Origin of the sequence: Bacillus thuringiensis (assembly GCF_022095615.2) — a bacterium.
Classification (GTDB): Bacteria; Bacillota; Bacilli; order Bacillales; family Bacillaceae_G; genus Bacillus_A; species Bacillus_A cereus_AG.
The window spans coordinates 57,672-115,342 of sequence record NZ_CP155560.1 but is presented as its reverse complement, the minus strand read 5'-3'; the positions used below and the strand labels follow the sequence as shown (position 1 = coordinate 115,342).

Here is a 57,671-nt window from a genome sequence, read left to right as displayed (position 1 = left end):
AGCTGGAAGTCCTTGTTTCAAAATAATTGATTTATTAGATGTGAAACCTCCAAAAACAGCTGCTATCACCACACAAATTACGAAAAATAATTGAAGCATATAACCAATTGGGTTAGGTCCAAGTATAAGTCCCCAGATGAGACCAGCAGCTAAAAATCCATTATATAACCCTTGGTTTGCAAACATAATAGCTACGTTTCGATCTCCTTCTAAATGCTTCGGTAATTTAAAAGCGCGTTTCGCTACTTTTGAATCAATAAAGAACATTTCAAGAATCATGATAAATAAATGTTCTAACGCTACAGTCCCGACTAAAATAGCTGCGATTATTTTCACAACATTCTGCCCCCTCTACTCCCTAATATTAGCTTTATACTATTTCCATTATGAAATTCTATCAACTGGGAGACGATTTCCCCTTCCGTCGGCTGCTTTACCGATAGATAGACGCATAGCTAGCAACTCCAATCGTGATTGACTAATACTAATGCATACTACAAACTTTATAGCTTACATAAGTTTTCTGCAGCTTCTAAATAACATTTTTTCAAAACTCGCCTTTCTTTCTAACAAAAAACATTTGACATATCAACTATTGATATGTCAAATAATATACATCTCTCGTTTTAGTTTTGCAAGTTTTTTTACTCACTTATTTTATTTTGTCCCAGCAACTTTAAATTAATTTACACCATCAGTTCACATTTCTAGAAATCATAGTTTTTAAGTTAAGTTACATTTACGATTAACAAAGTATATTGATTTTTTTCTGAATTAGTTTAAACTTAAATAGTTCATAATCGAACGATTATTTAGCCTATTTTAAATAAGAAAGGAATTTAATATTATGAATCAAAGTTTTAAACAAGCTGGAGAAGTTGTCCAATCATTTGTAACAATAAACAAAGAGGTTATAAATTTCACACATCAAAACGCTTCCAGTTTAGGGTTAACAGTTCAACAAATGGGGATTTTAAATACAATTTATACAAATCCTAATATTACACTTAAAGAGATTTCATCACGTCTTTCAGTTCCTAAAAGTACAGTGAGTGTAAATATAGATGAGTTAGTTAATATAGGGTTCATTGTGAGGGAACAATCACATGAAGATCGTAGAGAAATAAAATTAAAAGTGACAACCCAAGGACAAGAAGTATCAAAAACATCCATTAAAAACTCTACTTCCTACAAAGCAATGACAGAAGCACTACAGAGGCTTTCAGAAGACGATATTCAAACGTTATTACGTATTCATAAAGATATATTAACCTCTCTACAACAGTTTCGTTAATTGATGCTGAATATTTTAGACACCAATTAAACTCTCATTCTCCCAAAATATGAACTATTTTGATTTGTTTTTGATAATGTCAGTAGGACACGTTTACTCATATGCCCTCATATTGAAAGAGGGCATTATTTATTACCTATTGAAGTAGAATTTTAGCTTTCTTCAACACCATCTCAATATATATTATGTTTCTTTGTTAAAAATTAATTTCATTCTTCTTATATCCGTACGCCTTAAAATCATCAGTAAATATTTCAGAAACCAGATTTAAAGTTTCTTCATCATAAAAGCTTCGATATGTGGGTAATGAAGGAAATCCAGGGGCCATAATATCACTTTCTGCATGATTTCCTTTATGCATCATTTCATGCGATCTGTGATGAGAGGATTTTGTGAGAGATAGTATATCGGATGATAATAAATCATATTTTTTCTCAATATTTAAAATCTCTTTATTAAAATTCTCAAGTTTAATATATTGTTTAATGAAATTTTCCTCTCCTTCAATATATTGCTGAGAAAAATGTTGATCTAATTGGATAGATTTTGGACCTATATCTTTTACATAATATAAGAATTGTTTAAATGAAATCCCTTTTTTAATATTTTTATCATTATAAAAATATTCTTTAATATCCCCCCACTGTTTCACGGCATAAGGATTATTATAAAGTACTAAAAATGAACTGACTGCCCTTTTATAAGGATTGCGTACAAGCTTTATAGTCTCTTTTTTTAAGCTTAATAGTTCCATTTCTAATTCTTTATAATAACTGTTTGTATTTTTGTATATTTGAAATTCATAGTAATGGATAAATGGGTCATATCTCATTGCCTCATCATATAAATTAATTTGAAAGAAAAACCAATTTGCTAGAGAGGTACAGCCACTTCTGTGACTCCAAAATAAAATTAAAGGGAAATCCTTATGATAATGCGGAATACGTTCGCCATATTCAATGAGTTCTTTAATGGTTTGATTCATAATCATAGGCCTCCTCCGGTATTTATTTTTACTTTCGTAAGAAAAAACAATGTGTTATTAAATAATTATCCTGTTACTGATATTTACATTGATATCCAAGATCAAAATACACAGTTTCATCCACTTATGAAAAGTGCAGCAATTTAGCTTCCCCCTAAAATCAAATTATTATATGTTGACATGTTTTTATTTGGCCTGATTTTTTATAACCAAGATTCCAAATAAAAGTAAGTTAAATGAACATAAAAATATGATTAATTTACAGTTGTAACGAAAGTGATTAATCCAATAAAGTGAAACTTTAATTAGCGGGGATTTTACGGTAGTTATCTCCCATCTAACTAACTCTTATTCGCCGGATTTTCAGACGGGAGTCTTAATGCCCTTTAATGCTGGATAAACGAAACCTTCACTCTTCATACGAAACTACATATCTTAATATGCGCCATGTATTCATGCTTACAATCGGTGGGCTGTAAGCTGTCACCTTTTTATTTAATTTTATCTACACACTTAAGTAAAACAAACATAATTTATATAGTACTTCAATGCTCATAAATCTTTTTTTTAGGGGATCACTTACCTGTGCGCCCCTTTTTGTTTTCGAATAACGCGTTATCATGCAATTATTTAGATATCTTTATTGCTATTTCATATATAAGCACTTCCTCCATATACTATAAAAAAGGAGGTTAAAAAATGCCTATCACAAATATTTATGATTTTATATCCAAGTATGGGCGTCCCCCTCATTTTCACAAAGACTTTCCCCTAATCTTATTTTGGAGCCAAAAAAGCGGCTGCACTTCACTTGTATATTGGTTTTTTTATCACATTAATTTATTTAAAGAAGCGGTTAAATATAACCCATTTGTTCATCACTATGAATTTGACATTTATAAAAACTCCATACCTTATTTCACTGATTTAGCCAATGCATTACAAAAAAAAGAAAAAGACACCTATAAATTAGTAAGAAATCCCTTCAAAAGGGCCGTAAGCTCCTTTATTTCTCTGATTCCAGCTCCATATTACGAATCCACTGAATGGAAGCCTATTCGTCATTATTTTTATGGTGATGAATCCTGTAATAAAAAAATTTCTTTTAAACTTTATTTATATTATTTAAAAGCACATGCACCAGATTTTGAAAGCGTAAATCCACACTTCACACCACAGTATATACAAGGAGAAGAAGAGTTTGTAACAAATTATATTTACCTGGAGAATTTCTCTACGGAACTTTCTAATTTAGAAGACAACTACGGATTAAAAAAATCTCCTCTGAATGGATTAGTTAGCTCGTGGCATCACCAAAACAAATTAGCAGTTTACAAGGGGACATATGCAGATGGTGATATTACAGATCCTTTATTCCCAAGGCATCCCACCTACGATAGTTTTTATGATGAAGAAACAATTCAATTGGTTAAAGATATTTTCAAAGATGATTTCAAAACATATGAATACCCATTAAATCTAACTTAAAAAGGAAACTTAAATCCACCGAATTAAGTTTCCTCATACAGCTTTTGTAATAATTTAGGACACTGTGTAGCAGTGCTCTTTTTTTATGAAATCCCAATTTCTTTATCCATTTATTTAAAACCAGATTATAAACCCTTTGTATATTTTCATACGTCATCTTCACATCAAAAAAATGTGTGTATCATCTATAAATAATTTTTTTATATTATTTACCCCTGTAACTTATTCTCACCTTAATTATTAAACATACATATATTATTTATAATAATTTTTTTAAGAACATGATCCTTTTTTCATTAATTTTTCTTTAATAATTAACTACATTTACCCTTTAACCGAATTTACTCGTTGAAGTTACCGAGTTTTAAATGAAATACATTAGTTAATTTATTTAAAAGAGGATGATTATATTGGAATTCAAAGAGCTACATGGATTATACGATGATGTTATTAGCTTAGGTGAAAATTGTTATACTGCCATCCATCTACAAAAATACAAGCTAAGGAAACATTCTGGTCCTCTAGATTGGTTTACGTCGCCAGATCTCTCCTCAATAAATGATTTATTAAAAAATAATTTCAGGGATTTTATGGATTTAAATAATATGCATGCAATGGCAGATAAAAATATCATTTTTAATGATGGGGTGATACAACCTGTATCCTCCCATATTGTAAAAGATATAAAGTATAACATAACATCCTATCACGATTTCCCTGTTATCCCCAATGAAGAGTGGTCTAGCACATATCCTGAATTCAAACAAAAATTAGATCGAAGAATTAGTAACTTTTATAAAATAACGGAAAAATCCCAATCTATTTTATTTGTTAGATGGGGGGGGAATCTCATTGAGACGCTAAAATTACAATCTATTTTATCAAGGATTGTTAAAAATAACTTTAAGATACTTCTACTCTCTCCAACAGGATCAGAAAATGAATTCAGTATATTAGAATGGGATATCGAACACGTTTTTACACTTCAAGTTTCAAATAATTATTTAAATAAAAGAACTTGGTATATGTTATTTAAAGATATACATCTAAATTCAAAAATATAAACATATGATATCATTGCATTTAAAAGAATGGCGTTTAAATTGTTACTTGAGTTTTTTTATTGCCTCTATTTATTTTTAATCACTTTGATTAATATACTGTAATAATTGCAATATTCGTTTCTCATATGTGTGACTGGTTAATGTCCGATTTAGGCCGTTTTTCGCTATCTTATTTCTTTCTTCTACATTTTCTAAATAATACTCTGCTTTCTCTATAAACTCCAATGGATTACAAAACGTTTCTATTTCAACACCTGGTATATAATGTTTTGATATATCTGCGCGTATATCAGTTAGTTGAAAAGAACCTGATGAATTAATTTCAAACATCCTATTATTTACTGAATATGCTGTTATTTTTGCTGAATTACAATTCAATTCCTTATCATATGGTGAACGATGTAAATTGACATTAATTTTCGTGGATAGATAATACTTTAAGGCTTCTTCATATTCACCAAGTGGTAACAGTTTTATTTTCTCTCGCAACACATCATAATTCTTTAATTTTTCCCAACCAAATCCAACTATTTTAGCATTTTTAACTGTCAAATATTCTGAAATTGAATCAATAAATTCTATTCTATTTTTAAATGCCGTACCAACGAAACTAATTTCATAATATTCCGTATTCTCTTCGTGAGTGGGTTTATATACATTCTGGTTGGCCGCTAAAGGAAGATGGAAAACATATTTACAGCCTATGCTTTTATAAAATCTAGTGCAGCCTAGATCCTGAGTAAATATATAGTCATAATGTAAAGCTATGTTTTGTGTTATATCTGAATAATAAGGGTCGTCTGTCAACCAAAGTCCAATAGTGAAACCTAGTTCCTTTAAATATGGTATTACATGATTATATTCCGCATTTAAACCATGTAATACCAAAATAAAATCTGGCTTTGTTTTAATTGCTGTTTTTATTGCCTCTCCTATATCTACCATAGTAGCATTGCCATTCTCTTTTTGAAGACTATTGAAAATTGCAGTTTCAAGTAAAGGATAATAAAAAGAAATTCCAGAACGAATAAATAAGATCTTTTTCGGATTATTACCTTTCATGTCATTCCTCCCATGTAAACTTAATCTTTTTTGAAAATACTGCTTGATATTCTGGATGCAAGCGAAGGTCTTGCGTATGCTCTGCAGTTCCTATAAATTTCTCCTCTAGTTCTTCTAAATTTGTTCCATAAAAAGATGTTAAAGCACTCCAACGTTTAGATAAGGTTGGAGCAATTTGTAACCTTCGTCTTTTCATTTGATCGTTCCATGGACTAAAATAGAATTTCAAAACAAACGCTGGTGAAGAATACAACTGGAATGAATAGGCTGATGAATGCCTCCCTGGCGTATATTCTCCCCTTTTATAATCGTGTATCAACCTCCAACTTTTCCCTGGATGTGGATTGTGTGGAAAATAACCATGAAATCTTTGTTCTACCAATGGAATAGAGTATCTTGGATTACGACATCCATAGTTTAAAGGGTCGACCATTAAAATCATTCGGATTGCATACATCCTCTTTTTTAATTCATTTAGCGAATTAAAAAATTCAGTTTTATTTGGATAACAAAGAAATTCGGTAGTATTTAAAGTCATTTTCCACCCCGTCACTTCACTTTCAATATCCATAACTTCATTATCCACTTGTTCTGCATCGAACTCTGGTACTCTTGAATTCCTCACTTCCCAGTTCGGTGCGAATATTCTACACATCTCCACTGATCGATCTGTAGAACCCCTATTAATTAAAATACCGTGATCAAAAATTTTTTTATGATGCATTAACCACCAAGGCAGTAAATATTCTTCATTATAAAAGTGCGAGATTAATGTAGTGATAATCAACACCCCTCAGTTATTTTAATATTCCACGCTTTTCCCTACCCTCATATCATTTATAAGCATTTTTCATGTCCACTATGAAACAATATTGGACATGAAAAATAATTATTTTTTGGTTATAAAAATGTTAATAAAACCATACGGTATTATTGCAGATTATTTTCCAAGGATGTCATACAACTTCCTTTTTCGGGTAACCATACTTGGTCCCTTTTTTGGGTAACCATATTTGGTTCCTTTTTTCTTTGTAAAGTATTATTTAATTTATTAAATTACGATTGCCTAATATATTAATCACTACTATAAAAGTGTAATTTCAAAACAAAAAATGCCTTTAAAATTGGAGGATAATAAATATGAAAGCTGTAATTCTTGCTGGTGGATATGGTACTCGAATTGGCGAAGAAACACATCTAAAACCAAAGCCTATGATTGAAATTGGCACAAAGCCCATTCTCTGGCATATTATGAGTTTATTTAATGAACGCTATTTCAGAATTTGTGTCTTTCCTTATCGTGTGCAATTTTTATCCCCTCCTTTTCAACGACTAATACGTCACCATACATAAAAAAATATGAGATTATACTCTACAAATTCCCTGCTACTCTATCTTTCATTCATCCTCTTATCCGAAAGCTGATTTATAACCATTTTTTGTATAAATCAGCAACCTATTTACCTTCCATTAAATGGAAATAAACCTTTTTTCGCTTTGCATGTTCTACTAGCTTTGTATACAATGGTGTGCCTTTATCGTTCATAATGAATCCCAATTCCTTTCCGATAGTATTTTGTATTCCAACTTAGTTTAAAATGCAGCGATTCATAGTTCAATATAATAATAAATATAGTTTCAATAGGAATTACCTATTATAATAAAATTAAAATGAAGATTTACTTTCCTAAACTTGTGATTCATATCCAAACAGGAATTATCGTTATCAATTTGAAGGGCGACTATATCTGCTTTGCTGTAATAGAGCATCATACATTGCTTAATAGATTATTGAAAAGAAAAAAGCTCTGCACTTTGCAGGCTTTCTTTATGATTTAATTATTAAGTTGTTCATAAAATCCCCTATAGAATTCGCCTGGAATATACGGAAATAAGAAGATTGAACGTCGTAATGTTTGTCAGTAATGATTAGGATTGAAGGGAAAAATTTAGAAGCTTTCGGTTGCCAAGATTCATTGTGCCATTCTTGGCTATGGAAGTATAACTCGTATCTATTTATCTTATCTTGCATTATTTTTTTACTGTATACTGACTTTTGAACTTCAATAAAAAATGGGGATCTACGCCATATCGTAAAGGCATCTGGCTCCATATACTCTTTCCCATACTTAGGTTCCACTTTGAATAGTTTAGGATTTTCGTAGTAGACAAGTTGTTTGTATACGTCCACAATGCCAAGGAAATGAGGAATTTTTTGACTCGTTTTTTTGATAGAACTTGGTTGTGGAAAATAAATGTATGGGTGCTGTAATACGTTTGCATCAACATAACCATCTCTCCTTAATCGTTTCATAACCGTATTACAACAAGTTACTGCATTCTTTAAACCCTGAAAATGCAAGTCAATAATATCATCACGGGACATGCATCTAAATCGCTTCAAATCATTTAAAATTCCTTTATCTCTACTCCTCATCATCTAACACCCCAAATAAAGGAATTTCTTTTTTTAGAGGAATTTGGAGCATTTTCTCTTCTTTAGACATGCGATAGGGTTCAACAATTTGTTTCGCATTACTTAATTCCAAATAAGGTGCTTGCACTTTCTTTAATCCATTTCGTTTTAATATCATTTGGCCCGATTGCTCTAAATGCTCTGAACCAGGAGTACCCATGATATTACTATTAATCGCACTATCGCATTTAAAACCAATTCTTACGGTCATATTGAGTTTTAACTTGCCATCCAACACCTTTGCATCCGGCCTCTGCATACTAAGCATAAGAAAGACCCCAAGGGATCGGCCGACTGCTGAAATTTTTTCGATTGTAGTCATACATTCTTTTTCATCTTTAAGCATCGCCACTTCATCAATAGCAAGTAAAATATATGGTTTTTGATTATCAGGATTCAATTTGTTGTACGCATCAATATGATCAACCTCAAACTGTTCCATGAGTTTTCTTCGTTCTCTGATTTCCTTCCACACCTTTTGAAGCATAATTTTCATTTCGATTTCTTCCATACAAACGTCTTTTACATGCTTCACTCTTCGCAAAAAATGAAATTCAGAGTTTTTTAGATCCCCAAGATACAAATGCAGCTTATCAGGTGACATATATTGAATGAAAGTGGATAGTACAACACGCACCATACTACTTTTCCCGCTTCCCGTTTCCCCCGCAATTAATAAGTGTGGTGTATTGGAATCAAGCATATCGTATGTAATCATTTTCCCAAATTGATCCCGGCCAACCACAACAGGAAGACGATACTCCTTTAATAATGAATGCCACTCTTTATAACAGTACTTATAAGGTTTTAGTCCAGAATTTGAATGGAATACATGTAGTACAAATTTTTTCACATCCCCTTCAATCGTAATATTCCGTCCTAATATTTGTTGAAAACAAAACCACTTCTTTTCAATCTTTTGTGGATCTAATCCGTTTGGTATCGTAAATACATACCTTACACTTTCTGTTGAAGAAGAAATATTATGTACCTTTGGATAAATAGGCACTTTCCCTCCACGTGTTTGATGTTCCGTATATAGTCCTGCTTTTGCAAAAACCTCTTTAAGTCGATTCCTTAACTTTTGTGTATGAAGCCACTCCTTTATAATCCTCATTTACTCCATTCCTCCCTAAAACATACTTACGATGCGAACAAATGCGTATCCAATCAAGCAAACCCCACCAATTCGCATACCATAATAAATACTTCCACTCACAAACTTTGCTGCAATTATATGTTCATTTTGTACCAAATACTTTTCTAACAAGACTGCCCCAATTAAAACCGTCCCCATTATTCCTAATGCAATATAAGTATTTAACACTTGATCGGACATATGAAAAAATGCAAAAGGACTTAATGACTTATATTTACGAATTGTATTTTCTTTATCTTTGTATGGCCGATCTATAAACTTACGAAAAAAAATCCTTTCTTTCCTTACTCGCATTTAAATGCCTCCGTTCTCTTTATAAACAGAATAAGAAAACTTATAAAACATAGGGTTGATTCATTTATTACCTTGTTAACATTACTTTGATAGTTAATTTGATATGTACTTTGCCAATACAGAAGCTAATTGATTTGATATCTATCTTGATAATACGTTTGCTAGCAACTTTGATAGCGACCTTGATACATCATATTGCGAACAGCTTGTACATTATTAACACTTTTGTTTAAAAAAATCAGGCTTTGGTAAAAATGTGATTAATAGAGTATCTACGAATAGGAGTGTTCGCAGTGTTTGGCTTAGGAAAACCGTTATCTAAGTTTGGTAAATTTTTAAGAAAGAATGATATTACTCAAACGGAATTAAAGGAATGGAGTGGGGTAAACCAAAATACAATTAGCCGTATCTCCCGTTCGAATCAATTCAAGCCTTCATTAGGGAATGGTCAAAAAATAATCAGGGCCTTAAAAAGAAAAGGATTCGGCGTAGACTTTGAAGATTTTTGGATGTGATAAATTGTTCAATATATACTTCTGTATCAACACTACACTTGAATGAAGGAGATATTCAAAAATGAATATCTCATAAAAAAGATCAACTACCATTTAAAGTAGTTGATCTGCATGTGTAAACTCTTTGAACTCTAATTGATTAGGCTACCCCCGTAGTTCTTGCGGTTAAAAGCCTTATTTCTTCATTCTTTATAATAAAAAATACATATTATATTTATTTACTACATTATAAGATTTTTAACTTCTACCCTTACATATACTATCTAGAATTCTATCCTAGAATCTTAACTTATATCTTAAATCCACCAATTAATTCTTGAAGCTCTTCGGCCATCTGTGCTAATTGTATTGCTGAAGAATTTATCTCTTCCATAGAAGCATGTTGCTCCTCAGATGAACCGGCTATCGTTTGCATACTTGAAGAATTCTCTTTCACAGCCATAGATATTTGATTAATTGATGTATCGACTTCCATTACATCACTTGTCATTTTATTTGATAATTCCACCATACCCTGTACTTTTGACACAATATCATTTGCAGATTTTGAAATCTCATAAAAACTTTGTTTTGTATCATTCGCAACCTGAATCCCCGACTGCACTTCAACTCCTACTTCATTCATAGCTTTTACAGTCTCATGTACATCTGCTTGTATTTCATTAATTAAACTTCCAATTTCCATCGAAGATTCGGATGATTGCTCTGCTAACTTCCTGACTTCATCAGCAACAATTGCAAAGCCACGCCCCTGTTCTCCTGCCCTTGCCGCTTCAATCGCTGCATTCAATGCTAATAAATTTGTTTGTGCAGCAATATTTTGAATTACTTCTAATATACTTCCGATTTGCTGCGATTTCTTATCTAATAATTTAATTACATTATCGGATTGAGAAACAGAACGATGTATAGACTGCATTTGCATTACAGTTTGTTCTACTAATTGTTCGCCCTCGTTAGCTCTTTGCTTTGTATATAAGGATGAAGTCGATACTTCGGAAGCATTATCAGCTACGCATTGAATGTTTCGTGTTACCTCACCAATTAATTTAGCTCCAGACGCAACTTCATTATTTTGTACTTCTGCACTATTCGATATTTCTTCCATTTCTTTTGTGATTTGTTCTGTCGCAACACTTGCTTGCTCTACGCTAGCAGTTAGTTCTTCAGACGAAGCAGCCACATGTCCTGCAGATGTGTTAATTTGAGAAATTATATTACATAACGACTCTGCCATTGTATTGAAACTACCACCTAATTGACCAAGTTCATCCTTTGAACGAATATCTATTTTCTCAGTTAAATCTCCCTGACTAATTCTTTGAGCTGAAATAACTAATTGTCTTAGTGGATTAATAATAGATTTAAGAATGAAGAAAATTACAATTCCACCTAACAACAGTGAAGCCCCTATTATAGTGAGCGTTTTATAAAAAATAGGATTGGTAGCTTCTTCAATCTCTTTAATAGGCATTACACCAGCTATTTTCCAACCTGTTTTTTTGTTTGTTTTAAAGCTTATGTTTCGATCCTCACCATTAAGGCTATAAGTAATTACTCCATCTTCTTTCTTGTATAGTTCATCTGCTAATGATTTCTCTAATTTCTCACCTGGCTTAAGTGTAGGATGAACAACGATAGTCTTATCTTGACTTACTATAGATACAAAGCCTTGTTTTCCTATTTTTATCATTTTAGAAGTTTTTACGATATCATCAATATTCAAATCCATACCAATGACACCACTTTTATCAGCATTTTGCTTTGCAATTGCTATTACCATATTTCCTGTAGCCTTTGATTTATAGGGAGACGAAACAATAATCTCTCCATTAGCTTTTACTGCATCCTTATACCAACTACTTTCTAACGGATTAAATCCGTCTGGTATTTTTCCAACAGGTGCATGAATAAATTGATTATTACTGGATGTAGTATAAATTGTTTCTATCTCTGGATGTAACTGTATATATTGATCAAATTTACTTTGCACATTTTGCAATTGGTCAGCATTATAATCACCTTGTGTAAGTATCTTTGCAAAATGAGTTACATCTACATGTTTATTTTCTAACTCATCGTCAACTATCTTATTTAAAATACTTACATTATCTTTCGCAGTTTGTAGAATTGTTTCATTAAGATCCGTTTTTGCTTTATCATAAGATGATACTCCTACGATAAGACTAGGTATAATTAATATTGCAATAAATGCCATAGACAACTTCGTTTTAAGCTTCATTTGTTCCAATCTTTCTTTTATTTTAAACACTATCAAATTCTTCCTTTCATTCTTACAACTTATATTGTTTATTTAATCGTTTGCTCCTTTATTTTTTCTACATTCATTTATGGTATCATTCGAAATGAAATTACCGTTATATCCTTTTACATATATCTCCTTATATAACAATTTAGTTTTTACAAGCAGAATTTTATCTATCCACCTTTCGAATATGTAATTTTTTTATAGTAATCAATGTTAAACCTACAAATTATTCTACATTAACTGTAGAAACATAGACTTCATTTAAAAGATGATTTTTAGTTTTGATTGAATCAAAAGTTTAATTTAGATCGATTCACATTAGATGAAATCCTTACCATACTAAATTCCATTTAACTTAACTAAGTGAATTTATCGTTTTCCGACAAAAGACTCCTTCCTCAAAAATGTGAAGGTGTAAAACACCAATTTTAGGTGGGAAATGAATGTCGGTTGGCATAAGCCAACATGTTTGCTACTATATACATGTACAGATTGCTCTTTGAAAACTGAAGATATGAGGTTGGTTGCAGAAAAACGTTGCAACTGTAAAATCTTCAACGTTCTTTCGCCCCACGTTTGCTGAAGTTGCGAAAACCAAGCTAAAGTAGGAAACGTGGTGAGTCAACGTACAAGATGCTTATGTTTTCACCGTAGGGACTACGGGCGGCGCCTGCTAAGATAACTGTTGGATACATCGGTGTTCGCAGGAATCTCCCACTTCAAACAGTCCGTAAGGACATTAAGTGGTGAGTAGTTCAATCTTTGAATAACTATACTTAACAGCCTTATCCTTTTAACCACTCTGGCCACTTCGCTTTATTCATTTATCTATTTACTACAGCAACTTTTGTATTATTGGAAACTAAACCATAAATTCTAAATAGAAGAATAAAATAAATTGGAGAACTTCATTGTAACACGTATACATAAGTTTTAAATATTAAAATGAAAAAATATTTTTTATTATCTTATCTTCATGAATTACTTATAATAGATTGCGAACTTTTTTGGACTAGCGGCAATATCCGGTTATTACAAAGATTAGAATGAATAACAGCACTAATCAGTATATATTTTGTGGAAGGAGTTGTTTTGAACTACCCCACTGCTGTAAAGCAACAATAAAGTTATTTCGTCTTGCCGCCAAAAATACAATAGACATCTGTCTATGTAAATGACAGATGTCTATTAAAGTCGTTTAAAAATCTAGTTGTTTCATAGAAAATGGATTTTTTAGCGAATAATAAAGTTGCTTCATTTGAGATCCAAATAATGAAAATGAACCCTCATAATAAACATAACAAATAGAGTATTTGCATTTATACTCCATAAAACTCAAATGTATTTTTTTCTAGACATATTGCTTTATCGGAACTTTTAATAATAATATCAAAATGTTGACTGTATGGATGCATAAAAACCTTATATTGAATTCGACGTTCTGCATGAGATTGCCTTAAATAATTGATATCGGCTCCCCTTTCAGCAATATCTCGGCTAGACCTTCTCATTAATTCCGTTTCATCATCTGTATAGAAGTAAATTTTTAAATCAAATAGATCGGGATTAATAAATGCGACACACATTCCTTCTACAATCGTCACTTTGTTTTTTGAAGAAATTAACTCGCTTTTCATATAATGCGTATCTATCGTATAAAAATCTAAACCAGCCCTTACCATCTGAACATCTCTTTCTAAAGCAGACAGATGATGCGCTGATGGATGACAAGCCGTCATTTTATAATGATGATTTTCGTTTTGATATGTATAGTGAATAATTGCATGCTTTCGTATATCTGAACTAACAATGTATGGATCTGTATTAATATAATTCACTTCATTTTGATCTAGTAGGTCTACAAGCATATTAGCAAACGTTGTTTTTCCAGCAGCTCCATGCCCTGAAACACCAATAACAACCTGTTCATTAGTCCTACTAACCCAATTTATTATTTCTTGCAATAACTTATCCATCCTTCTCCCCCTTTTACTGATATACTTGTTTTGATTAGTTTAATATTAAGATATCCCCTCATCTTATTATACATGAAATAAAAAATAGCATAATTATCCATCATAGCATCTCTATTTTTAAACAACTGAATCAATTTCATAATGCGCACTTTTAAAAAATCATAAAGAAACAGAATTTCGATGATTCCTTAAAAAAACGAATGAAATAGCTAATTATGCTACAGAAAGTTGTAGTTGGGAAAGCCGATCAACTGCCAGTTTGCAGGCGTTTTACGCAAGATGAACCAAATCAAAATGGACTTTAGCTTTCTTCCCTGTACAATGGTAAATCTGATTCATTAGAAAATAACCTTTTAGATAGGTGTTTACGCGCTCAACGGCACTTCGTTCCTTATAGATTTCAGTCCATTTCATCGGGCCTCTTGCCTGTACCGTATAACGTCTCAGGTCATCTGTAACTTTCTTTTTATAAACCTTTTGACAAAGGCTGTCGCGGGCTAATGGACCTTCTTTACATTCGATTGGCCGTGTATATTTTAATGTTTCATATTTTGCATCATAGCTGTCGTAACAATAACTATGCTCTCGCACACATGTTGGTGCGAAGTACTTATCAAAGCCTATTGGTTCAGGCTCATTTTTCTTGTTGTATGCTATGACAGACTGGGCTCCTATACAATGAACTTGTTCATAAATAGGGTAGTAGTCATAACCGGCTTCCATTGTCGTCCTCTTGATTTCTAAAGAAGGTAAACGGGTGTGGACCGCCCACATTTTAATGATTTTATAGACCAAGCGATTTAAATAATGCGCTCTGAAACACTACTCTTCTTCTAAAATAGCGTAATAATATTCATCCCACCATTCATTTCCATGGGGGATACACTTCCTGAAATAGCCTTCTCTTCTCATTCCAATTCTCTCCATCAATCGATATGATGGGGTATTTTGTGGCTGACATGTCGCTATAATTCTATGTAATTTCATTTCCTTAAACCCATATTTCAATGTAGCTTGTGCTGCTTCAGAAGCATATCCTTTATCGAAATATTTAGGATTGAATACCCACCCAATCTCATAAGTATGCTCACCAAAATATTTATGAAAAACAATATGACCAATCAGAATATTTTCATCTATCAGTATCACAGGAAAGTTCTCAGCATTTTCACCCATATTTTTATTTACAAAGTTTCTTGTATCTTCTTCAGTAAAAACCCCTTCGGGTATGTATTTCATTACATTGCTATCTGATGTATACTCATGGACAGCTTGCCAATCTTTGAACTCAAAATTTCGTATTAATAATCTTTCCGCTTTTATAAACATTTACTTTTCTCCTCTCAAAAAATTGTTTCTTTACTTCAAATCTACATTCAACCCTTAAACTAAAAAGAGCCTGTAGGAATCTCTACAAGTTCTTTTTAATTTAATGTATTCCCCGAAAGGATTCTCCTTCCTCAAGCGTGTGAAGGGCGTAGACCAACGGTAGGTGGCAGATGAATTTCGGTTTGGCGTAGCCAAAAGGTTTTGCATTTTATGTTGCCTTTGATATAATCAGTCTTATAAATGATAAAGGTTGGTATATTAATGAAATTAGATAGTAATAACCATTCAGTATTCTCGTTGTACTATCACCTTGTATTGGTCGTGAAATACAGAAGAAATGTATTTGATGATGATATGTCAGACTATGCAAAAGATATGTTTGTTCGACTATCTGAAAGCTATAACATCACATTAGTTGAATGGAATCACGATGTAGATCATGTTCATATTTTGTTCAAAGCACACCCTAATACAGAAATGACAAAATTCATCAATGCTTATAAAAGTGCAAGCTCTCGACTAATCAAGAGAGACTTTCCACAAGTGAGAAAGAAACTTTGGAAAGAGATGTTTTGGTCAAGAAGTTTTTGCTTACTAACTACTGGTGCTTCATCAATAGACGTAGTAAAAAAATATATTGAAAATCAAGGTGAAAAGTGAGGTGAAATGATATGACAAAGCAGAATAAAGCATATAAATTCCGTTTGTATCCAACAGAAGATCAAGCACATCTTATGCGTAAAACCTTCGGTTCTGTACGTTTCGTGTATAACAGAATGTTAGCCGAAAGGAAAGAAGTGTATGAAAAATACAAAGATGATAAGAAACAACTAAAGAAACAACAGCTTCCCACTCCTGCGAAATACAAAGCAGAATTTGAGTGGTTAAAAGAAGTTGATTCATTAGCGTTGGCAAATGCTCAACTAAACTTACAAACTGCCTATAAGAATTTCTTTAGGGGTCAAAATGACTTCCCAACATTCAAAAGTAAAAAAGACAGAAAGTCTTATACAACGAATGTAGTGAACGGAAATATTATATTGCTTAACGGTCATATCAAATTGCCAAAACTGAAAATGGTACGTATCAAACAGCATAGAGAAATACCACAAGACCATATAATCAAGTCATGTACGATTTCTATGACACCTACTGGTAAATACTATGTGTCTATCTTGACTGCATACGAAAAAGAGATTGTACAAAAAGAAGTAGAAACAGTTGTTGGATTAGACTTTGCGATGGATCAATTATACGTCAGTTCTGAGGATGAGAGAGCCAATTATCCTAAGTTCTATCGTGAAATGTTAGACCGATTAGCAAAGGCACAACGAGTATTATCAAGAAGAATAAAAGGTTCTATTCGTTGGAATAAACAACGTATCCGTGTAGCTAAGTTACATGAAAAAGTAGCGAACCAACGTAAGAACTTCCTTCATCATAAGTCTAAAGAGTTAGCTACACATTTTGATGTTGTAGCTATTGAAGATCTAAATATGAAAGGAATGTCGCAAGCACTTCATTTTGGAAAAAGTGTCACTGACAATGGTTGGGGTATGTTCACTTCTTTTTTAGCTTATAAACTACACGAACAAGGCAAACAACTTGTGAAAATAGACAAATGGTTTCCTTCCACAAAAACATGTAGCAGTTGTGGAAATGTGAAAAATATGTCATTGTCTGAGCGAGTCTATTCTTGTATATGTGGTGTAAATCTCGATAGAGATTATAACGCAGCTATCAATATCAAAAATGAAGCAATATGCCTATTAGCGTTAGCATAGATAGCAATAAAATATCCCTTGGAACGAGGGAGTTAGCTCGGTTGTCTTAGGACGAATTCGTTAGCTATCAAAAGTAACGACTAACCGAGAAGCCCCCACTTCAAACAGTCCATTAGGACGTTAAGTGGCGGGTAGTTCACGATGAATATATGTGACAAACAAACTATCTTACAGATTCATCATTAAAACTACAGGAATAGTACTTTAACAAATATATCATATAACAAATATTAACATCCGTACTTTTTTGAAAATTATGTTAATCAGGAAAGAAAATAGCTTTTTTCTTAACTGTTCTTAATTTCGCTTACTACTACCTTCTTTTTACTTAAATAAAAACAAAAAAACATATTGAGAAACAAATAATTAGATTGAATATTCTAACCATTGAACATAAAATGAGTATGAGTCTAATAGCAACTAATTTCTAACCCTTGTATGAAAAAGAGGTCGAGTATCATGACCTCTTTTCCATACGTAATTTCAGCCTGTTCATACAGGCTCTTTTTATTTGATAGAAAAGAAAAATGTTTGCTATACTATATGCACACAAATATATGCAAAATCACCAATAAAACAAGGGCAGCCTGGCATAGCTGCCCTTGTTTTATATTTATTCTCGTAACCTACTATTTAGTTTAAGTTAATTATAAACCTAGCACACTAACAATCTGGCATGCTTTGGAATTTACAATATAATAGTACATCTCTAACCCTCTTCTTTCCGAGCGTAGAATCTTGCCACGCATCTTAGATAAATGCTGAGATACGGTTGATTGAGGCACTTCTAATAGCTCTGTTAACTGTGTTACATTACATACTTTGCGATTTTCTAGTTCTTTCACGATTTGTAATCTAACTGGATGAGCCATAATCTTTAATAATTCTACATCCGCTTCTGGAATTTTGCACATTTCATTACTTACTTGTATTGTTGTCATTTTTTATTTCTCCTTTTTCATTTCTTTTCTGTTTTTATTATCATTTTATTAGTATTTTTAGTTTGTCTAAGTATATATTTCACAATCACTTTGTTGCTCAATCTTTTGTCTCTCTATCAGGTTTAATATATAGAAGGATTATTATGGCTAAAAATCCAACAAAAGATAGCATAGGAATCGAGATGAAGCCAAACAAATTTAAGTAATCTTCTGTACAAGAAACTCCTACTGAACACATCTTCAATTCACTTGTAGGAAAAGCCTGAATCGTGATTTGATAAACGGCTATTAATAGGCCAATACATACAAATGGAAATGCATATGTACTTACGTATGGAAATGCATATGTACTTACGTATGGATCTTTTCTAAACATACCTATACCTAATATTAATACTAGTGGATACATGGCCATCCTTTGATACCAACATAAATCACATGGAGGCAGCTTCATCCATTCACTAAAAACCAAACTTATGACCGTTGCACTAGTAGCTATCATCCAAGCAATTACGATGTGATACTTTCGAATGATTGACATCCTATATTCCCCTCACCTGTCTTATTTAGAATGTAAAACGTTTGCAAATATATGACCAATTTATTTCTGTATTTGGAGTACCCTGTTTCAATAGACAGTATCCAAACATTGATATCATCCCAATCATAACCCTACTCTTTCAATTCTAAAGGAAAAGGATTCTCAAAATCATCACGCATTACATACATGACTTCTAATGCTTTTTCTAGCGGACCAAATCTATATACAATATGTGTATGTACTCTTTTGTTTTTCTTTTTTGCTACCGCTAAATATACATACCGTCTTTCTTTCGCTAAAACAAACTTCAAAAACCCAGGTACTTGACTCATCTTTCGCACCCCTTTTTAATTTTCCTTACCCTTATTAAAAAGAAAAGGGTAAGGAAAACTATTAAGTCTTACTTTACTAATTTAATAAATGTCCCGTTTTTTTAATTTGAAAATACAAGAAGACACTCATCATTACAATATTTATTACACCAGCTGCAGCACCAATTTTGGAGATAACATACACACATTCATTACTACTAAAAGGTAATAAACTCGCGAAAATAAATAAAGTTGAAATGATAAAGGATAAGAGCATATTTCTTTTGTTTTCATTCATTCAAAAAACCTCCATTTTGTACGAATATTTATATTGCAATGGATTATTGTGCTAAGCCGCATTATTACGGTTATAATGATTTTCCTCTTCATCCACAACCCCCTTTATGCTCCACAAACCAATTTTTGATGCCTTTGCTTTTGTTTCGCTTTCTAGCATTTGTGGAAGCAGTAAAGTGCTAGGTTTTAAAATGTAAGCTACAATACCATATCCTGATTTAACCATCAATTCATTGATATGTATCCCTTCACAAAATACATATGCAATTTACCGCCATACTTGTCCTCTTTTGGTCCACGATCATAGACTTATGTTACGTTTTTTCCTTTTAATTGTTTCTTTAGAAATAACGACGCTTCCTTTCCCTTTAACTGTTTCTAAGCCATTTAATTTATCCTTATAAACTTCTGTAATATCAACAATACTTTTCCCTTTTACGTGCTGTTGTACTCCCTTTTGTACTGTTTGGGCAGGTTTCGAACCATTTACTTGAATCGAATTGTTGTATGCTGTCATTAAAAAAACGAATGACGTAATACAAATAACCTAAATCCAAGATTTCATAATGTCTTCTCCTCCAAATAAGCATTTCTCTCTACTTAATAAACAAATAGACTATATATTGAATTGCGCCCTCGATAATTAAAACAAATACAACTCTGAATCCAATTTGGATAATTATTAAAAACAGGTTTAAATGAGTGCTTTTCACATTCTGGGCATTTCAATACCATTCCTCTCTCATTCTTTTTTTGCCTATATACTTTTTATAAATAGGACATTTGTCAATGTAATTTCATTAACACACGACATTTATCTCCCCTTTTGGTTCCAAAGTTTTAAAATAAATAAAAAAGGACACACCTATAGCATATGTATGCTTAGGTGTGTCCTTTTGCAAGATAGATTTAGAAGAATTTTGTTACTTTCATCATATCATATTTCTTATTAATTTTATATGCAGAATTTAAGATTTTAATATGCTATTTCTTCTTATCTAAATAGTATATTAAGAAACTTATTTGATCACCTTTTTACTTTACGTGATATTCGTTCAACTACACGGGTATACCGAGTATATTCTTGTAAATAATAAGGTTGTTAAACGTTAAATCGAGGAGGTGTGGTATGCAAGGTCATAAAAAAGCTATAAAAAGCACCGATTCTGTTATGAAACCAGATTTTGCTGAAACTGATGCACAAAAAGTAAAACAAGAAATTCAGAATGATGTAAGAGCGGGACAAGGAGCAATGACTTCCCGAGAAGCAGGGGCAATGCGAGATTAAGAAAAACACTCCTTATTGGTTTTTTCTTATCTTGAAATTTAACCAGTAAGGAGTTATTCCAGAACTATTTTAGCTTTTTACATTTATCATTTAAAAACATACTGCATTTATTTTGTAGAACATAGGTTAATTTCACATCAAATTTTTCACGATTAAATCTCTTTTTTCAAACTAAAATTATTTTCTTTCAGATAATTTATTGCATCTTTGTTCACCGCTCGTAAATCTATACCTTGTTTTTCCGCTGCAAATGAACAACCACAATAACATTGACGGAAAACATCATATTCATTACACATTTCAATTGAGCGTTGATATCCATTACTTTTTTTAAAATCACTTGGTAAATAACGTGAATCATAATTTTGTTGCACACCAATTCCAAGTTCATTTATTAATTGACTATTTTTATTTTTAGAAAGAGTAATTGCACTGCCGAAGTAATCAAATTCTCTTTCCTGTGCTACCTCAGCTGAACGATCCAATCTCATATCAAAACAAGCTGAACAACGAAGCCCACCTTCTGGCTCTTCTGACAAACCTTCTTCTTTTACCATTTTAAAACTAAACCTCCTATTTATTTTATCATTTGAATCCATAAATAAAAATATAGTTATATGCATCTATTTACAAGCCTTAAAACAGTTCTATTGAACTGTTAATGATGGCCTAATAATGTACGTAGTCTATTACCTTTATTTCTACAATGTATCTTTAATCATTCTTTTTCATCACAAAATCTTTTGGGTTACCTTTTAACTGGTAATACTTCACGTTAAGACGAATAACTACTACGATGATTACCAAAAATCCTATCATATATAACATTTTTCCTTTCTCCGTTTCTTATTGTTTAGCAAACCTATTCTGTAAATACTTCACATGTTTCTTCTCAATATCCTTATCCATAATGTTTGCTTGTAATATACTTTGATAGATATGTTGGACTTCATCGATTGTTTGTTGCGGTTCAATATATGATTCAATACATTTTTTTAGTTCGTTATAATATAGGACATGTTTATCTTTAGAATGAACATTTACCCTTTTTAGACTGCATTTTGGATGAAATGCGACAATAGAGATGCATGGCAGCTGTTGTTCCATCACCCATTCCATTGCCTTTATATGTTTATAATTTTGTCGAAATGGGTTTTGAAAAGAGGATTTCTTTCTAAAAATACCCTGTGTCCACCTGGCTGATTTCTCACTTCCAAAAATCCAGCCCTCGTAGTTCTTTGTCTCTATAACAAATACACCTGTTTCCGCAATAACAATATGGTCAATTTGCGTTGTATCACCATACTCCGTATGAACCATCACATCATGTAACACATAATAACTTGTGGGATCCAATTTGCCGAATATACGTTTCACTAGTTTTTCCCCGGCTTTCCCTTTCCATTTCGGTACATGTTTTTTTAAAACGATGTTCAAAGGAATCAGAAATACAATGAGAATCAATTCGAATATCAATACTTTCATAATAGAAGCCTCCTTTTCAAACTCTTGCATTTCTGCGCATCAAACGATATACATACGTTTCTAATCCTAAAATAAAATATGAGATACATAAGCCTTTTATCACCATTTCCACGAATCCCAACGCTAAAGATACAAGGAGTCCACCCCGAAACTGAAAGGGTCTAGTTACCCTTCTATTTACTGGCTTTTCAATGACACCAAAGTTAGCCCATGTAGGTAGACGTTTTTCTACATTCTTTATTGTGCCCATTAATCCGTATTTTAGGGACAGAATGAAACAGCCGATTAATAAATACGCGATGGAAGAAAAATAGACAGATAGGCCCATAACAATAATTGTGAGCAGCCAACCGATTAAAATGGAATTTCGTAAAACAAAATACTCTCGATTTCTTTTCAAAACAAACAGTCCTTTCAACATAAATCAGGTTATTTTCAATTGAGAAATATTTAAATTATAAGCATGACATGATACACCTCTATTAATTTACGGACCAGCCTAAAGAGAATTGTAATAGATATGTTAAAGCTTATAGTAGATAATACGGTAACAGAACGAGAAACAGATTCAGCCTTTTCAAAACTTTTCACCTGCAAAAATACAACTGTATTTCTAAGTGGCATATTATCTCCTATATCACTGGAAATACTTGAAAAATATGAAAGAAGAAACCAAATAGCTAGAAAAAGGTACTGAATGTAGATTCAGCACCTTTTTAATCTTTATATATAGTTTTTTACATATTAGCAAATAGCCATGGAGCGAGTACGGCTAACATACACAGCAAACAAGATCCTGTTATGACACGGTTAGACCAACGATAATACTCAGGCTGTTTCGTACTTTCATGAATCTTTCTTAAACGAATACCTGCAATTAACATAAACGGTGTGAAAATAAGTGCAGTTGCTTTAAACAGGTCTAAAAAATCCGTAAAGATGTTCATAAACGAAAATACATCCGAACTGAACAAGAAGTACACACTTAGTCTCAGGGACATCATACTAATAAATGAGAAAATCATACTTCCAGTTGCCCACTTCATCCATTGACCATTCTTTGTAATTAGCGCCATAACCATGACAATAATGCCTAATACGAATGAAATAGAAAAGATATTTACTCCTACCTTAAAAGCCGGAGCATACAGACCTTCAATCTTTTGTATGATTGATGAGCCAAAAGAATCATCTTTTTCTTTTGTTTTCGTTCGATTGTTTAATCCCTCTTTAAAGGATGACGAAACATCGTTCCCATTCAATTCATTAAAATCTACTTTTACAGAGGCCTGAACTTCTTGTAAGGGAACAAATAGTAACACCATCAAAACAAGCGTACATAAGACTCCTATCATCCTTTTTTCTTGTTTCATCACACATCACCCGCTAATTTTGGTTTAACGCTCTTTAATTTGATTTGATTTCCTTCTGCAACATAATAGAGATCTGCTGCATAATAGATATTTGCTTTTGTATATGCCCCCATAATTGCATTCGCGATTTCTTCCTTCTCTACTGCCATATGTGTTTCATTTTCATTGTAAAATCCAATTTCAATTCGATTAATATTATTATTTAATACTGTAAGATGTAACTCTTTTAAGCTATCTAAACGATTGCCTAATCCACACACTAACTTAAATACTTTATTTGCAATTGTTGGTGGTTTGACATAAGTCGTATGAAAATGAATAGTTTCATCATCTATTAATCCATCCTCCTCAACTGCACATGTCATAATGAACGAATGATTTTGTTTTTCTATTTCTTGCTGACTCAACTTGCGATCAATGACGTATTTCAAGCTTATTGTTAGATTTTCTATATATTCATCCAGTTCGGTATTTGAAATTTTAACCTCTGAGAATTCCGGAAAAATCATATACGCGTGTATATTAGAACTACTTTTACTTACACGTAATAACTGAACTTCTTTCTTTTCATAGCGCACCGCTTGTTCTAATTTTTCTACTACGTTGTTGCTTATATGATCGATTGCCATATATTATCACTCCTATTTACTTTAATAAAATTTTTTTCATACAATACTCATGATTTGGTACTATCTATTTAAAGCATTGTAAAATTACGAAGAGTTCTCAATTCTCCTGTTCTAAGACTGTTAATCACCTGAATCTCAAAACATTTTAATATTACAATGACGTACAATTTTTCATTATAGTTGAATATTCTTGTATGGTGAATCATTCTATCCCACTCATTTGTACAAAAATAAAAAAATTTCATCCTTGTACAAATGAGTGAGCAAATGCTGTTTTCATGCTATCTAAGAAAAAATAACTAGGAGATACATTCATATATTTCCTAGTTATCTACTACTCCATCTAACTAATGTATAGGGATACGATGAATCAATTTATAATTCTATATACAACAGTTGATTTTCTGGTAATATTTCTCCCTCTGTATAAATCCAATAGCGCTTGTTATCAGACATTTTCATGACACGTGTCAGTCTTGTTCTCGTCCTATTACGTTTGCAGTCTACTTCACAAAAACTATACCTTCTACATTGAATACTCCTTGTTGAACTGGAAAAATGCGTTCTATGTGTTCTATATCTAATGGAATTGAAACATGTTCTAGTTCTGGATAAAATACTCATATTATAGTAATCCCTCTGGTATATCCTCATCACCTGGAAATGGAATATCATAAACCACTTCTTCTATATCTTCATGTTTTAACTTGTTACCCTCTTCTTTATCCAGATTCTTATGAACCGATGTAGCAACTAGATTATATACACTTTCTACATCCTTTTCTAAGTAGATTTCTTTTGTTGGAGCAGTAATACGTTCTTGTTCCCTTCCGACAGGTCTATTTTCTCTTGGGCACCAATAAATGGGTCGTTCCACCGGTTTATTTTCCCTTTCTTTTTTCTTGGCTGCTTCTATTAGAAATTTTTCCTTTGAATTACAAACTACCAAAAACATATAACAAAATAGACCGATAAAAATTTTTGTAAACATGATATTCCCCCTCTCGACTATGCAAATATATCGAATTCAAATTACCCATTACTTTGCTTTTTCGTTTCCCTTTCTTTTGAGAAATATCTACTTCAAGAATCAAATTATCCCAGAATGTAAACTCTTGTTTTTGTACTAGCATAAGCTTATCCGTATTCAATGTTTCCCTTTTGTTAGTGAGGTGAATAAAATATCGCCACTAAATCACTTCTTATACGCATAATAATTGCCTCCAAGTCCTTTTTTGCAATAAAAAAAAGAAGATCCAAATATATACATCACTTAGTTCTTCCTTTTCTCCTCTATAAACTACCTCGACGTTATTAAAATGGCAGTTTTTCATCTGTAATTTCCGATAGCTCATTCATACCAACATATCTATCATCCGGCCCTTTGGATTACTGTCTTGTTTCCTGCTCTTTTGAATCATTTAATACTGTCCAAATATTATCTTTTTTCATTCTCATATCTCCTCTTTCTTATAATTTGTTAAAATTTATAACCCAGCCTGCAAACTTGAAAACAATACAAAAAAGGCTTCTTCAAGTCGATTAATAATGTGCATAGCAAAATAAGCTATATATACACTAATCGGCTCAAAGAAGCCCTTTCACAATTGAAACAAGACGTAACTTGCTTCTACAACTCAACCACAACACAAGAAGATGTGGGAATAAACGGAATTAAATAAACTAACAATATAACCATATATTACACAATTATGATAATAGAATCAATATATTTTCTAAGTTTCAACGTATTCCCCGAAAGAATTCTCCTTCCTCAAACGTGCGAAGGACATCTAAGGAGTGGCACACCCCGAAGTAACGCTCAGGGAATCGAAAGCTTACTTTCCGTCGCGGAACTGAGAAGCTTCCACTTCAGACTTTGCTAAGTGGCGGGTAGTCCACTCCTGGGAATATGAATACTAAATTTACTCTCAAAAACAGAAATCTAACTGCATATCTTTTGAAAATAAACATAAGAAAAACGTTCTATACCAAATGGATAGAACGTCTTCTCACTTTACTTCATAATATATCTTTGGGGACTTATTTATTTTGTGGCGTATTTAAAAAATTGATAAATTCATCTTCATTTATAGGTTTACTGTAGTAATAACCTTGAATTAGATAACATGAATTACTTTGTAACACTATTAATTGTTCCTTCGTTTCTACCCCTTCTGCTATTACTTTCATATTTAAAGTATGGGCTAGCGAAATAATCGTTTGTATAATTTCATCTCCATCATTTGAAGTTCCAATCCTATTCACAAATTCTCTTGGAATTTTCAAAGTATCGATTGGATACAAAGGTAGATACGCTAATGAAGAATATCCTGTACCAAAATCATCAATTGATAAATGTACACCATATGATTTTAATGCTTTTAACTTCGATAAAGTTTCTTTTTCATCTACCATGGCAATTCGCTCTGTTAATTCCAAATCAATTAAGTTAGCTGGTACTCCTATTTCTTCTATGGTAGAAATAATCGTTTGAACAAAATCTTTCTGTTCAAACTCTATAGCTGATAAGTTTATCCCCATCTTTAAATTTGAATAGCCCGCAGAATGCCATTCTTTTAGTTGCCGACACGCTTCCTGTAACGTCCATTTCCCAATTGAAATAATCTGCGACGTTTCTTCCGCGATAGGTATAAACTCAAAAGGTGAAATTAACCCGAACTCTGGATGTTGCCAGCGTATTAAAGCCTCTGCACCAATAACCTTTCCTGCCTTACTATCAACTTGTGGTTGATACAATAAAAACAATTCATTATTTTCTATTGCATTTGGTAAATCCTGTTCTAATTGTAAGCGTCTTGTTATTTTTTGAGATAATGTTTCATCGTACATACAAACAGCATTGTTACCTTTTTCCTTCGCGCTATACATGGCGATATCAGCATGTTGTAAAAGTGTTGTGGCATTGGTTCCTCCAAATGGATACAACGCTATTCCTATACTAAGAGATAAATAAAAGCTGTGTTGATTTATTACAAATGGTTCTTCAGTTATACGAAATAGTATTTCGCACAAATCTAAAAGCTGTTGCTCTGTTTTATTATGGACAATGATTGCAAACTCATCTCCCCCTATTCTTGCTAAAGGAATAGTTGGTGACAGACATGTCCTAAAACGTTTGGCAACTTCTTTTAAAACCCTGTCACCAATTGCATGACCTAGTGTATCATTAATGGTCTTAAAGCGGTTTAAATCAATATATAGGAGTCCAAACTTATCCTGTGTTATTTGTACACGCTCAATGGATCTGTCTAATTCTTGTTGGAAGAATATTCGATTTCCAATCTCCGTCACCGTATCATGAAATGCTAGATAGTTTATCTCATCCTGTTGTTGCTTCATCCTCGTTATGTCTTTTACCATTACATAACTCCCAAAAGTTTGTCCTTCTATCATAATAGGAACAATAGTGACATACCAAAAATGTATATCCTTCTCATTATTATTTTTCACACGTAACTGTAACGAAGACGAACTACATCGTTTTCCCATCTTTAGAGCTGCTTCCAATTCAGGTTTATCTTCATCTAAAAAAATAGAGAAACACTCTTTTCCTATTAATGCAGTACTGTCCTTCCCTAATAATATACTTCCAGACTGGTTTATATTTAAAACGGTACCATTGGAATCAATAGTTAATATAGGGTCTGGATGATACTCATATAAGGACTTAAACCTCTCTTGATTTTTCACCAAATCATTAGATTTTTTTATTAAATCTTCCGTTCTTTGAGATACTTTTTTCTCTAATTGATTATTAAACACTTTTAACGTTTCGGTTAAATCTTTGTTTTGCATGCGTACAATTATATGACGAATCAATACAAATACAAATGCAATACAATTTCCCGTAATCAGTGTAGATGAAGAAGTTTGCTCTTTCAAAGTAAAACCAATTAATATTGCAACTGCAAGATATGGGAATATGACAAGAAGTTTCTTTCCAAATGTCGGATTAATAATAAAATAATTTCTTTTAGAAGATACACTCCTTGGGAAAGTCGCAGCGATGGCAATACATAATAGAAAAACTCTATACAAGCACCTTAATAATATAAGTGAACGTTGTGATAAATCATCTTGTAAATAGAAATATAAGTAATCCGTAATGGACAATCCAGTTAATACTAAGATAAAAATAAATAATTTGCTTTTCGCATTAAAAATTGCTGGTCGAAAGATCAGGCTAACTCCTAGTAAAAGAAGCAATAAATCTATAATTGGGAAAATAAATGAAAGAAAAACATCTCCAATTGATAAGAATAAGATATTTGCAGAAGGTTTATTAAATAGGTACCACTCTAAGGTGAAAATAGCAGTAACAACAATACATAAATCACAAATTAAATACGCTTTTTCCCACTTGTTACATTCCATCATGATTTTATAAAAGAACGCAAAGAGAAAGAAGAATAAGAAAAACAACAAAAACACATCAGAGATATTAAAATTTTGAATTGGTAATTCTACATTAAGTACTTGAAAAGCTGATATAAAATTCCCTATCAAGAAACACCCTATTGCAATAGTAATACAAACCCAAAAGACTCCTAGTTTAATTTTTCTTGATGCTATCGAGTAAAGTAATGAGATAAATACAGTAATTTCAACAACTAAGGATGATAGTCGTATATTAAAATCTGATACAAAATACTCATTCGGAAAAACAAATAAAAATATAAAGCAAAAGCTTAAATAAGCTACTAAAGCCAATATCAATACATAAAATTGCACATGTAAATGTTTACGCAATGGAATCACCTTCTTGATTTTTTCTAGACTTTTTTAAAAATGACTTGATACGGCACAACTCGTATTCATTAAGCTAAGTGTTACCTATCATTCCTTATTATTACCTTTTTAAAAGTTTTCTTTCTACATACTACAGTCTTATTTGCTTCCCGCAGATATTCTCCATTTTTCAACTAAGGATTCCCAAAAGAATAAGATGTAAAATGTGTTTTTTAAGTATTCGCTCATCGTTAATTTGAATGATACAAATTAACTATTCTTTGAATATGAGATAGAATCTAAGCTTCAATTGCAACATAGTTAGTCTCTTATTGTCACACTTAGAAAGAAGGAAAATATACTATCATTAACTTAGAAATTCGAATGAAATTACCAAACCTGTTGTAACCATTATAGTTACAATCTGGGGTGATGTCAATTTCAAATAGCTCACCTTTTAATGGACAAAAGACGCGATATTTTGAACAAAATACGATGTTTATAAAAAAGATGTATTGTTAAATCTAATTAGCCAAATAATTATAAATGATCTAACATTAAGTGAAGATGATATTGCATCTCCACAAAAAGAATGTTACCCTAAAAATAGAAATATGAAAGGAATGATGGATGAATAATGATTAACTAATTTATATTTTAATTTGAATTTTATAACTTCAAACTACAAAATATAGGGTTAGTCTATCCATTTTTATAATTCATTTCATACTTTATTTGTCATGATTCAAATGATTAATAAGTACTTATTAAGTATAAGAGACAGACTAATCCTTCCGATTAATAATTGGGGGATTTTTTTATTCCCTTTTATGTAAGTTGAAATTTATTAATCGCTAAATTTACCTAACAAATAAAGGAGCGGGAAAAATGGCTAATTCAGACACTATTGTTACACATGTAATGCTCTATATAAGTCGTTAATATCCATCAAACTTATATAGAGCAATTAAAAAATGGATGGATGTTCCGACTTTATATGAAACGTTTCGATATATAAAGGAGGAATTATTATGTCAATGATAAAAGTTCAAGACTTAACTTTTTCATACCCAGGTAGCTTTGATAATATTTTTGAAGATGTAAACTTTCAAATAGATACGGATTGGAAACTAGGATTTATCGGTAGAAACGGACGAGGTAAAACGACATTCCTTAATTTATTATTAGGGAATTATGAGTATAGTGGAAAAATCCTTGCTTCGGTAGAATTCAATTACTTCCCCTACCCTGTTGCAGATAAGAACAAATTTACTCATGAAATCCTTGAAGAAATTTGCCCCCAAGCAGAAGATTGGGAATTTCTACGTGAAATATCCTATTTAAATGTTGATGCCGAGGTCATGTACAGACCGTTTAAAACTTTATCAAATGGAGAACAAACAAAGGTGTTGCTTGCTGCACTGTTTTTAAATGAAGGTCAATTTCTATTAATTGATGAACCAACAAACCACCTAGACACTGATGCACGAAAAATAGTCTCTGATTATCTAAAGAAGAAAAAAGGGTTTATTTTAATTTCACATGACAGAATCTTTTTAGATGGATGCGTTGACCATATCTTATCTATAAATAGGGCAAATATTGAAGTTCAAAGCGGAAACTATTCTTCTTGGAAATTAAACTTTGATAGACAGCAAGAGCACGAACAGGCTACAAATGATCGTCTACAAAAAGACATAGGAAGATTAAAACAGTCTTCCAAACGTTCAGCAAGTTGGTCTCATGATGTAGAAGCTTCAAAAAATGGAACAAGGAATTCAGGTTCTAAGTTGGATAAGGGATTTGTAGGACATAAAGCAGCCAAAATGATGAAAAAAGCAAAAAACCTCGAATCAAGGCAACAAAAAGCTATTGAAGAAAAGTCAAAATTGCTAAAAAATGTAGAGAAAACTGAGTCATTAAAATTAGAAGCATTGAAGTTTAAGTCAAATGAATTGGTTATTTTGGCTGACGTGTCTGTTAAGTACGATGACCAAGTTGTGAATGAGCCGATTAGCTTCATAGTTGAACAAGGTGACCGAATTGTACTTGATGGCAAGAATGGGAGCGGGAAAAGTAGTATCCTAAAACTAATTCTAGGGCAATCGATACAGTATACAGGCTTAGTTACTTTAGGTACAGGACTCACCATTTCCTATGTCCAACAAGATACCTCTCATTTGAAGGGATCACTATCAGACTATATTGAAGAGCAAAAAATTGATGAGACGTTATTTAAATCCATCTTACGAAAGATGGACTTTGACCGAATTCAATTTGAAAAAGATATATCTCATTATTCTGGTGGACAAAAGAAAAAACTGCTTATCGCTAAAAGTTTATGTGAAAAAGCTCATTTATATATTTGGGACGAACCGTTAAACTTTATAGATATTTACTCACGTATGCAAATTGAAGAGCTGATTCAACAATTTAATCCTACAATGGTTATTGTTGAGCATGATAAGGCATTTCAACAAACAGTTGCAACTAAAACAATATCTATGTGACTTCACTCGAATCATTAATAAATCAAGCCATTAGTTTATAAAGTATTTGAATGCAATGTCGAAAAAGCCTAATTTCTCTACAATACATTGAGAAATTAGGCTTTTTAATAGGAAAAGTAGGATCCATAAACAATGAATATTTTACAGAATTTACATACTAGGCTTATCTGTTAAAGCAGAAATAATCCTGTTCACTAAGTCTTCTGGCATCCATTCATGATTTGTATCATTCGTTTCATTTGGTCCTAAAGAATCAATGAACTTTTTAAACTTTGGAAACAAAACAATAGAAGTGATCCAATGTATCGTATGATTTATGGAGAAGAAATGAAAAACTCCTTGTTTTTCACCCTCCTGTAATATTTCTTTTAACTGTTCAAAATTACCTATGAAATATGGTTTAATCTTTTCTAATCTTGCACTTTCCTTAATAATCTCCTCATATGCCAATGCTCCAATTTCAGGATTTTCTTTTATATGTGTAGTAAAGACTGTTAAATATTCTTTAAGAGCATTGATAGGATTAAATTGATTCTTCTCAAGGAAATTAGGTAACTCATTAGCAAGGCCATATTTCTTAAATACTTCATAATACAGGTTTTCTTTCCCATTAAAATAGTATGAAGCCATAGCGACATTCACTTTCGCTTCTTTTGCAATTTCTTGTATGCTCGTACCTTCGTAGCCACGTTCTCCAAATTTTTTCTTAGCAGCCTTCAAAATATTTTCCATCGTCTGCTCTCGAGACTTCCCCATTTCACACACCTCAGATAATATATATTTCACTTCAAAAATCCAATAAGGACTTTGAATAGAGTATCTTTTTAATGAAATTTAATTATATATTTAAAGTAGTAACTTAACAACTGATGAAGTCTTGATTACTTTAAACAATATCCCCCTGTTTAGCATGAATTGCTCTCAAATACTTCACGCTCTTTTCTACTTGTGTAAAAGAATAAACAAAAAAATAATAAGGACCAAAGTTTATCAATTTTTACAGATAAACTTTGGTCCTTTTATTACATTATACAGATTTAAAATAAACCTTTATACTCATATCTTGATGAAATAATTATCCATCAATTGTACCTTATTTACTGATTAGATTTGTTTAATCTCAATATAAGGTCCTTTGATGTTTAATTTGTTAATGTCATTTGAGATATTACCTACAGTTGTTTTTTCATTAAACGTGTAGACCTTTTCACCATTTACAAAGATACCCCAATTTTTATCTTCGTAACTGATACCATAACCAGCATTGCTAGATGTAGCCTTAAGCTGATTTCCATTCATTGAAAAAGATAATTTTCCTTTTCCTTTGTTAAGCTGGTTATTCACGTTGTTGATACCAATCATTTGTTCTTCAAGGGCTTTTTGGTTATCAAGAGTAACTTGGTGGTTTTTCCAGTCTAATTTATAGTTGTTTGTAAAGAACTCATTATATGTATCCTTATTATTTGTTCCCCACCATTTTGAACTTACCCATTCAATATTGTACTGATCTGAAATTCTACGATTTGTTATTTTTAAATCTGATGTAGATTCTGTTTTATCAGCAGTGATAACCGCTACTACATTAGGAGAAAAACCATATCCTGTTAAAGCCGGTACTGTGTCTTTTGAAACAAAATTATTCGTTCCTTCATTATAACTACGCGATTTCATAAATAGTTGATTACCATAGAAAGTATTGAATGAATCACGATTATAAATTCCCCACTCTGGGAAATTAAACGATTGGAATCCTACTTTCCAATTTAATTTTTTATCTGTGTGAGTCTCTAATACCGTTTTATAGTCTACCTGATCATAAGATACACTTTCTTTCCAAGCAAAGCTACCTGTAATACTTGCATCGGCATTTGGCCCTTTATCATTTACCCCAACTTTAACACTTCCACCAAGTGTATATCCTACCTCAGAAGTAACCTTTGCTGAAGTCATTGTATTAACTGGGGCAGCTTTATGGAATTGAGCGCTATCACCACTTGTTATTTCTGCTTCCGTATGATACGCCGATGGCCATTTTAAACCTGCGTTATAGTATCCCCCATTAATTGTATATTTCGCATCTATATTACTACCATCAGTGGTAACAATTGCAATTTTTTTATCTGCGTAAGGATCCTCAATAAAAGAAACCTTTATTGAATTTTTGATATTCTGCTTCATGTCATAAGTAGTTTTAAAACTATTATAGACTTTCCCACCATTTTGAAGATTTTCTACAGTTCCTTTAGAATCTGCAAATGCAGATGTTGCTTGTAAACCAAGTGATCCAGACATAATTACGGACGCTACGGCAACACTTTTAGCTATTCCCTTTGCTTTTTTCATACAGACAGCCACTCCTTCTTAAACATTTAAAAGATATAAACGTATTATTTTTAGCTCTCAATACTAGAGATAGATTTATAACGTTACAATGTAGAAATTTATTAATCTTTATGCCAATAACTATCAACACTTGATTTGCTAATTTCCATCTCTTCTTTACTGATAACTATTATCAATATCATTAAAACACAAAATAACGATTTAAACAAGAATTTTAAATACATATTTAAAATTCTTGTTTAAAAAAATACAAAAAAATTATAGAATTCTTTATTTCGAGAATTACTATATTTTCATTTGCTTATTACAACCTATATTCAGATACATTATTTCCTTTCCATTCATAATAATCTAAAATCCCCTCATAAATGGCTTCTGCTGCAATTTGTCTGCCATTTTCCGTAGATAATTTACTGTAATCAATACCATTATCTATAAACGCCAGTTCCGTCAACACAGCTGGCATGTCATTTTCTCTTATAACATGAAGGTCTCCATGTTTAACTCCTCTGTCTCGTGTTTGAAGTGCCTCTACTAAACGTGTTTGAATTTTTTCCGCTAAAACGCGACTTTCTTCCACATGAGGATTTGTTTTTTCGGATTTAGAAGACTTATAGTAATATGTTTCTGTCCCTTTTGCATTACCATTAAAAGCATTTGCATGTACGCTTATAAAGATATCACCCTGATTTTGTTTAGCAAATTTCACACGTTCCTGTAAAGAGCTTTTTTGATCATGTCCTGGTCTAGTATCAGATTGACGAGTTAGTAAAACTGTAAATGGTGTATGCTTTTCAAGCAATTTTTGTAGACGTAAAGAAGTGTCTAGTACAATCTTACTTTCAGGTAATCCCTTTGTGTCTTTTCCAGGATCTTCGCCACCATGTCCGGGATCAATAATTATGGTTTTATTTTCCAAAGGATTACTATGACTATATTGAAGCATATCTGTTTTTGCAGTTAATTGTGCAGCTTCAGCGCGTGTTATGAATCTATTTGGTTGCCAACCATTATCTGTACCAACTGAAATTTTTAAATCAATTAAAGTATTTGCGAACTTTTCACCCCAATGGCCCTTTAAATCTTCAAATTTACTTTGTCCATTGCTAGTGTTTTTATTTTGTAGTTTATATGCATTCACTAGCATAGTAGCCATAGCAGCACGAGTAACTTTTCCAGAAGGATTAAATATTCCATTTCCTTCACCTTTAATTATTCCTGCCTTTTCAGCTGCGGCAATATAAGGGGTTCCCCAGTGGTTTTGTGAATCTTTAAAAGATGGTTTTGCATTTAAATCAATGTGTATACCAAGAGCCTTTGTCATAATGGTTGCTGCAGAAGCTCTATCTAGTGTATCACTTGAACCAAAAGTTCCATCTGGATAACCACTCAATACTTGTTTATCAACTAAATAAGTAACGGATTTGTCAGCCCAAGCAGGAACATCTGGGAATTTGTGAGTATCTGCAACAATACTAGTAGAATATGATAATAAACTTCCAGCAAGAATTCCTATAGCAATTAATTTGTTCTTCAAAATTTAGCACCTCTAAGAAATTATTCCAAGTTGGCAAATTATATAAATTGTAGTTCATCTTTAAATCATATGACTTCGAATAAAATATAGATTAAGTTGGCATCATCACTATATTACAGATAAGGAATCTTATATCGAACTATTATTTCGAGAAGAACCTTTCGACATACACTTATAGATTGAGACTAAGAAATATATTCACCAACATTGTGTAACTAGTATAGTTACTTATATATACGAGTGTCAATTAAAAAAATCTTACATTTTTGTAAGGTAACAAGATGAATAACACACAAAGTAATTATTTAACAATGTGAATAATCACTTGATTAAGTAAAATAGTAGTCTTATATTTTAAACAAAATTGATTATTTGTTAGGGAAATAACTTATAATAACTACCTTTTCGATGATGATTTTAAATCCTACTTACACTTCAATCCTCCGTTAAATACCATTGTGAACGCTCCTGTAATCTAGTCAATTGGCTCCTATGATTACTTAAACTTTAAATATTATGCCCCAACATCTCTAGTAACCACCAAAAGCGGCCACAAATGTTTTTACTAATATATAAACACAATCCATCTTTTTACTTCCTTAAGGCATCTTCGAACTATAGAAGGAACAAAAAAAGAAGAGGGTTTTCTTCCCTCTTCACCAATAAAATCGAACATATTTACAATTAAGGAAGGGTATACATTCATCAAAGGATGAATGTATTAATAATAATAGTTCACCTAGTTAATTATAACATAGAACCAATTCCATTAATAGATATATTTAACACTTATGGAATATTTGTGACAAATCGGTTAAACATCTTAATATTAAAAGGCTTTATATGTATAGAACTAGAAAATGGCAAGTGTAGGGATAAAATATAAGGGGGATATATAATTATGTTTACAAAAAAACAAAAATTAGTAACAACCGTAACAGCTTTAACATTAGGATGTGGATTTACTGTTGGATTAACACCGGCATTTGCAGATTCTAATAAGGTTTCTGTAAGCACTACACCTATTCATTCTATTCAAAAACAAGAGCCGTTTACTGGATATGTCATTTCAGTAGAAAACAATTATTTAGTGGTTGCTGCTACATCTACAAAAGATGAAGCTCTCGCTTATCAAAATGATTGGTGGGAGTTAGTTTCTCAAAATAAGATTTTAAGGGTCCCAGTTTCAAATGGTGAAAATTACACTATAGGTGAACAGTTAAATGTTTATGCTGCTGCATGGACCAAATCTTTACCCCCAATTGCTGTAATGCCTAAAATTGAAAAAGTAATTCAATAGATTATGCTAAAAATAACAGGCATCATTCTAATTAGAATGATGCCTGTTATTTAGTAAAAAACTGAATACGTAATATTTATATTCTTCTTCATTTCTCTATGATTCCCATCATATATTAACCTAATCCTTATCATTCTACACCTGACGTAAGATCCTACATCTCACATTACTGTAAATATATGAATCGCTCCTCTTTCATCTTTCAAATAGCAGTATCGTTTACAATTCTATTTTTACAGATTCATATATTCTTCTAAAGTCAGTTTTTTCTTATATATACTTTCAGCAATATCCCCTACATAGCGAATATGCCACGGTTCATATGCATATCCAGTAATGCTCTCTTTGCCTTTTGGATAACGAATGATAAAACCTGCACGATGCGCATTTTCTTTCAGCCATTTTCCTTCTTTCGTATTCGCAAAGGTTAACTCTAGCTCATTATTTGCACTTTTTGAAGAAACATCCATCGTTAATCCTGTTTGATGTTCACTATGTCCTGGCTTTGCCGAGAAGCGATCCGTATGCTCTTGTCCTTTTCTTTTCACGTTGTTTGCATACAGGTTTTTTTGATAATCATAGGAGCGAAAGCCAGAAACAGCATTCAACTGGATTCCTTCTTTATTTGCTAAATCAAATAACCTTTCTAGTGCTTCTGCTGCCTCTTTACGAAGGTAACTCTTTTCTAGCGTTCCACTGAATGAGAATGGTACATTTGGTACAACTAAATCTTCCGGTTTATAGTCTTCAGGCAATCCATATTCTTTATTAACTACAGCTTGTACACTAGCAAAAGAACTTGCTATGTTATTTGAAGTACTATTTTTCTCTCTATTTATGGAGTTTTCATGAGTTTCATAGTTTGTTTTTTTTGGTTCTTTACCAATAGATTGATTGGTATAAACGATAAAGATACCAAGTATCACAATCATACAAGTAAAAATCCCTACTAATTTAATTCTCATTATTCATTTCCTTCCTGCCACTCTTAATATTTCTCGTTTATAATACTACAACCATATCAAATTCATATTAATTTGAAGTGAACTTTTGTTCTTAACATATTTCTTAACAGAAAGACAGTATATCCTCCTTTTCGTTCGATACGCTAAAGATACTAACACGCAGAAACCAATTCTATTCCTACATATGGAAAAAAAATCTAAAAATTTGTATAATAAGATTAGAAGTGTAGCATTTTATTATAGAAAGGTCTTGGTATAATGCTAGGTATTAATGTAAAAAAAACAAAAGAAGAGTTAATAATTTCATGGCAATTGGCGAAGATTACGATTCCATTACGTGATGTAATTGAGGTTACTGAAGATGCTACCTATGCGGGTGTTGAAGATACTAGTGCAATTCGTATTGGCACTGCATATGGAACAACGGATCGTATTTTAATAAAAACGGTAAAACAAAATTATGTATTATTCACGACAAATAAAGTTTCAATTTTAAATGCTATTCTTGCTTAGTAATCTATATATACTTAATCTCTCGCAAAACTTGCGTTAAGTAAAAAGATGCGAAGTCTATTCCGAGACTTCGCATCTTTTTGTCATGAAAACCATTTATATACTCAATTAATACTTCAGTAATGACTCACGCAAGACCGTCATATCTTACTGCTCTGCATCCCACTTATTTAAACGGAGATAGAAAAGTACCCCGTCCTCCGTATTCATTACACCGTACTCAGCAGCATGTAATTCCAATATATTTTTTACTATGGCCAATCCAAGACCTGTACCACCGCACACTCGTTTTCTTGATTTATCCATTCTATAGAACTGATCCCATATTTTATCTATGTTTTCTTCTGCAATATGCGTTCCTTTATTTTCAAACCCTATATATACGACATTTTCTTCCTCTTTTACATCTATTACAATCAATTGTTTCGCATCTGTATAACGAATGGCATTTGTAAACAGATTCGTAATCACTTGTTCCAATAAGTTTGCTTTCCCCTTCACGCATACATAATCTATATTCGTTATTATTTCCAGTGATTTTTCATCAATTTGACCGTGTAAATCTTTTTCAACCTGTTGAATCAAATCCACTACATTTACTTGCTCCATCTGTATTTGATACGTACCTGATTCATATTTAGCCAAATTAAGCATCTCATCTATAAGAACATTCATTTTCTCTATTTCTTTTTCTAATGCTTCCCAATAGTATTGATTCATTTCAGGCGCAATCCCGTCCTGTAGCATCGATGCTGATACTTGCATGACACTTAGTGGTGTCTTTAATTCATGCGAAACACCAGCAATAAAATCTTTTCTTGTCTGTTCTAATTGCTTCTCTTTTTCTAGGTCATCTTTCAACTGATTGATATATCCTTCCATTCTATCTGAAAGCTGATTAATGTTAGAGGATAGCTCTCCAATTTCATTTTTTGACTTGATAGAAAGTTGATCTTGAAACTCGAATTTCATGATTTTTTTCGTCGCTTCATTAATCTTTAATAGTGGTTTTGTAATGATTCTTGAATAATAGAAAGACACTATAAGTGATAAAACTAATACAAATGCAATAATGTATATATAATAATCACTCATTAATTCTGTAGCCTTTGTAATTGGTTGTAAAGAAGACAATGAATAAATCATTTCTTTCACTTGTCCATCTTTTAAAATTGGTTTGATGGTTTCTAAATACTTAATTCCATTTATGTTAATCTCGTTTTGCACCCAATTTTCTCCACTCAATTTCACTTTATCGGTAATCCATTCCGATTGAAATTGTAAAATGCGATTTGCAAACACTTCGTTACTATATAATGTGTTATCAACTTCTGAATTGAAGTATACTGGGAAACTTATTTCTTTTACAATTCCTTCTAAAAAATAATATTTTTCACTCTCTTCTTTTGTAAAATGCTTAATCCCATTATTAGCGCCTGACATCATGATTTTGTCTATTTGATAATAGGTAGGCGAGACAAATCCTCCATCATAACCTTTTATTTTTAATGTTGTAGGAATAACTATGCCTTTATTTGATCCTTTACTTACAGTATCCATAATAGCTAATGGCGTCTTCTTATTAATTAAACTTGTAATTAGAACACTGAAATTAGACTCCATATCTTTCTTTGCATTAATTAAATTATTAAATACAATTTTAGATGTTCGACTTGGATCATTTTTATTTATCGCTTTTATATAATAATCTCCTGATGGCAATTTCTTAATATTTGCTATTTCATCAAGCCTTGCGATCATAATACCTTTCTGATTTGCATATGAGAGTTCTTTACTCTGAAGTTTATTTTCATCCTGTTTATGAGCCTCATAAAATATACTGTACTGTTGCAATTGCTTCAGAACATTTTCTTTTTCTTTATCTATATACAGGTAATTCATTACATACATTTGTCCCAAAAATATAACAGCGATAATCATACAGCATAATAAAAATGTAAGAGAAAACAATTGAAACACAATTTTCTTTCTCATTCTACTTCTACCTCAAACTTATATCCTGTACGAACTACTGTAGTAATGTGTTTTGCTTTCTTACCAAGTTTCACACGTACATTACGCATATGTGCCGTTAGCGTTTTATCATCCCCATCATAATCATATCCCCAAATGTTCGTGATTAATTGTTCTCTCGTTAATACTTGTTCCTTATGTTCCATTAAGGTCAGTAAAATCTCATACTCTGTGTGTGTAAATTCAACCTTTTTATCATCTATTGAAACAGAACGTGCTGATTTATCTAAACAAACACCACATATATCAATACAGTCCTGGTGTTGGACATGTGAAGTTGTCTCTTTAAACAAACGTTTTGCCCGAGCTAGTAGAATAGCGGGTTTAAACGGTTTGGTTACATAATCATCTGCCCCTAATTCAAACCCAAGTAATGTATCATCCTCATCACTACGGGCTGTTAATAAAATAATAGGTACGTTAGAGTTCTTACGAATACGTCTACATACAGACCACCCATCCATAACTGGAAGCATAATATCCAAAATAACTAAACTGATAGTATGTTCGTCGAATAATCCTAATCCAACTTTGCCATCTTCTGCTGTTACTACTTCATATCCATCATGTAAGAAATACTGCGCTACTGCCTCTCGTATAATTTTTTCATCTTCAACAATTAATACTTTTTTCATTTCTATTTCCATCCAATCTAGTTCACTTTAAATCGAAACAGTCATGGCCTGCCTTCCCATTTGAACCCACGATTGTTCAAAGTCATTTCGATTTATCGCTATATGTTTGTTTGTCTTTAGTGGATCGTTAATATATACATTTTGGTCATCATAATCTGTCACAACAACACTGTGTTGGTGATAAGTCACTTTCATTTCCCCCGCATCAGTTTTCCACGTATAAAATTGATCATTAGGTAACCGTTTAAAACGTGCATTTGTTAATACCCACACTGGTAGCCCTTGATCTATTGCTTCATACATTTGCTGCGGTTCTTTATGACTTAAATCCATCACTTTTTCATCTGGAACATACAACTTTGCCAATTCTAAAATCGGTTCCACATAAACACCTAATCCAGGTCTATCAAAAGTAGCCATATCCCCAATAAACCCTTTATGCATATTTCCCTTCAAACCATTACTTTGAAATGGTACATAGTTTATTTTTGAAGCTAGCTCCATCTTATCAACTTGCACGCCAGAAAACTGTAATACCATTGCAAGACTCGTCACCTCACAACCACGCATTAATTCTGGTTTCTGTAAGATTAGAGGCACATCCAACGGCCTTACTATTTCTTTTTCTTGTTCTATCGGAACAGCGTTATTCTCAAATTCAGTTTCTGGTTTTATAGATAAATCACTCATTTTTTCTTTTTCTGCCTTTTGTATCTCTTTTTGTACTACTTTAGGTTGCTTATTACTACTTTTAGGACTATCACTATTTGACATCCCAACACTTGTACCTAATACAGATAAAGCGAATAAACAAATTGTTGCTTTTCTCATTTTTTTCATGATTATCTCTCCTTGTTTCTTTCTAAGGAGAGTGTAATTTATTCATATTTAGATAAAATCATATTTATAGAAAGACAAGGTGAAATTTATATCAAGATTATATAAAGATAACTCTTATACGTATTAATCGTATGTCTAACAAATCGTGCTTTCAACAAGCAATATTTACTAGTTTCTATACATTAATCTTTGTTACAAACAATGGGTTCGGAATCACGTAAAATAAACTGTATGGAAGCCCTCTACAGTTTATAGAATCAAATACCTGTCCCTTTGTTAAGAAAACGTCAATTACATCCTTCTTCCCATTTACTGTTGGTTACTCTACTACCACATATTTAGTAGAACTGTCTCCCTCTTCTTCGATCGTTACTTGCCCCATCACTTAATCAAATTACCTTAAGCAAGTCAAACCGATTTTTACTTTCCCCGCTGCACCCTCTACTCTAAAATTCCACCCTCACCTCAGAATAAGGAGTCAACTCTATTTACTTTACCCCACATATTCGAATGTTTTATGGCAGAAAATAAGTTCTTGTCGAGAATTGTCATACACTGTACACTGAATACGTGCCGTCTTTGCCCTTCTCTTTTATAGAGGAGGTGGCAATAGAACGTGGAGAATACTAGAACCGCCCGCAAACGTTCAGAGAAAGAAAAGAAACGTAAGCGTCTTTTTTCTTTTGGTACACTCGTTACAGCATTCAGTTTCCTTAGAAATATGCATTATTTTTTCACTAAAAGTGAAGTAGGTAAAGGTATAACTGAATATGTAAGACATCTTCTTAAATAAAAAAGTGCCGCTATAAATAGCGACACAAAGCCTAGTTTGTAGTTATGATTGGGTTTCAAGGTGAAGTACTGACCATACTTTCATTGCACATGACCAATGCAGTATCATTTTGAAGTGCAAAGACGTTGAAACCTAGCATACTACTCTATATAGTATTGCGACATAAAGTGCTTTTATTCCTTTCTGAAATACGAAAAAAGCCTTGGTGACCAAACCAAGACTTTTCAAAGAACTTTCGACCTATCAATAGAACGAGAATCAGAACCACCCGACTTCTTGTTCATTATAATCTAGCTTACACCCTCATTGTACTATACGTTTTTTATATTTTCAACAGTCTGCATCCCTTTCACACAACATTCATACTTTTCAATTCTGAAAGTAACATTACATTACTCTACCTATATGAAAAAATATCCTCATCGTACTTATATATTTCATAAAAGAAACCACACTCTTTGAAAAAGGTTTTATCAAAATGTGTGGGTTTTCAATTTGGAATTCTTAATTTTTTATTAAAAGATTGATCATTTTATGTTCTCTACTTAAATAAACGTAGCTGTTTGTTTAACTATATTCCTTCATGATTAGTATATGAATTGCACTTTGAAAAAGAAAAATTTTGTTCAACCGCCTAACTGAACAAGATAAAACACCTAACTAATATTAGTAATTTTTACTGTTTCTATTGATAAATATAAAAAGACTGCCTAGTACACTTAATGAAAGCACAAAAAATAACAATAAATCAGGTAGAATTTCTAAAGAAATTATATCTACTGATTGAAAAATAAAAATGGCAATGATACCTACAGATAAGATATTGTACAACACATTATTTGTTTTATATTGAATTTCTCTCCCTCTTTCGTCTTTTGCTTCATCACTGGACTGAAATTGTATTACGTACAACTGACTAATGAATATTACAACTAAAAATAAAATTTTTAACCACAACATATGACTCACTCCTCCTGATAATCGAACACGTCAGTTATTGGCTTTCCAAATGCATTTGCGATTTTAAAGGCAAGAATTAGAGAAGGATTATATTTATTCTTTTCAAGAGTAGCGATAGTTTGTCGACTAACACCAACCCTTTTTGCCAATTCTTCTTGAGTCCAACCTTTTTCTGCTCGACAAACTACAATTCTATTATGTAACAATAGGAACACCTCTCAAAAAAATTGTAATTTATTTCTTACAATTCGTAAAGTATTTTTTACAAATTTTTCAACACTTAAAATAAATTTAGATAAAAAGATCATGAGTTATAACCAAAAAAATTCCCCCCTTTACAAAAATAAAGCTCTTTACTTTAAAGTATATAAATTTTCCTAACCAAAACTAAGAAAGTATTAAATCATATTTGATTAAGTAGAAGTTTCGTTTGATACATTTGTATACCCTCATTATGATAATTACTTAGCAGAAGTATAAAACTACATTTTATGAAAAGTTACGCTTCCTATGATAATTATCAAAAACCTACGCTCCTTCTCCTAAGAAGTCTTTAATAAAAAACCGTTAAAAAATGAAAAAATCCATTAACGAAACTTGTACTACCTTACCTATACTTTTCAAATTTAAAAGCATGGATAAATTACACATTCAGAATATTCTGTGTATTTATGAAAAAAATCGTGATTAAATTTAATTTATCGAATTCCTGTTATTATCAGAATAAGCCTTTACAGAGAAATGGGGGATATTATGACTGTTCAAGAAAAAAGTAATAAACAATTGATGGAATTATTACATGAATGGTATGAAGAAATTCGTTTATATCATGTAGTAGAAGCGAAACAAACATTTCTAAAAGTAAAAGAAAGTTTAAAAGGAATAGAAACAGACCAATATGTATCATTCTATTATTCCCTACTGAATTTTAGATATAAAGTTTTGGTAGATGGAATGAGTATTACAAAAGATTCTTTTAATCAAATAGAAAAACTACCTCATATTAAAGATGAATTTTCATTTTTAGCTTACTATTATAATTTCTTTAAGGCAATCCACTCTACAATTATAGCAAATTATACTGAGGCAAAAACACACTATGAAAAGGCGGAAGGACTTTTAAAAGATATACCTGACGAAATTGAAAAAGCTGAGTTTGAGTATAGATTTTCAACATACTGTTATCAATCTTATCAACCCTTTGAAGCAATTCAACATGCAGTAAAAGCCAAAGAAATATACTTCAATCATGTAGGCTATAAAATTAATATTGCTTTATGCGACAATGTATATGGACTGGCTTGTATAGATTTAAGAGAATTTGAAAGAGCGGAAGAATGTCTCAATATGGTTATTGATGTTTTTAAGAAGTATGATGAAGAACAATTATTATTACGAGTACGATCCAATTTAGGCTGGTTATATAATATTCAAGATTTATATCCATTGGCGATTAGACAGAGTTCTGAAATTATAAATACCATACCGAACCATTTTAAAGCATTATTTGTCTTAGCAAGAGCATATTATAAGTTAGAAGGCGTTGAAACAGCAAGAGCATATATCGAGCAAGGAATGAAATATTCAAACGAGTCAGGAAATGAAGAATATATACACCGTTTCGCAGTTTTAAATGAACTAATCACAGAACTGCCTAGAATTAAACTAGAAAAAGTAGTTACTGATGCCATTTCTTATTTTGAAAAAGAGGAAATGTGGGATTGTGTTAAAGAATATGCAGAGATTTTAGCACTGCAATTTTACGAAGCAAATAATCATGTTAAAGCGAGTGAGTATTTCTATATTAGCAATCATGCTGATAAGAAACATTTAAGAAAAGGAGCGTTAAAGTAATGAAAAAAATAAAAAAATTGTTATTCAGTACGATAATAGTAAGTACATTAGCATGTAGCATGATTAGTTTAAATGTATCACAACACTCTTCATTTAATGGTGGAGATACGCCTGCACCAACAAAACTGAATGTCTCTGGTGGAGTATCTATTAATTAACGTAATCCAGTTTTCTCACTTAAAAAATCAGAAAATTCATACTACAAATACAAAAAAGTTAAATAAAGTGGATAAAATATTGATCCCCCAGTCCGAAACAGATTTGTTTCGGGCTATTCACGTTACTATAATTGTGCGTAGGGTGATAGACTAAACGTAGACAAGATTTTCTTTACATAAAAAAGAGCATCCTTTCGCCATGTATAGGAGTGCTCTTTTTTGCGTATATATTTAAACTTCTAGTTATAACTTTTTTGCACCAGAGTCATGTTTCTTGTATTTTTTTACAATTCTACTAAGTTTTTTGTAAAATTCACCTTTCGTTTTTATATGCTTAAACTGATTTGGATTAATATTTGATTTTTGTGAGAGTGCTACAATCTCTTCTTTTGTAATTAAATCTTTAGTATTTATAGAGGCTATATTTGTATATTTTCCATCTTCAGTTTTTGGAATTTCTAAAATCCCTTTATTCACCAAATCCACTACAGCCTTATGCTCTGAAGAATGTGTATTCACGCCAGTAATTTTCCAATTATGCATAACTTTTGGTGTGTATACACCATTCTTTACCTCTTTTAAATATGTAATAGCAAGGTTACGAATGGTTCCACCAGTTTCCCCGAATGCATTCTCTTGTTTAGATGACCAAATTTGTTCAAACTTACGCCCCTCTAAAGCTCCACCTTTTGCCTGAAGGGCCTCCATTCTATATGCATTCATTCCCAGCGTCATAACATCGTTCGTTTTGATTGGTATTGGGAAAGAATAATCGGCATCAATTTTAATAGCAATCATTCTTATGATGTTGCTGTAAGAATCCAAGTTTCTTCTGATAATAAACCATTGAGCTATGCGAAGGACTTAGTGAAAGTAAGAGTGTATCCATTATGCAGGAATAATAAAGTTGTTAATTTTCGAGAGCTGAATAATCAAACATCACCCTAAAGAGGGTTTATAACAAGAAGAGTAGAATCAATAAAATCATAATTTCATCCTTTATACAATAAAATTAAAAACGCAACACATGAAGTGCCACGTCATTATCAGTTAAACTTTCATTTTTTCGTTTTCTAATGCCATTGATAAAGCAAATTTTAATATAAGAAAAATAAATGAAGCTACACATAAAATTGAGAATATACCATAGTTCAATTCACCATTTATACTACTAATTTTATGAATCGATATTAAAGTAGCCACCCAGTAAGGAGATTCAAAGATAAGAGTTGCAATAAAAAGTAAATTGAATTTTCCCTTTACAAAATGATTTTTCGCTATATCCTTATTTAACAAAAGCATAACCGAGTAAACTAGCATTAAATAAAATGCTAAGAATGTATAAATTATTTTAAATGTGTCATTTAATGAAATATCCATAAAGTTTGAAAGAAATAATAAACATAATAAAATCAAGAAAATAATTGGTAATACGAAAACTTTAATCGGTGAGTAACTATATTCGAAAGGTTCAGCATTCCCTCCTTCATCTATTGTATAATATTCCCAACCTTTGTAACAACCAACTAATCCATTAGCTACGTCATTGAAAACCATTTCGTAACGGCTTTTTATTACACCTTTCTCATAATTATTTAAATGTACAATTATATTTTTAGGATCACTTACCTTATGAAAAATACCTTCTTTAATTGCTAATTTTAACGCTTTACTTGTCACTTTCTCAGTATCTTTGATAAACCGACTCGCTACTTCTTTACTAACACTGTAATTATCGTAAGTTTTTTTTAAAGTTCCCTGCCCATGTTCTTTATATTTTATTTCTAAATACCAACCTTTTTTCTTTTTTTCTAAGGACATGTTTTATCCCCCCTCTGTTTAACCTTAAAAACAAATATAGTAAAAGTCAGAACAATGTACCTATTATTTTTGACCATAAAACAGATGTTAATAATTTTTCTTCTCAACATCTGTTTTATAGCTTATTTTATTGTTGCATAAGGATAATAAAATTTTTCCCTTAATTTCGAGATATTTTTGTTAATTTTAAATATCATATTTAAGATATAGTTTTTTAAACTCCTCAGCAAACCTAGAAACAAATTCTTTATCTATCGACGTAACCCAGGTCTCATCATTATATGATGCTGCATAAGACCAATTATATGATCCATGCATTACAAACTCGAAATCAACTATACAAAATTTATTATGCACTAGATTATACCCATAAGCGCCAAATCCATCTACAAAGAAGGCATTAAACTCCTTAATTAATTCTTCTTTAAGTCGCAGATTATTCCTATCATTGGTAGTGATAACTCTAACTTGAATACCCTCTTTTTTCTTCTGTACAAGTTCATTATATATATCTCTATCTGTAAACCATGCCACACATACCCAGATACTGTACTTAGCTATGCGTATTCCTTGGATAATTTCTTCTTTAATTTGATCAAATTCCGCCGTATGACTTACGATATCAATTTCTTCATTTTCAACAGGTTTTGGTTTTATAATAACGTTTCTTAGATTGTACTCTTCTGTTTCTCGATAAATATATTTCACTAGCTTTTCAAAAGAACCTAAGGTTTCTTTTGCTTCTTTTAACAATGGAATTTTCACTCTAATTGCTATATCTTCATAGCATTGATATGTTTTTCTTGTAAAACTTGTAGTTCTTTCAAAATCAATTTCAGAATATCTTAAAATACTTAACATCTTATCTTTATCGCTATATTCATCTCCCTCCCATTTTAATGTTTGAACCATAGTTTGCAAAAACTGGGATTCATTCATAGAAACAATCCTAATACATAATTTTTGTAGTTATAACGAAAGTACTTCTTAAAAAAAATTATTTAAAATCCCCTAGAACATATTTTAACTCTTTTTTTATTTCATCATAGACCATAGTTCTTAACTTTCGGTCATCTAAAAGATATGAGTCAAGTGCTGAAGTTTGTAATGAATGCCCACCTACTAACTTTCGATTAAACTTTAAAAGTTCTTGGTCAATTTTTGCTATCTTTTTCTCGAAATCAAAATCATTATTCCAAGTGGCTTTTTCTTCTTTTAAAATTGGTGTTGCTTCGCTCAATTTTCCTACAGGAAGCCATTCAATACTTATTCCACTATATTTTTTTTCTGATTTTTCCAGACCGATTTCAAATCTAACGGGACCTGCTGCATATAATCTCATGTGCTGCTGAATTGAAATAAAACATTTCTCTATTAACTCTCTATATGCTTTTTGATAGAATTCAAAAAACTGTGTCAATCTTTCTTTAATTCTATCATCACTCCATAAATCTAAAAAATAATAAGTATTTTCATTAGGGTCAATATCTGATTGAAGTAACAAGTACTCTTTAAAGCTTATTCTTTGATCTACTAATTTAAAGAAACCTAATAAAATACCTTTCATAAATTCATAGTTTGAATGACTTTGTTGAATATATTTAAAAATATTGTCGTTATACAATAAAACATTAAGAATAAGTTCGATAGGGTGTTTGCTTAAACTAACCCTGTTCAAATTCCCATTTTCATCTCTTATAGAAAAATATTGAAATGGTAAACGTTTTAGAAAATATTCAATACACGATACTAAAGATTCCGGAGATTCATACTCAAATAACTTTTGTTTTTCAATTAATTCTTGTAATTGTTTTTTTATAATATAAAGTGCAACTTCTCTTGCCGAATCTAACCCAAAGTCGGTTTGTTGAAGATTAAAATACCAATGATTAGATGAATGTAAAGATATTATGGGTGTACTTATAGTATTTCCTTCATCATCTTGATATGTCATTGTAGCTGTTCCTACTTCTTCACTCACTATGATTGTTCTTTCATCTATATCATTTCTTACTATTTCAATACTTAGGGTTAATTTAGTTCTATCCAAAGCTCCTATAATAGCAACTTTATCATTGTCGTACGTTCCTTCTCCTTCATTCCAGGGGTAAAATTCACTTTTTATATTCTCAAAAAAGTTATCTATAATATTCAAATAACTTTTTCGCATCTGTAAAAAATACTTTTCTAAGTAATCTTTACTCCAAATCTCGTCCAACTGGGCATTAAAGTTAAATCTTGATTCTAAACATTTCCTATATAAGTAAATATCTTTTGTTTCTAATGTATCTAGAACTATATTTTGTTGCTTAGAATTTCTTAAAAGACCCGATGTAAATTTAAATACTTCATAATAGCTTTCATTTAAATAATTCATTTCAATAAATTTCAAAATTTCTTCTTCAGGAAGTCTAGAAAGTTTAAGAGCTACAAAATATTCTTCTATTGAAGGATGGAAAAACTCTATGCGATTTCTTTCTTCCAAAAGAACTCCTGTTTGTAACAACTCTTTCTTTATTAAATTTAAACTCTCTTGCCCCTCAATTCGATTACCTACTATATTTCTAAGCTTTACCGAGTTATTTTTTTCTCTAAAATTCAAATAAGCAAATTCCATTAAAATTTCTTCTTTAATATCAAATTCAAAAGCCATTTCTAGATATGTTCCATCTTTTAATAATCTTTCTTGCATAATATAAGATATAAACATCTCATATAACTCAGATTTATTTTTAGGTATGACTTTATTAGTCATATCTTTCATAATGTGAGCAGTCATATAAAGAAATAACGGATTCTCAATTAAATCTTTTAATTGTTTTTTTAATTCATGAATATAACCATAATGAACGCTTTCTCCAAATACAGCTTCAATATATTCTTGAATCTGTGTATCAGATAAAGCCTTTAGGTTATACTCTGTCAACATTTTGTGAAATTCATTATGATAGTTTTGCTGACGACAAGTCATAATAATCTTTGTCTTGTCAAATTGAAATACTCTACGTATTTCTCTGATGAACAGGTCTTTTTCATTAATTACTTCATCTAATCCATCTATAAGTAAAATATATTTACCCACTTTTAAATTCTCAATTATTTGCTCATCATTGATATTTGGTGAATAATACTCTAATTCTTTTCTTATCCCTTCTACAATATTTTCATATCCTCTATACCATTCTTTAGCCTTTAAATAGATTGGTATCTTACCAATAGAAATCTGTGGATTTTCTATAATATCTAACATGAGCATATGTAATAAGTATGTTTTTCCGCCACCTGGTTTTGACAAAATCATAACAGATTGATCATCTTCTAAAACTTTATTGAAACTGATATCTCCTTTACCAGCGTTTTTAGGTTGAACAGATATAGAGAAACCTAAAGGATTAACTTTATTTTCCTCTATATTTCTCTTTAAATTATTTTCCAATTGTTGTTGTAATGTGTATTTTAAAGATAAGATGTATTCTTCGTACTCTGACTCATGTTTCTTTGTGATAAGTGGAATCCCTATTAAATTTAAGTATTCCCTATAAATATAGAGACTTACTGCACACAGCCTACTCGCCTCTTTGCTTTCACTTATTTGTTCTAACATAACTGCTACTGCTTGATTATTGTGGAGTAGTGGTCCTCCTGAGCAACCACTATAATCTTTAATAGAATCCGATTTCACCTTAATATCTAAATTAGAGCCATAATCAATGTCTACATCTTTAAACTCGTTTCGGATTTCTAAATCTATTGATGTACCCTTTTCTTTCGCAACAGCTGGATAACCATAAGTAAGGGACTCAGTTGTAGAATAAAACCTATAATCTATACACTTAATAATTTCAATATTATTAACTTGCTGATTTAGTTGCAAGCAAATAATTTCATATTCTTCCCAACCATCTACATCCAATAAAGGTTCTGCGTTAAATACTGTTTCTACCCCTTGCTCATTAATAAAAGTTACTTTAATCACTCCAACTTCTTTTTGTAAATAAGGTTTTATGGCATGTAACGCTGTAATAACCTTATCATTTGAAACTAAAAAACCACTTGAAGTTAGATTACCACAATCAATTCTTGGTATAGACACTCTAGATGAAAAATCCATTATTATCTCTCCTAATCTACAACTACATTTAAGGATACTGAACTATTTCCTTCAACTACCTCTAAATTAAAGCTTCTCTTCATTTCTTCTGTACTAATCCACTTAGATGCTTTAGTTTCGTAGTTAAAATAAAATTCTTTATTTATGTCCTGATTCATATAGATAAGTTTTGCTAAAGATTCTAAATCTGGATGTGTATGTTTATTACCACTAGTAGAAATTAAAAATTTATCACTTTTTAATACCCCTGATAACTCCAGCGTCATGTTCTTACTGCTTCCATGATGAGGAACTTTTACCAAATCAAATTTTTCAATCCCTAAATTACATATATTTTTATATAAAATATCTGGATGCGCGTCGCCTAAAAACAGTAGATTCCTTTCCCTATAATTAATACAAATAGCTATCGAAGATCCATTTGTTGGAGAATTATCAAGATTTCCTTTCCTTTGAATAAGTTTTTGTACTGATTCAATAGTTGAAATTTCTTCTGAAGAAACTTCTGTTTTATCAATCTGTAATTCTTCATACATTAACAACATAAACTCAAAAGCATCGTCAAATAATTTATCTTCTGTAATGTTAAAATTCCACTTTTTATTTGTAAGTTCTTTTAACCACTTTGTCTTCAATTTCTCTAATTTTTCATTATTAGGCGAAAGTATATTAATAGATACATCTCCCAATTCAACTATTTCAACATTATCTTGTGATACGGCTTTCCCTTTGAAACTACTATTCCACTTATATCCACCTTTTAATATTAGAGCTCCTAAGGTAGAACCTTGTTTTATACTTACTTCAGACTTATCAATCTCACTAAATGACTCTCTCTTTATATATGATTCTCCTAATGCAATTTCTCTTTGCAATATCCTCATTTCTTTCTCACTTAGAGGCCCTTGATTTTTATCTATCTGTAAATGACGATAACAGTTATACCAAACTTCTTCTATTTCTATAATTTCGGACTCATTATTTTCTTCAATAAACGCAATAGCACCCAATATATGATCCTCATCAATATGTGTTACAATAAATAAGTTTATTTTTTCACCTAGCTTTTTTAACTCTTTTAAATCCTCTTTCAAATAGTTATGGTATGTATCTGCATATCCACAATCAATTAATATATGTTTACGACTTTCTTCCCCTAAAGAAATCAAAAAACAATCTCCATTTTCAGCAGGATATATTTTTACATTAATCAATTTTTTAACTCTCCTTAAATCTTTTATTAATAGAAATTACAATTATTAAAAATACTTCTTTATCCGATTTGCCCATTCCTTATCACTTTGAGAGAAATATTTTATACGCACATATTCATAACCATAAGAGTAGACAACGTACGATTATCTATAATAAATACCTCTATTTAATAAATGACTATTTTTACTTTGTATAGATGATAAATACTCTATCCTTATAATTCTTTTCTAAGAGATTTCCTATCTATTCAAAATCAAATTTTGGAATATACTTATATTTATATTATACAGGGAAAAAATAAAAAGGGGCATAAAACCCCAATTTCACCCCTCTTTTTAAACAACTATTTTATTTTTTAAAGAACTTTATTATATTTCTAACAGCTTTATTATTCGTAGATATCCATCCTGTGACAGCTCTAAAATTGCTTGCAAACACGATTTCAAAGTAGAAATATTAGATTACAAATATTTGTTCCAATAAGAAATTTTCAAAAATATACGATACCTATATGTAGGTTAAAAAGGGTCGCTAAATCGCTACCCTTTTGGTTTACTATTTGTTTTATTTTTACTGTTTTCTCCTTATCAACCGCATATGAAAGGTGTTAGCTTACTTAAACCAGCTTCTGTAACTCAATCTATCTTTCGTTCGTTAACCCGTGACCAATGGCTATTAAATACTCAGTTAACACGGCGTAAAAATCAGGTGCAGCAACTTTTAGTTATAACGCACCCAGACCTCAAAGTAGCATTCTAGAAGCTTGGTACCACTTCTGTGATAAAGTTCGTATTGAAGTATCCTACTGCTAAAGATTTAAAGCTAGCCAAACAGGAAGAACTACGACAAACAATGATTGAATCTGGGGCAAAGCAAATAGCTACAAAGGAGTCTGAGGCACTAGCAGAAGTTACAGCAAAGTCTATAACAATTGATGTCCCCCATTTAGTTGGAAGACAAAATTGGATAATTGAAGAAGCGTTACGTATTGAAGAAAGTATTAAAGGGATTGACAATCACATTCAAGAACTACTTCACGGAAATACAAGTAAAGATATTAAAACTCACCCTTATACAGAGTTATTATACTCTTCCCCTTTCATCAAAAAGCAAAATAGATTAATTCCTACTCTAGCATTATTCTCTATGAAAAAATATTATCCTTCACTACCTATTGGTTATGATATCTGTTGTTGCTTGTGATAATTTAACAGCAAAACTTATACCGAAACGAAATCTAAACCAAAACAAGAAACGAATAAAAGCAATCTTTGCAATATAAGTTTGTATATAATTCCATTCAAAGGCTCAAAATATCGAAGTATCTATTCATAATTCCATTGTTTTTAATCTCATCTCAAAAAGGAGCTGTATTATATGGATAAAGAAAAGCTAGTAAGCGGACAGATTGCTCGCGTCCCATCGGATGCCCTGAATACCCCTAGTAAGGAACAAGAACAAATGCTAGAAACCTCTTCTCAAGTGGAACATAATCCAAACAATAACAATAAAGATAATAACCAAGACCTATACGGCACAGACTTACCCATTTCAGATGTAGATAGAACAACAAAAAAAATAAATAAATTACAAAAAAACTCAATAACCAATAAACTAATTTTTTCCCATGAATAACTAACAAGTCAAAAACACAGACCAAAATAAAAGATTTATTTTACATAATTTCTGATAGAATTCTCCTGCTTTAAATGTTCGCAGGACAATAATCCGGCGATAACAGTAAGAGGGATTTTCCTTTTCACGTACAAATAAAAAAAAGAGCACCTTATCACTATGAAGAGGATTGCTCGTTTTTATTTTTGTCTATTCCTTTTCTGGCCAAATTTTCGCGTTTGGTTCTAATAACCACTTGTGTTCTTCCTCCATGATACGATCATTCCATGGGTTATTCTCAAGATGTCGAATCATCCAACAAAAATACATGGCATATCCAGGCGCCGTTGCTTGTGGATGGTCTAGCTCACCCGGAATTGTAATAAAGCTATTATGTACAACGCGATAAGCATCCTCACCAACCATTGCACACCCAAATCCCTGTGGCTTGTTAAAACGATAATAATATACCTCCGGTTGATCATGGTGATGTGGTGGATAACTAGACCATCTCCCTGGGTAAGAAATAACCTCGCCTACTACCATATTAGAATATGCTGCATTGTTATAGTCAAAAATCGTACGAATAACACGCTGCGCCGTTCCCTCCCATACTCCATCTCCAGCTACAACACTTTGACACTCATTTGGCGTATATAACTTAGACGCAAATTCTTGATCATTATCCGTTTTTTGAACAAGCACTTCACTATCTGAAAGAGCAGTAATTGTAACCTTCACATTTTTAGATACATGTAAACACCAAGGGTTTTCTTCAAACACAGACTGTCTTTGAATAACTTGTTCTATTCCTTCCCACTCTAAACGTATTGTCCCTTCTAGTAAAAGTACTGCCGTTTCATTTTTATTATCAAATAGCAACTCTTCTTTCCCATTAGACATCTTATATATGCCTATATCCATTAACATATCACTGCATTGACCGTTCATTTCTGTTAATATATTATATCCTTCATTTAATTCACCCAATTTTCCTAACATGGCTTTCTCCCCCTTTTATTTAATGGCTACTCAATCATTCTCTACTTTTGTCAGTTAACTACATTCCGAGTTTCTTCTAACTATTAATGAAAAAAGCTTTTCTGATTATACTCTGTTTTCACTTCCGAATATTTGCATATGATTCTTAACGTTTTCGTATGCAGCCCTAATAACATCCTGATGGTACGTAAAGTAATCTGAATACGGAGTATTCATGACGGCAGTGTTAACCGCAGTAATTACATTCTGAAATGTGGCTGTTGCTACATTAATTTTTCGAACACCATGTTGAATACATTGCTTGAAATGCTCTGGACTAATGCCAGAGCCGCCATGTAAAACGAGTGGGATATGGACTACCTCATTAATCTCTTGTAGGCGGTCTAATCGTAAATTAGGATCGCCATTGTACATACCATGCGCATTTCCAATTGCAACAGCTAACGCATCTACCTCTGTTGCTTCTGCAAATCGTTTTGCTTCTGTAGTATTTGTCAGCAACATCTCAATATCTTCTGATCCGTCCTCACTACCACCAACTCTGCCAATCTCAGCCTCTACCGTCGCACCGTACTGTTTCGCAAGTTCTACAATTTCTTTTGTCTTTTGTATATTTTCTTCTAACGGATAGTGAGAGCCATCAAACATAACCGAACTAAAACCAATTTCTAATGTCTCTTGAATCTTTTGAAATGTCATACCGTGATCAAAGTGAACTGCTACTGGAACAGTCGCTTTTTTCGCCGCAGCTACCATCAATGGACCAATCATATGAATTGGCGAATGATTCAAACGAACTTCCGCAATTTGTAGAATAAGCGGTGAGCTTAACTCTTCAGCTGCTTTGATAGCTCCCATGACCATTTCCATATTAGCGACGCTAAAAGCCCCAACCCCATAATTCTCTTGATTTGCTTTTATTAAAATATCTTTCATTTGAACTAATGGCATTACATACTCCCCTATTTCAATATTATTTATTAAATGTAAAAACAACAGTCGCGTCATTTTACCCCTTTTGTAAGAAGACCTGTTGATTGTCCAATCATTAACTTAAAGATAGTCTCGAAATGTGGAAATTACAGACCTGCTTTTTCTTGTATAAATTTTCGGGCTTTTAATGCGTATTCAAAAGGATTCGCTAAAGCTGGGTCTTGCTCTGCTTCTACCACAAACCACCCTTGATAATCAGAGTTTGCAAGGATAGTAAACACTTCATCAAATCCAATTACGCCATCCCCGGGTACTGTAAATGCCCCGTTCTTCACTGCCTGTAGGAAACTTAATTCGTTTTCCTTTACAGTATCTACTACTTCTTGACGAATATCTTTTAAATGTACGTGTTTAATACGAGGTAAATATTTTTTCAAAATATAAAGTGGCTCTTCTCCTGAAAAAACAAGATGACCTGTATCAAAAAGCAGAGATACGAGCTCTGGATCAGTCATGTCCATTAACTTTTCAATTTCTGCCGTTGTTTGAACACCCGTACCCATATGATGATGGTATACAATATGGAGTCCCTTTTCCTGAGCCAATTTACCGAGATGATGTAAACCATCCGCAAGTTTGTCCCATTCTTCTTCTGTAAAAACAGGTTTATTTTTAAATAGTGGTACATCCATTAGCCCCTGAATACTATGCCCTTGCTCTGAAACAACGATGACTTTTGCACCCATGTCATGCAAGAAATCCCTATGCTTAATAAATTCTGCTACCGTCTCTTCAAGCGGCTTCGTTGTTAAAAACGTACTAAACCATGCACTAGCAATCTCCAAGTTTCGTAATTCCAAAGATTTTTTTAATACAACTGTATTTCTCGGATATTTATTCCCTACTTCACTTCCATTAAATCCAGCTAGTGCCATCTCACTAATACATTGTTCAAACGTATTTTCTGCCCCTAGCTCCGGCATATCATCATTTGTCCAAGCAATTGGTGCAATCCCAAGCTTAACTGTATTTTCTTTAAACATCCCCTTGTCTCTCCTTTTTACAAACTGTGATAGAATTTCGTCAACTTCTCTTATCTATTCATTAAAAAGAGAGCATTCTATAAATATGCATGTAGATAAAATGCTCTCTTTGTGTCCTAATCTAATAAGACCTTGCCTGTTGCAAGTTACTTACTTTACTCTCATACGCAGCTTGTAC

50 protein-coding genes and 8 pseudogenes (2 of these 58 cut by a window edge) are annotated in these 57,671 nt (G+C 31.8%); 16 read left to right on the top strand and 42 right to left on the bottom strand.

Features of this window, described 5'->3' with window-relative positions:
- On the bottom strand, positions 1-336 hold the 5' portion of the coding sequence (locus KZZ19_RS27445; RefSeq protein ID WP_237981980.1) for a DUF1304 domain-containing protein. Its footprint begins 36 nt before the window's first position; only the first 336 of its 372 coding nucleotides appear in the window; it begins with the start codon at positions 334-336; the stop codon falls past the left edge of the window.
- A 511-nt stretch (positions 337-847) separates the two neighbouring features.
- Between KZZ19_RS27445 and KZZ19_RS27440 the strand changes: the two genes are divergently transcribed.
- Positions 848-1,294 (top strand): MarR family winged helix-turn-helix transcriptional regulator, encoded by a 447-nt coding sequence (locus tag KZZ19_RS27440; protein WP_237981983.1) that lies wholly within the window; start codon positions 848-850, stop codon positions 1,292-1,294.
- 196 nt (positions 1,295-1,490) lie between these two features.
- On the opposite strand, the gene KZZ19_RS27435 is transcribed toward KZZ19_RS27440, so the two are convergent.
- Entirely contained in the window at positions 1,491-2,279 is a 789-nt protein-coding gene (locus tag KZZ19_RS27435; protein ID WP_237981984.1) for a sulfotransferase family 2 domain-containing protein, read from the bottom strand.
- 699 nt (positions 2,280-2,978) lie between these two features.
- Here KZZ19_RS27435 and KZZ19_RS27430 point away from each other — a divergent pair.
- Entirely contained in the window at positions 2,979-3,767 is a 789-nt protein-coding gene (locus tag KZZ19_RS27430; protein WP_237981987.1) for a sulfotransferase family 2 domain-containing protein, read from the top strand.
- Positions 3,768-4,168: 401 nt separating this feature from the next.
- Entirely contained in the window at positions 4,169-4,831 is a 663-nt protein-coding gene (locus KZZ19_RS27425; RefSeq protein WP_237981988.1) for a DUF1796 family putative cysteine peptidase, read from the top strand.
- A 75-nt stretch (positions 4,832-4,906) separates the two neighbouring features.
- Here the strand turns inward: KZZ19_RS27425 and KZZ19_RS27420 are convergent, their stop codons facing one another.
- Together KZZ19_RS27420 and KZZ19_RS27415 are read right to left on the bottom strand one after the other, a co-directional pair.
- The gene (locus tag KZZ19_RS27420; protein ID WP_237981989.1) at positions 4,907-5,893 is read right to left on the bottom strand and encodes a CgeB family protein; all 987 of its coding nucleotides are present in this window, start codon (positions 5,891-5,893) and stop codon (positions 4,907-4,909) included.
- Between the two features lies 1 nt (position 5,894).
- A complete protein-coding gene (locus KZZ19_RS27415) occupies positions 5,895-6,677 on the bottom strand; it encodes a glycosyltransferase family 2 protein (protein WP_237982052.1) in 783 nt (260 codons plus the stop codon).
- A gap of 356 nt (positions 6,678-7,033) precedes the next feature.
- Between KZZ19_RS27415 and KZZ19_RS27410 the strand changes: the two are divergent.
- Positions 7,034-7,159: pseudogene (locus KZZ19_RS27410) on the top strand (sugar phosphate nucleotidyltransferase); the annotation flags it as partial.
- A gap of 562 nt (positions 7,160-7,721) precedes the next feature.
- Here the strand turns inward: KZZ19_RS27410 and KZZ19_RS27405 are convergent.
- The 3 genes from KZZ19_RS27405 to KZZ19_RS27395 are packed head-to-tail and all read right to left on the bottom strand — an operon-like array spanning position 7,722 to position 9,822.
- Entirely contained in the window at positions 7,722-8,297 is a 576-nt protein-coding gene (locus tag KZZ19_RS27405) for a replication-relaxation family protein (protein WP_016090027.1), read from the bottom strand.
- 22 nt (positions 8,298-8,319) lie between these two features.
- Positions 8,320-9,486 (bottom strand): FtsK/SpoIIIE domain-containing protein, encoded by a 1,167-nt coding sequence (locus tag KZZ19_RS27400; protein WP_237981990.1) that lies wholly within the window; start codon positions 9,484-9,486, stop codon positions 8,320-8,322.
- A 15-nt stretch (positions 9,487-9,501) separates the two neighbouring features.
- The gene (locus KZZ19_RS27395) at positions 9,502-9,822 is read right to left on the bottom strand and encodes a hypothetical protein (protein ID WP_237981991.1); all 321 of its coding nucleotides are present in this window, start codon (positions 9,820-9,822) and stop codon (positions 9,502-9,504) included.
- Positions 9,823-10,115: 293 nt separating this feature from the next.
- Here KZZ19_RS27395 and KZZ19_RS27390 point away from each other — a divergent pair, with 293 nt between their 5' ends.
- The gene (locus tag KZZ19_RS27390; protein WP_064474032.1) at positions 10,116-10,337 is read left to right on the top strand and encodes a helix-turn-helix domain-containing protein; all 222 of its coding nucleotides are present in this window, start codon (positions 10,116-10,118) and stop codon (positions 10,335-10,337) included.
- A 289-nt stretch (positions 10,338-10,626) separates the two neighbouring features.
- On the opposite strand, the gene KZZ19_RS27385 is transcribed toward KZZ19_RS27390, so the two are convergent.
- The 4 genes and pseudogenes from KZZ19_RS27385 to KZZ19_RS27370 all read right to left on the bottom strand — a co-directional run bounded on the left by KZZ19_RS27385 (position 10,627) and on the right by KZZ19_RS27370 (position 15,911).
- A complete protein-coding gene (locus tag KZZ19_RS27385; RefSeq protein WP_237981992.1) occupies positions 10,627-12,609 on the bottom strand; it encodes a methyl-accepting chemotaxis protein in 1,983 nt (660 codons plus the stop codon).
- Between the two features lie 1,316 nt (positions 12,610-13,925).
- Positions 13,926-14,582 (bottom strand): uridine kinase family protein, encoded by a 657-nt coding sequence (locus tag KZZ19_RS27380; protein ID WP_237981993.1) that lies wholly within the window; start codon positions 14,580-14,582, stop codon positions 13,926-13,928.
- 273 nt (positions 14,583-14,855) lie between these two features.
- A pseudogene (locus KZZ19_RS27375) lies at positions 14,856-15,335 on the bottom strand (IS5/IS1182 family transposase); the annotation flags it as partial.
- A gap of 69 nt (positions 15,336-15,404) precedes the next feature.
- A complete protein-coding gene (locus KZZ19_RS27370; protein WP_226545929.1) occupies positions 15,405-15,911 on the bottom strand; it encodes a GNAT family N-acetyltransferase in 507 nt (168 codons plus the stop codon).
- A gap of 261 nt (positions 15,912-16,172) precedes the next feature.
- Here KZZ19_RS27370 and tnpA point away from each other — a divergent pair, with 261 nt between their 5' ends.
- Together tnpA and KZZ19_RS27360 are read left to right on the top strand one after the other, a co-directional pair.
- The gene (tnpA, locus tag KZZ19_RS27365) at positions 16,173-16,571 is read left to right on the top strand and encodes an IS200/IS605 family transposase (protein WP_237981994.1); all 399 of its coding nucleotides are present in this window, start codon (positions 16,173-16,175) and stop codon (positions 16,569-16,571) included.
- Between the two features lie 11 nt (positions 16,572-16,582).
- Complete coding sequence (locus KZZ19_RS27360; RefSeq protein WP_237981995.1) at positions 16,583-17,695, top strand: transposase; 1,113 nt, start codon at positions 16,583-16,585, stop codon at positions 17,693-17,695.
- Between the two features lie 647 nt (positions 17,696-18,342).
- Here KZZ19_RS27360 and KZZ19_RS27355 read toward each other — a convergent pair.
- The 5 genes and pseudogenes from KZZ19_RS27355 to KZZ19_RS27335 all read right to left on the bottom strand — a co-directional run bounded on the left by KZZ19_RS27355 (position 18,343) and on the right by KZZ19_RS27335 (position 20,302).
- Positions 18,343-18,636: an ArsR/SmtB family transcription factor gene (locus KZZ19_RS27355; RefSeq protein WP_097817271.1), complete on the bottom strand. Its 294-nt coding sequence runs from the start codon at positions 18,634-18,636 to the stop codon at positions 18,343-18,345.
- A gap of 97 nt (positions 18,637-18,733) precedes the next feature.
- Positions 18,734-19,177, bottom strand: coding sequence for a disulfide bond formation protein B (locus KZZ19_RS27350; protein WP_237981996.1), 444 nt, complete (start codon positions 19,175-19,177; stop codon positions 18,734-18,736).
- 47 nt (positions 19,178-19,224) lie between these two features.
- Positions 19,225-19,509, bottom strand: a pseudogene (locus KZZ19_RS27345) (hypothetical protein); the annotation flags it as partial.
- A 76-nt stretch (positions 19,510-19,585) separates the two neighbouring features.
- The gene (locus KZZ19_RS27340; protein WP_016090011.1) at positions 19,586-19,786 is read right to left on the bottom strand and encodes a hypothetical protein; all 201 of its coding nucleotides are present in this window, start codon (positions 19,784-19,786) and stop codon (positions 19,586-19,588) included.
- 51 nt (positions 19,787-19,837) lie between these two features.
- Positions 19,838-20,302, bottom strand: a pseudogene (locus tag KZZ19_RS27335) (thermonuclease family protein).
- 612 nt (positions 20,303-20,914) lie between these two features.
- Here KZZ19_RS27335 and KZZ19_RS27330 point away from each other — a divergent pair.
- Positions 20,915-21,073, top strand: coding sequence for a hypothetical protein (locus KZZ19_RS27330; RefSeq protein WP_226545933.1), 159 nt, complete (start codon positions 20,915-20,917; stop codon positions 21,071-21,073).
- Positions 21,074-21,225: 152 nt separating this feature from the next.
- Here KZZ19_RS27330 and KZZ19_RS27325 read toward each other — a convergent pair.
- The 8 genes and pseudogenes from KZZ19_RS27325 to KZZ19_RS27290 all read right to left on the bottom strand — a co-directional run.
- Positions 21,226-21,633: pseudogene (locus KZZ19_RS27325) on the bottom strand (epoxyqueuosine reductase QueH); the annotation flags it as partial.
- A 286-nt stretch (positions 21,634-21,919) separates the two neighbouring features.
- On the bottom strand, positions 21,920-22,558 hold the full coding sequence (locus KZZ19_RS27320) for a nuclease-related domain-containing protein (protein WP_237981997.1): 639 nt from the start codon (positions 22,556-22,558) through the stop codon (positions 21,920-21,922).
- A gap of 16 nt (positions 22,559-22,574) precedes the next feature.
- Positions 22,575-22,958, bottom strand: coding sequence for a hypothetical protein (locus tag KZZ19_RS27315; protein WP_016135886.1), 384 nt, complete (start codon positions 22,956-22,958; stop codon positions 22,575-22,577).
- Between the two features lie 50 nt (positions 22,959-23,008).
- Positions 23,009-23,182: a hypothetical protein gene (locus KZZ19_RS27310; protein ID WP_226546092.1), complete on the bottom strand. Its 174-nt coding sequence runs from the start codon at positions 23,180-23,182 to the stop codon at positions 23,009-23,011.
- 113 nt (positions 23,183-23,295) lie between these two features.
- Complete coding sequence (locus KZZ19_RS27305; protein WP_226545935.1) at positions 23,296-23,931, bottom strand: hypothetical protein; 636 nt, start codon at positions 23,929-23,931, stop codon at positions 23,296-23,298.
- Entirely contained in the window at positions 23,931-24,560 is a 630-nt protein-coding gene (locus KZZ19_RS27300) for a hypothetical protein (protein WP_237981998.1), read from the bottom strand. The genes KZZ19_RS27305 and KZZ19_RS27300 overlap by 1 nt, the downstream gene beginning before the upstream one ends.
- Positions 24,561-24,887: 327 nt before the next feature.
- Positions 24,888-25,551, bottom strand: a pseudogene (locus tag KZZ19_RS27295) (transposase).
- Between the two features lie 1,052 nt (positions 25,552-26,603).
- Entirely contained in the window at positions 26,604-29,333 is a 2,730-nt protein-coding gene (locus tag KZZ19_RS27290; protein ID WP_237981999.1) for a sensor domain-containing protein, read from the bottom strand.
- A gap of 1,010 nt (positions 29,334-30,343) precedes the next feature.
- Between KZZ19_RS27290 and KZZ19_RS27285 the strand changes: the two genes are divergently transcribed.
- Positions 30,344-31,822, top strand: coding sequence for an Lsa family ABC-F type ribosomal protection protein (locus tag KZZ19_RS27285; protein WP_237982000.1), 1,479 nt, complete (start codon positions 30,344-30,346; stop codon positions 31,820-31,822).
- Between the two features lie 150 nt (positions 31,823-31,972).
- Here KZZ19_RS27285 and hlyIIR read toward each other — a convergent pair whose 3' ends face one another.
- The 3 genes from hlyIIR to KZZ19_RS27270 form a co-directional block, all read right to left on the bottom strand.
- Complete coding sequence (gene hlyIIR, locus KZZ19_RS27280; protein ID WP_237982001.1) at positions 31,973-32,578, bottom strand: hemolysin II regulator HlyIIR; 606 nt, start codon at positions 32,576-32,578, stop codon at positions 31,973-31,975.
- Between the two features lie 348 nt (positions 32,579-32,926).
- Positions 32,927-34,165 (bottom strand): hemolysin II HlyII, encoded by a 1,239-nt coding sequence (hlyII, locus tag KZZ19_RS27275; protein WP_226545939.1) that lies wholly within the window; start codon positions 34,163-34,165, stop codon positions 32,927-32,929.
- Between the two features lie 304 nt (positions 34,166-34,469).
- Positions 34,470-35,702 (bottom strand): N-acetylmuramoyl-L-alanine amidase, encoded by a 1,233-nt coding sequence (locus KZZ19_RS27270; protein WP_237982002.1) that lies wholly within the window; start codon positions 35,700-35,702, stop codon positions 34,470-34,472.
- A 901-nt stretch (positions 35,703-36,603) separates the two neighbouring features.
- On the opposite strand from KZZ19_RS27270, the gene KZZ19_RS27265 reads away from it, so the two are divergent.
- Positions 36,604-37,002 carry a DUF3221 domain-containing protein gene (locus tag KZZ19_RS27265; protein WP_237982003.1) on the top strand — a complete coding sequence of 133 codons (399 nt, stop codon included), beginning with the start codon at positions 36,604-36,606 and terminating at the stop codon, positions 37,000-37,002.
- 233 nt (positions 37,003-37,235) lie between these two features.
- Here the strand turns inward: KZZ19_RS27265 and KZZ19_RS27260 are convergent, their stop codons facing one another.
- Positions 37,236-37,967 (bottom strand): M15 family metallopeptidase, encoded by a 732-nt coding sequence (locus tag KZZ19_RS27260; protein ID WP_226545942.1) that lies wholly within the window; start codon positions 37,965-37,967, stop codon positions 37,236-37,238.
- A gap of 258 nt (positions 37,968-38,225) precedes the next feature.
- On the opposite strand from KZZ19_RS27260, the gene KZZ19_RS27255 reads away from it, so the two are divergent.
- The gene (locus tag KZZ19_RS27255) at positions 38,226-38,480 is read left to right on the top strand and encodes a hypothetical protein (protein ID WP_237982004.1); all 255 of its coding nucleotides are present in this window, start codon (positions 38,226-38,228) and stop codon (positions 38,478-38,480) included.
- Positions 38,481-38,627: 147 nt separating this feature from the next.
- On the opposite strand, the gene KZZ19_RS27250 is transcribed toward KZZ19_RS27255, so the two are convergent.
- From KZZ19_RS27250 to KZZ19_RS27240, 3 genes are read right to left on the bottom strand one after another with little or no spacing between them, the layout of a single operon-like run.
- The gene (locus tag KZZ19_RS27250; protein WP_237982005.1) at positions 38,628-40,475 is read right to left on the bottom strand and encodes a sensor histidine kinase; all 1,848 of its coding nucleotides are present in this window, start codon (positions 40,473-40,475) and stop codon (positions 38,628-38,630) included.
- On the bottom strand, positions 40,472-41,149 hold the full coding sequence (locus KZZ19_RS27245) for a response regulator transcription factor (protein ID WP_237982006.1): 678 nt from the start codon (positions 41,147-41,149) through the stop codon (positions 40,472-40,474). Before KZZ19_RS27245 ends, KZZ19_RS27250 begins: the two co-directional genes overlap by 4 nt.
- A gap of 27 nt (positions 41,150-41,176) precedes the next feature.
- Positions 41,177-41,989: a C39 family peptidase gene (locus KZZ19_RS27240; RefSeq protein ID WP_237982007.1), complete on the bottom strand. Its 813-nt coding sequence runs from the start codon at positions 41,987-41,989 to the stop codon at positions 41,177-41,179.
- Between the two features lie 616 nt (positions 41,990-42,605).
- Here KZZ19_RS27240 and KZZ19_RS27235 point away from each other — a divergent pair.
- A complete protein-coding gene (locus KZZ19_RS27235) occupies positions 42,606-42,782 on the top strand; it encodes a hypothetical protein (protein WP_226545946.1) in 177 nt (58 codons plus the stop codon).
- A 666-nt stretch (positions 42,783-43,448) separates the two neighbouring features.
- On the opposite strand, the gene KZZ19_RS27230 is transcribed toward KZZ19_RS27235, so the two are convergent.
- Both KZZ19_RS27230 and KZZ19_RS27225 read right to left on the bottom strand, forming a co-directional pair.
- Positions 43,449-43,742 carry a hypothetical protein gene (locus KZZ19_RS27230; protein WP_237982008.1) on the bottom strand — a complete coding sequence of 98 codons (294 nt, stop codon included), beginning with the start codon at positions 43,740-43,742 and terminating at the stop codon, positions 43,449-43,451.
- A gap of 5 nt (positions 43,743-43,747) precedes the next feature.
- Positions 43,748-43,948: a helix-turn-helix transcriptional regulator gene (locus KZZ19_RS27225; protein ID WP_237982009.1), complete on the bottom strand. Its 201-nt coding sequence runs from the start codon at positions 43,946-43,948 to the stop codon at positions 43,748-43,750.
- 547 nt (positions 43,949-44,495) lie between these two features.
- On the opposite strand from KZZ19_RS27225, the gene KZZ19_RS27220 reads away from it, so the two are divergent.
- Positions 44,496-45,596 carry a hypothetical protein gene (locus KZZ19_RS27220; protein WP_237982010.1) on the top strand — a complete coding sequence of 367 codons (1,101 nt, stop codon included), beginning with the start codon at positions 44,496-44,498 and terminating at the stop codon, positions 45,594-45,596.
- The gene (locus KZZ19_RS27215; protein ID WP_016135871.1) at positions 45,596-45,754 is read left to right on the top strand and encodes a Phr family secreted Rap phosphatase inhibitor; all 159 of its coding nucleotides are present in this window, start codon (positions 45,596-45,598) and stop codon (positions 45,752-45,754) included. Before KZZ19_RS27220 ends, KZZ19_RS27215 begins: the two co-directional genes overlap by 1 nt.
- Before the next feature lie 243 nt (positions 45,755-45,997).
- Here KZZ19_RS27215 and KZZ19_RS27210 read toward each other — a convergent pair.
- From KZZ19_RS27210 to KZZ19_RS27190, 5 genes and pseudogenes are all read right to left on the bottom strand, one after another.
- A pseudogene (locus KZZ19_RS27210) lies at positions 45,998-46,510 on the bottom strand (bifunctional metallophosphatase/5'-nucleotidase); the annotation flags it as partial.
- Positions 46,511-46,804: 294 nt separating this feature from the next.
- A complete protein-coding gene (locus KZZ19_RS27205) occupies positions 46,805-47,575 on the bottom strand; it encodes a hypothetical protein (RefSeq protein WP_237982011.1) in 771 nt (256 codons plus the stop codon).
- A gap of 186 nt (positions 47,576-47,761) precedes the next feature.
- Positions 47,762-48,514 carry a phospholipase D-like domain-containing protein gene (locus KZZ19_RS27200; RefSeq protein WP_237982012.1) on the bottom strand — a complete coding sequence of 251 codons (753 nt, stop codon included), beginning with the start codon at positions 48,512-48,514 and terminating at the stop codon, positions 47,762-47,764.
- Between the two features lie 58 nt (positions 48,515-48,572).
- The gene (locus KZZ19_RS27195) at positions 48,573-51,686 is read right to left on the bottom strand and encodes a hypothetical protein (RefSeq protein ID WP_237982013.1); all 3,114 of its coding nucleotides are present in this window, start codon (positions 51,684-51,686) and stop codon (positions 48,573-48,575) included.
- An 11-nt stretch (positions 51,687-51,697) separates the two neighbouring features.
- Positions 51,698-52,900, bottom strand: coding sequence for an MBL fold metallo-hydrolase (locus tag KZZ19_RS27190; RefSeq protein ID WP_237982014.1), 1,203 nt, complete (start codon positions 52,898-52,900; stop codon positions 51,698-51,700).
- A 592-nt stretch (positions 52,901-53,492) separates the two neighbouring features.
- On the opposite strand from KZZ19_RS27190, the pseudogene KZZ19_RS31245 reads away from it, so the two are divergent.
- Both KZZ19_RS31245 and KZZ19_RS27180 read left to right on the top strand, forming a co-directional pair.
- Positions 53,493-54,005: pseudogene (locus KZZ19_RS31245) on the top strand (IS110 family transposase); the annotation flags it as partial.
- Positions 54,006-54,278: 273 nt separating this feature from the next.
- A complete protein-coding gene (locus KZZ19_RS27180; RefSeq protein WP_237982016.1) occupies positions 54,279-54,536 on the top strand; it encodes a hypothetical protein in 258 nt (85 codons plus the stop codon).
- 189 nt (positions 54,537-54,725) lie between these two features.
- Here KZZ19_RS27180 and KZZ19_RS27175 read toward each other — a convergent pair whose 3' ends face one another.
- The 4 genes from KZZ19_RS27175 to iolD form a co-directional block, all read right to left on the bottom strand.
- Complete coding sequence (locus KZZ19_RS27175) at positions 54,726-55,517, bottom strand: 5-deoxy-glucuronate isomerase (RefSeq protein ID WP_237982017.1); 792 nt, start codon at positions 55,515-55,517, stop codon at positions 54,726-54,728.
- A 105-nt stretch (positions 55,518-55,622) separates the two neighbouring features.
- Positions 55,623-56,468 carry a class II fructose-bisphosphate aldolase gene (locus KZZ19_RS27170; protein WP_237982018.1) on the bottom strand — a complete coding sequence of 282 codons (846 nt, stop codon included), beginning with the start codon at positions 56,466-56,468 and terminating at the stop codon, positions 55,623-55,625.
- Positions 56,469-56,596: 128 nt separating this feature from the next.
- Positions 56,597-57,493, bottom strand: coding sequence for a myo-inosose-2 dehydratase (iolE, locus tag KZZ19_RS27165; RefSeq protein ID WP_237982019.1), 897 nt, complete (start codon positions 57,491-57,493; stop codon positions 56,597-56,599).
- 121 nt (positions 57,494-57,614) lie between these two features.
- Positions 57,615-57,671, bottom strand: the 3' portion of a protein-coding gene (gene iolD, locus KZZ19_RS27160) for a 3D-(3,5/4)-trihydroxycyclohexane-1,2-dione acylhydrolase (decyclizing) (protein WP_237982020.1). The gene runs 1,878 nt beyond the window's last position; the window shows 57 of its 1,935 coding nt (coding positions 1,879-1,935); its start codon lies off the right edge, out of view — the gene reads right to left on this strand; the stop codon is at positions 57,615-57,617.

What these genes read in the sequence shown, in the direction of transcription:
- KZZ19_RS27440 (WP_237981983.1), top strand. Translation starts at nt 848, where the DNA reads ATGAATCAAAGTTTTAAACAAGCTGGAGAAGTTGTCCAATCATTTGTA.
- KZZ19_RS27435 (WP_237981984.1), bottom strand. Translation starts at nt 2,279, where the DNA reads ATGAATCAAACCATTAAAGAACTCATTGAATATGGCGAACGTATTCCG.
- KZZ19_RS27430 (WP_237981987.1), top strand. Translation starts at nt 2,979, where the DNA reads ATGCCTATCACAAATATTTATGATTTTATATCCAAGTATGGGCGTCCC.
- KZZ19_RS27425 (WP_237981988.1), top strand. Translation starts at nt 4,169, where the DNA reads ATGATTATATTGGAATTCAAAGAGCTACATGGATTATACGATGATGTT.
- KZZ19_RS27420 (WP_237981989.1), bottom strand. Translation starts at nt 5,893, where the DNA reads ATGAAAGGTAATAATCCGAAAAAGATCTTATTTATTCGTTCTGGAATT.
- KZZ19_RS27400 (WP_237981990.1), bottom strand. Translation starts at nt 9,486, where the DNA reads ATGAGGATTATAAAGGAGTGGCTTCATACACAAAAGTTAAGGAATCGA.
- KZZ19_RS27395 (WP_237981991.1), bottom strand. Translation starts at nt 9,822, where the DNA reads ATGCGAGTAAGGAAAGAAAGGATTTTTTTTCGTAAGTTTATAGATCGG.
- KZZ19_RS27380 (WP_237981993.1), bottom strand. Translation starts at nt 14,582, where the DNA reads ATGGATAAGTTATTGCAAGAAATAATAAATTGGGTTAGTAGGACTAAT.
- KZZ19_RS27370 (WP_226545929.1), bottom strand. Translation starts at nt 15,911, where the DNA reads ATGTTTATAAAAGCGGAAAGATTATTAATACGAAATTTTGAGTTCAAA.
- tnpA (WP_237981994.1), top strand. Translation starts at nt 16,173, where the DNA reads ATGAAATTAGATAGTAATAACCATTCAGTATTCTCGTTGTACTATCAC.
- KZZ19_RS27360 (WP_237981995.1), top strand. Translation starts at nt 16,583, where the DNA reads ATGACAAAGCAGAATAAAGCATATAAATTCCGTTTGTATCCAACAGAA.
- KZZ19_RS27355 (WP_097817271.1), bottom strand. Translation starts at nt 18,636, where the DNA reads ATGACAACAATACAAGTAAGTAATGAAATGTGCAAAATTCCAGAAGCG.
- KZZ19_RS27350 (WP_237981996.1), bottom strand. Translation starts at nt 19,177, where the DNA reads ATGTCAATCATTCGAAAGTATCACATCGTAATTGCTTGGATGATAGCT.
- KZZ19_RS27340 (WP_016090011.1), bottom strand. Translation starts at nt 19,786, where the DNA reads ATGAATGAAAACAAAAGAAATATGCTCTTATCCTTTATCATTTCAACT.
- KZZ19_RS27330 (WP_226545933.1), top strand. Translation starts at nt 20,915, where the DNA reads ATGCAAGGTCATAAAAAAGCTATAAAAAGCACCGATTCTGTTATGAAA.
- KZZ19_RS27320 (WP_237981997.1), bottom strand. Translation starts at nt 22,558, where the DNA reads ATGAAAGTATTGATATTCGAATTGATTCTCATTGTATTTCTGATTCCT.
- KZZ19_RS27310 (WP_226546092.1), bottom strand. Translation starts at nt 23,182, where the DNA reads ATGCCACTTAGAAATACAGTTGTATTTTTGCAGGTGAAAAGTTTTGAA.
- KZZ19_RS27305 (WP_226545935.1), bottom strand. Translation starts at nt 23,931, where the DNA reads ATGAAACAAGAAAAAAGGATGATAGGAGTCTTATGTACGCTTGTTTTG.
- KZZ19_RS27300 (WP_237981998.1), bottom strand. Translation starts at nt 24,560, where the DNA reads ATGGCAATCGATCATATAAGCAACAACGTAGTAGAAAAATTAGAACAA.
- KZZ19_RS27285 (WP_237982000.1), top strand. Translation starts at nt 30,344, where the DNA reads ATGTCAATGATAAAAGTTCAAGACTTAACTTTTTCATACCCAGGTAGC.
- hlyIIR (WP_237982001.1), bottom strand. Translation starts at nt 32,578, where the DNA reads ATGGGGAAGTCTCGAGAGCAGACGATGGAAAATATTTTGAAGGCTGCT.
- hlyII (WP_226545939.1), bottom strand. Translation starts at nt 34,165, where the DNA reads ATGAAAAAAGCAAAGGGAATAGCTAAAAGTGTTGCCGTAGCGTCCGTA.
- KZZ19_RS27265 (WP_237982003.1), top strand. Translation starts at nt 36,604, where the DNA reads ATGTTTACAAAAAAACAAAAATTAGTAACAACCGTAACAGCTTTAACA.
- KZZ19_RS27260 (WP_226545942.1), bottom strand. Translation starts at nt 37,967, where the DNA reads ATGAGAATTAAATTAGTAGGGATTTTTACTTGTATGATTGTGATACTT.
- KZZ19_RS27255 (WP_237982004.1), top strand. Translation starts at nt 38,226, where the DNA reads ATGCTAGGTATTAATGTAAAAAAAACAAAAGAAGAGTTAATAATTTCA.
- KZZ19_RS27250 (WP_237982005.1), bottom strand. Translation starts at nt 40,475, where the DNA reads ATGAGAAAGAAAATTGTGTTTCAATTGTTTTCTCTTACATTTTTATTA.
- KZZ19_RS27245 (WP_237982006.1), bottom strand. Translation starts at nt 41,149, where the DNA reads ATGAAAAAAGTATTAATTGTTGAAGATGAAAAAATTATACGAGAGGCA.
- KZZ19_RS27240 (WP_237982007.1), bottom strand. Translation starts at nt 41,989, where the DNA reads ATGAAAAAAATGAGAAAAGCAACAATTTGTTTATTCGCTTTATCTGTA.
- KZZ19_RS27230 (WP_237982008.1), bottom strand. Translation starts at nt 43,742, where the DNA reads ATGTTGTGGTTAAAAATTTTATTTTTAGTTGTAATATTCATTAGTCAG.
- KZZ19_RS27220 (WP_237982010.1), top strand. Translation starts at nt 44,496, where the DNA reads ATGACTGTTCAAGAAAAAAGTAATAAACAATTGATGGAATTATTACAT.
- KZZ19_RS27215 (WP_016135871.1), top strand. Translation starts at nt 45,596, where the DNA reads ATGAAAAAAATAAAAAAATTGTTATTCAGTACGATAATAGTAAGTACA.
- KZZ19_RS27205 (WP_237982011.1), bottom strand. Translation starts at nt 47,575, where the DNA reads ATGTCCTTAGAAAAAAAGAAAAAAGGTTGGTATTTAGAAATAAAATAT.
- KZZ19_RS27200 (WP_237982012.1), bottom strand. Translation starts at nt 48,514, where the DNA reads ATGAATGAATCCCAGTTTTTGCAAACTATGGTTCAAACATTAAAATGG.
- KZZ19_RS27195 (WP_237982013.1), bottom strand. Translation starts at nt 51,686, where the DNA reads ATGGATTTTTCATCTAGAGTGTCTATACCAAGAATTGATTGTGGTAAT.
- KZZ19_RS27180 (WP_237982016.1), top strand. Translation starts at nt 54,279, where the DNA reads ATGGATAAAGAAAAGCTAGTAAGCGGACAGATTGCTCGCGTCCCATCG.
- KZZ19_RS27175 (WP_237982017.1), bottom strand. Translation starts at nt 55,517, where the DNA reads ATGTTAGGAAAATTGGGTGAATTAAATGAAGGATATAATATATTAACA.
- KZZ19_RS27170 (WP_237982018.1), bottom strand. Translation starts at nt 56,468, where the DNA reads ATGCCATTAGTTCAAATGAAAGATATTTTAATAAAAGCAAATCAAGAG.
- iolE (WP_237982019.1), bottom strand. Translation starts at nt 57,493, where the DNA reads ATGTTTAAAGAAAATACAGTTAAGCTTGGGATTGCACCAATTGCTTGG.